Below are 42,685 nucleotides of genomic sequence, written 5' to 3'. Positions count from 1 at the left end.
AATCCCGACAAAAGCAACACAATTTGTCCGACCAATTAGTTGACTACAACCAACTAAAACCCCCACTTTCGCGCATCAACACAACGAAAAACCCGAAAAATAGCAACACATTTTGTCCTATAACCCGTAAACGGGCGAACGGCTTGACCAGATAGCTGGGAGTTTATACTTCAAGCACGCTTTATGGGGGAAACTATGGGGGGAATAGAGTTTTTACAGGGTAACAAAAAATCCCGTATCTTCCCTGGTCAAACCGGAAAAACACGGGATGTGTAGTGGAGCTAACGGGACTCGAACCCGTAACCCCCTGCTTGCAAAGCAGGTGCGCTACCAATTGCGCCATAGCCCCGAGATCGCAACAACAAGCTGCTCGGAAAAGCCCTCAGGAATGATCGACTGAATCTGTGACCTCATGCCAAACCACGTGACGCTGATGCCGATCCATAATGGCCAGGAATAAACCATAACCACCGGCAAGGGCAAGGAGTGTGATGAAAAGTTTCTTCACCATCTCACCCTCCGATCTTCCGTGGGCGTAGGTGGACTCGAACCACCGACCTCCACATTATCAGTGTGGCGCTCTAACCGACTGAGCTATACGCCCGGATGCATTCTCAATGCTGGTTCAGATTAACGCATCTTGCCAGGAACATTCAAACCACATAATCACCAAGCAATGCACATCACATTTTCACCGGATAAGATGACGTTTTTCGTGAGCTTATTCATCCGTCACTGTGATATATAAACCACCAACCAGCATGGAAACGACGTTGTACAGCAAGGCGAGCACGCCACCTAAAGCGGTGAACAGCACAATCTCAATAACTCCCACCACCACGGCAAAAGAAACCACGCGACCAAATTCCATGAACTGACCCAGCTCAAGAAGATCCTTAGAGTTCAGAGTCACCAATAAATCATCGATGCGCGCCCAGACATGCATTGAATCCAAAACAAACCACAAAACGATGGTTGCAATCACGATCATGATGCCGATTCCAACGGATAGTAAGAACGACAGCTTCAATGCTGACCAAGGATCAACTCGCGAAATAGTCATTCGCACACGACGAATACCGACGTCCTGGCGAGCAGGAGCAACTTCCGGCTCTTCGTTTTGCGTGTCCTCAAAAGCAGTGCTGGTATTACTCATCGCGTTCTCCGTTATTTGGTTCGTTCACGACGATGCTACCTTGTTTACATCGTCACATGATGGTTCCTGCGGGTGATCTTATCTGATTTCCCTTGGGTTCCCTATATCTTTTCGTCTCTTATGTGAGTGGGTAGCCACACATGGCAGCTACCCACTCATTGTTTGTCTCATTCTTCTCCAACAGGAGATGTTGCCTGCTCCGCATTTTGCTCAGATGGTTGTTCACTGTTTTCTGATTCAGATTCCACGTCAGCACTCTGCTCAACCTGTTCGGTATCATCTGCTTCATCAGATTCTTCGTCTTTTTCTTCAAAGTGCGGGGCAACTGCAATTACCCGATCATCCGAATCTGGCTTAACGAAGGTCACACCCTGAGTATTACGCCCCGTGAGATTAACCTCGGCAACCGCAGAACGGACGACTTTCCCGTTTTGCATGATGACAATAACCTCATCATTTGGCTGAGTAATCAGCGCTGCGATCAAATCACCGCGCTCCTCGACCAAATTTGCCACCTTAATGCCCAGGCCACCACGACCCTGCACACGGTATTCAGAAACCTTCGTGCGCTTCGCAAAACCACCAGCAGTAACCACAAAGACTTCTGCGTCTGCTCCTGCCGGAATAACCACCATGCTCAGCAAACTATCACCGGCACGGAACTTCATTCCGGTCACACCCGAGGTACCGCGTCCCATCGGGCGCAAAGCTGAATCGGTTGCTGTGAACCGCAGGGATTGACCTTTCTTAGAGACTAAGAGGATGTCGTCAACATCATCAACCAATCGAGCCGATACCAGTTGATCGGAAGAACCGTCCGAGCGTTCCCGCAGTTTAATCGCAATCAACCCGCCCGTGCGAGATGAATCATAGTCAGCGAGAGGACTCTTCTTAACAAGGCCATCTTCCGTCGCCAACACCAGATACTGCGCCTGATCATAAGATCGCAACGTAATAGCCGACGCAATCTGTTCTCCGGGCTGCAAGGCCAACACATTCGCAACGTGTTGCCCTTTCGATTCCCGCGATCCTTCTGGAATCTCGTAACCCTTTACCCGATACACCCGACCAAGGTTCGTGAAGAATAAATGCCAATCATGCGTGGAGGCGATGCCCATGTGTTCTACCACGTCATCGCTGCGCAAGGTTGCCCCCTTCACGCCCTTTCCACCGCGTCGTTGAGCACGGTACTCCGAAACCTTGGTGCGCTTTATGAATCCAGAGCGGGTGAGGGTAACGACGACGTCTTCCTCAGGAATGAGGTCTTCCTCGCTCATTTCCCCGTCAAACGGCAAAATAACAGTACGGCGATCATCCCCGTGACGATCCACGATTTCCTGTAGCTCTTCAGAAATAATCGCTCGTTGCCGCTCCGGCTTTGCCAGAATATCTCGATAATCCCGGCACAACGCGATCTTTTCTTCCCGTTCGTCAATGATCTTTTGGCGTTCCAGCGCGGCTAACCGACGTAACTGCATTGCCAGAATATGATCTGCCTGGATTTCGTTGATGTCTAGCAGATCAATCAATCCCAAACGGGCTTCATTCGCTGTTGGAGAGCGGCGAATCAACGCAATGACCTCATCAAGCATATCTAAGGCTCGAACGAGGCCCTCCAAAATCATGAGGCGCTCTTCCGTCTTACGTAACCGATATTCAGTACGACGACGAATGACTTCAATTTGATGTTGCACCCAATGATGAATAAATCCATCTAGGGATAGTGTTCGCGGCACACCGTCAACCAAAGCGAGCATATTTGCCGGAAAGTTGTTCTGCATTTGGGTGTGCTTAAACAGGTTATTGAGGACAACTTTCGGTACCGCATCGCGCTTGAGAACAATGACGATACGCTGACCGGCACGACCGGAGGATTCATCGCGAATATCAGCGATACCCGGCAATCGACCGTCCTTAATCCCCTCAACCATCTTATCCAGGAGCCGATCTGGATTAACCTGGAAGGGCAGATCCGTCACCACCAAGCATTGGCGTCCGTTGATTTCTTCAATATCAACGACTGCCCGCTGCACAATTGAGCCATGACCAGTGCGATACATATCCTCGATTCCTTTTGAACCAAGGATGACTGCGCCCGTGGGGAAATCCGGACCAGAGATGCGCTTCATCAGCTCTTCTAGCAATACCTCACGGGAAACATCTGGATTTTCTAGGTACCACTGCGCACCGGAGATAACTTCGCGTAGATTATGTGGCGGGATTCGGGTTGCCATACCCACAGCAATGCCCTCTGACCCGTTAATCAACAGGTTAGGAATTCGTGCTGGCAACACCACCGGCTCTTTGACAGAACCATCAAAATTTGGCTGAAAATCAACCGTATCTTCGTGAATATCACGAATCATTTCGACGGCTAATGGTGCCATGCGCGCTTCGGTGTATCGTGGCGCTGCCGCCCCAAGATCACCAGCCGTACCAAAGTTTCCCTGCCCAGCAACAAGGGGGTAACGCATATTCCACGGCTGGACGAGGCGCACCATCGTGTCATAGATTGCCGCATCACCGTGCGGGTGATAGTTTCCCATCACGTCGCCAACGATTTTCACTGACTTTGAGAAGGATGAATCCGGCCGATATCCGCCATCCCACATCGCATAGATGACGCGACGGTGGACGGGTTTCATCCCGTCGCGCACATCCGGGAGCGCACGCCCCACAATCACTGACATCGCATAGTCGAGGTAGGACGTCTCCATTTCGCGCTGGAGATCAACCTCTTTGATAGCGCCGTGAATACTGTTTGAGTTTTCTGGTGTTGTCTTTTCGTTCACGATCGTCCCTTAGCTGCTTTAGATGTCGAGGAATCGCACGTCTCGAGCGTTGCGCTGAATAAAAGAGCGACGTTCCGAAACGTCTTCGCCCATGAGAATGGAAAAGGCTTCATCCGTTGCAGCCGCTTCCCCGATGGTGACTCGTTTAAGAATCCGAGTTTGTGGGTTCATAGTGGTATCCCACAATTCAGAATCATTCATTTCACCCAAACCTTTATATCGCTGGATGCCCTGCCCTTCAGCTTTTGGCAAAGTCTTTCCAGCTTCCAATCCCGCCGCTAATGCGTCGTCGCGCTGTTCATCAGAGAACACGTATTCGTGCGCGGAATTCGTCCATTTAATGCGATATAGCGGTGGCATTGCCAGATATATGTACCCACCTTCTACCAAAGGACGCATATACCGATACACCAAAGTCAACAACAAGGTTGCGATATGCTGACCATCCACATCAGCGTCGGCCATGAAAACAATCTTGTGATAGCGCAGTTTCTCAATGTCGAAATCCTCGCCCACGCCAGTTCCAAACGCAGTGATGAGGTTCTGAATAGTATCTGAGGAGAGTGCGCGATCCAACCGCGCCTTTTCGACATTCAAAATCTTGCCTCGAATCGGCATAATGGCTTGATTATGCGGATCTCGACCATTAACGGCAGAGCCACCAGCCGAGTCACCCTCTACAATGAAAATTTCACATTCGCGGGGATCACGTGAGGTGCAGTCCTTCAATTTTCCTGGCATTGCTGCAGATTCCAGCACAGATTTGCGGCGCGTTGCTTCGCGGGCTTTTCGCGCGGCAAGACGAGCAGAGTATGCCTGCATTGCTTTGCGGATTACGTCGCGCGCCTCCGAGGGATGCATATCTAACCAGTCTGTTAGCTGTGCATAGGTCTGCTGCTGAACATAGGTGCGAGCCTCGGTGTTGCCAAGTTTTGTTTTCGTCTGCCCCTCAAACTGTGGCTCTCCAAGTTTGACCGAGAGCACAACCGTCAACCCTTCGCGAATATCCTCACCAGAAAGATTTGGATCTTTATCTTTCAAGATGTTTTTATCGCGAGCATATTTGTTAATGACGGAGGTCAGAGCTGTGCGGAAACCTTCTTCATGCGTTCCGCCCTCGGTGGTGTTGATCGTATTGGCAAAGGTGTGCAGCGTTTCTGAATATGCCGACGTCCATTGCATCGCGACTTCCACGGAGATCTTGTTCTGTTCGTCGTTCGATTCTGCTTCGAAATAGATCGGCTCGTCGTGTAACGGATCAGCTTTGCGGGTTTTCACCAGGTGGCGCACATAATCTTGCAAGCCGCCCTCATAACGGTAGCTGACCTCGCGCTTACCAGGCTTCGTCGTTTCCGAGCCAGTAACTTCTTCCCCTTCGCCAACAGCACCTTGACGTTCATCAACCAAGGTAATCCGCAGACCCTTGTTCAAAAATGCCATCTGCTGCAAGCGATGGCGCAGGGTTTCAAAGTCATACTCCACCGTCTCAAAGATCTCGGGATTAGCCCAGAAAGTCTGAGTTGTTCCGGTTTCTTCGGTGGCTTCGCCTTTTTCTAGAGGGCTGACGGGGACGCCGTTCTCATACGAAATCCGCCAGACAAAGCCGTCGCGCTTAACAATGGTATCCATTCGCGTGGATAATGCGTTTACGACGGAGACGCCCACGCCATGCAAACCACCGGAAACCGCATACGAGCCCGTTCCGAACTTGCCGCCGGCGTGCAAAACCGTCATAACAACTTGAACCGCAGGCAACCCTTCAGTGGGGTGAATATCAACTGGAATTCCGCGCCCGTTATCCTCAACCCGCACTCCACCGTTATCTAGCAGGGTGACGATGATGTTGTCACAATACCCAGCAAGCGATTCATCGACAGAATTATCCACAACCTCATAGACAAGATGGTGTAATCCTCGTTCTCCGGTTGACCCAATGTACATGCCCGGACGCTTACGGACGGCCTCTAAACCATCAAGTACGGTAATTTGCGACGCATCGTATGCTTGATCGGCAGATACCGTTCCGAGTTTAGGTTCTTCCGATGCCGACGTGCCGGCTGATGGCGTACTGGGCGCTGAGTTCTCAAAATCTGCCACGCTTGCTGATCTCCTTGACTTGTTATCCCCAACCGAAGATCACATGAAGTATCTATCGCCATCTCCTAAGATGAGCTCAGAAGTGTGGCACATATCTCTATTTCGCTCACGCATAGCGCTCTGAACGAAGAGAAGCCCGCATGTGTAGGAACCTACGGCAACAGGGTGCCGAACCATTCTACCCAAATTTCAGGTGCTATTCGACTTTCACCACAGCAGTTGCAACACCCACAGCACAAACACACACGAGGTCTTTTTATTTCGGATTTAGTCGTATGTATCGCGCGGTCCTCGCCCAGGCACAGAATATCGTCCGTGTTTCCACGAACGGACATGTGGCCCGTTCACCACAATCTTTTTGACCACGCCTTCCCCGATTTCCGTGGCAATCTTTTTATCCAGCATGGCGAGTAGCGCTCTAATCTGGGTATGCCACGAGGTTGTTCGTGTTCGCAGGGTCAGGATGCCGTCATCAGAGAATTCTTCGATCCAACAATTTTGTGCGATTGCTGGGCCTACTAAGCTCTCCCAACGATTTATCAGAGATCCCACCTCAAGCTGCGATGACCACCCGCGCGAGGAAAGGACCATTTCCATAATCTCGCTGAGCATCTTCGGATCTCGTTGCGAGGGGTGCGCACCAGAGCCAACCTCTTGCCCGGGGCTGGGAACAAAAACATCACTAATATGCTCGATCTGTAACACGGGTTTTTGGCTTTCTAATCGCCGACGAACCCATCCATGATCGGCAGCCATTTGTCGCACTCGCGCTAAACATTTCATCGGAAGAAGATCGCCAAATTCTTCTCTATCCCTGTTGTGCCGCCTTTTTTCGGTGGCACTGCGGGGTTGCCCGCGCTGCGCGTCAGTGTCTGAGGGGGAAAATGTTGGGGGTTTCATTGCTTATCACTTCTCCGTCACTGCCTGTTCGGAGAATCTTTCCCGAGTGCCCTCATTTTCCACTTGTGTAGAAATATCGCTATCTTGAACAACGTGACCAGCATGTACGCGAAATCTTATCCCACCTAAATCTGGTAAATCGTCTCCCACGGCCGCCGTAACAAAAACTTGCTGCGCTTGGGTAACAATTTCGGCAAGGCGGGTTCGGCGGCGCGTATCAAGCTCTGCAAAGACGTCATCCAGAATTAATATCGGTTCATCGTCTTCATCATCGGCTTGTCGGCGCAATAATTCCCATGCTCCAAGACGCAAAGCCAACGCATACGACCAGGATTCTCCGTGTGAGGCAAAGCCTTTTGCTGGTAGTGAGCCGAGCGTCAATTCCAGATCGTCCCGATGTGGGCCGACGAGATTCACACCCCGAGCAATTTCCTCGTCATGCCATGTGGATAATAATTCTCGTAATTTCTTTTCCACGGAAACGGTATCCGTCAGCTCGTTCTCATACAGATCACGTTGTGCACAGACCTGAGGATCAGTTCGCTGTGCCGGATCGGGCAACTCTCGACCAAGGCGCTTATCAATATTTGCCGCATAATCAATTCGGGCAATACCCCGACCACCAGAAACGTCGGTGTAATAATCCATAACAAAAGGTCGTAAATCGTGAATCATTTGCGCGCGGGCAGCGATAATCTGTGCCCCAAGCCGCGCCAATTGTTGATCCCAAATATCAAGTGACGTGTAATCAATAATCATTCCCCGCCGACGACTTTTCGCCAATGTTTTTAGTAATGCGCCCCGTTGCCGCAATACTTTGTCATATTCCGATTTCACGGCAGCCAGGCCTGGCCGTAACTGAACCATCAACGTGTCAAGGAATTTTCTTCGTCCTGCTGGATCATCTCGAACCAGATCAATATCTTCTGGAGCAAAAACCACGCAACGGATAATTCCTAAAACCTCGGCAGGGCGAACATTGCCCCTATTTATTCTCGCTCTATTTGCTCGCCCAGCATATATTTCCACTTCAACAATGGTTTCCGAGTGCCCCCGTCGAACTTTTGCGCGAACAACGCCCGCAGAACAACTTTGGCGAACTAATGCTGTATCAGAAACCACTCGGTGTGAAGTGAAGGTCGCCAGATATGCGATTGCTTCAACAAGATTCGTCTTACCTTGCCCGTTTTCCCCAACGAAGGTGACGACGCCCGGCTCAAAATGAAGCAGGACGTCGTCATATGAACGAAAATCGTTAAGCGCGAGATCTGTTAAATACACGAGACTTACGAAACGAAAGTACGAATTGGCATCAGCAACAATTTGAAGGAATCATTAACTTTTCCATCATTATCTTGCCCAACCATAATCACTGGCTTCGATGCCGTGGTAAACGAGATTCGCACATTTTCTTCTTCAATGACGGCAAACCCCGCTTGGAGGTATTCCGGTGAGAAGAAGATAGTAATATCTTCCCCTTCTAGCTGTGCCTCCATCGTTTCTGATGCTTGCGCTTTATCACCATGACCAGCCTCTACCGTGACCGATGATTCTGAAAGCGAACACTTCACAGCGGCATCTTTTTCCACAACCAGGCGGGCTCGCTTGATCGCATCAAGAAACTCCGTCCGGTTCATTACTACATTCCCGTTAACCTCTTCCGGAAAAAGCGCTCTTACCTGCGGATATTCGCCATCTATCAACTGAATCATGTTTTGCCGGCCCGCAGCAGAAATGCCTAACATTGCCGTGCCGCCTTCTTGATCAAGCGATAATTCAAGACGACCCGAGGACGCATATGATTTTGCGACGTCCAGCAATCGTGCCGCAGGAACAAGGATTCGTGCGGAAATATCGCTTTCCTTTGGCTCCCATGTGATTGTTCGCAGTGTTAACCGGAAACGATCTGTTGCCATCAACGAGATGGTATCCCCATCAATCTCAATACAAATCGACAAAAGTAAGGGCAGGGTTGCATCGTGCGATGCCGCAATACCGACTTGGGATACTGCTCGTTCCCACTCCGCACCATCTACTGTTCCAATAACTGGTGGCATCTGAGGCAGTTCCGAATAATCTTCCCGAGCCATCGTTTTAATCGAAAACTGTGCTGAACCCGCTTTAATTTCCAGTTTTCCGCCATCTACCGTCAAATTAACCTTGTTATTCGGTAGTGCTCGAGCAATTTCAGCAAGCAACTTTCCATTGACGAGAATATCACCTGGATCTTGAACGTCACCATCAAATGTAATGTGTGAGGTAACATCCGAATCCCGCGATCCAAGAGAAATTCGCCCGTCTTCTTCGGCAATAAATCTCATTCCAGCTAATACCGGAATAGCTGGACGATTTGGAATTGTTCGGGCATTCCACGTGACTGCATCTGCGAAGACGTCATGATCAACGCTTAGTTTCACCGCGACCTACTTTCCTTATGTAACTGAGATTTATTCTATGTTGCTAGCTGGATGTGAGCTAGTCAGATTAGATTACCTCGTTCCCAATAATTCGGCAGTCGATGGCAGCATGACGTGGAATATTCTTAAGTAGTAGTTGTAATAGGGTATGTGGATATCGTGGATAACAGTTCTTTTTATTGAGAATAAGCCGAAACAGAGGTGAACAAAACAGTGTAATTTGCTGTGTATAAGCTGTCTTTTTTGTGGATGAGACATTTTTGAATGGTATTTGTTCACAAGGAGAAAAGATCTTTCCACAGAAAAAGAAAAGTTACTCAGCAATAAAACACATATAATGAACAAGATAAAAAGGAAAAAGTTATACCGGGATGCTGTGCGGGGCATAGCTGTTTATTAGAGCAACACTCTCGGATATACGATGAGTATCTACCTCACAGAAGATGCCAAGGTATTTCGTATAGATCTTAGCGATCTTGACGTATTGGTTAGATGTGCCAAAGAGAAACGAATATAAAATAAAGCAAGAACGTATATCACTTTTGTGAAGTGAGTGTGCGCTTATCTTAATTTTCGCCAAGCTGTGACTGCTTCTTTGCACTTTGTTTGATGCGCGCCATTAACTCAGTAACCTGATTGAAAATGGTTTGTTTTTCTGCCATTACACCGTCAATTTTTCGGATGGCGTTCAAAACCGTTGTGTGATCGCGACGATCGAACACTTCAGCAATTTTTGGTAACGACAGATCCGTCATCTCTCGGCACAGATACATTGCGATGTGCCGAGGTTGAGTTAAGGTGCGCGTGCGAGCAGGGGATTTTAGGTCGTCAATTGTAACGTTGAAATAGCTCGCTGTTTGCGCCATGATAAGAGCGGCAGAAACCGTAATAGAAGAACTATCAGAAATAATATCCTTTAAGGCGTTTTCTGCAACGGATAAGGTAACAGGTTGGTGGAAAAGACCAGCGAACGCGGCAACTCGACGGAGAGAACCTTCCATTTCCCGCACATTCGTCGTGATGCGCGAAGCAATAAATTCGAGAACGTCACGCGGGACATCGAATTTTTCAGCGGCGGCCTTCTTCTCCAAAATAGCAATACGTGTTTCTAGGTTAGGTAAATCAATATTTGCCACAATGCCTGAGGAGAAGCGCGAAACCATCCTGTCTTCAAATCCGTCTAGGAGACGAGGCGCAACATCAGAAGTAATGACGATCTGTTTATTAGCAGTTGCTAACGCGTTGAAGGTATTGAAGAATTCCTCAAGCGTTCCCTCCTTATTCGAGAGGAATTGGATATCGTCAATCAACAAAATATCCACAGAACGGAAACGATTCTTGAAGTTATGCCCTTCGTTGTTCATCATCGCGTTAATGAACATATTTGTGAATTCTTCTGAGCTGACATACAGCACTTTTGAACCAGGAAAGAGATTTAAGTAGTAATTTCCGATGGCATGTAGCAGATGAGTTTTACCCATACCGGAATCAGAATATAGAAACAACGGATTGTATGTTGACCCGGGAGCTTCCGCTACGGCTAGTGCTGTGGCATGGGCAAATCGGTTTGATTCCCCAATAACAAAGTTTTCAAAGGTAAACCGCGGATTGAGATGTGCATCCGACTGAGATTTATTACTCTCTACCCGAGGCGGTGGATTTAGGGTGTTGGTTGTTCGGTGAAATTCCGGTTTCTGCGATGCTTCTGTGGAATATGTTTCCGTTGTGGATTCTTTATGGTGGTGTTCTCGTGAGTGAGTAACTGACTGCTGTAGGGATTCCACAGATGTCGGATGGGAATACGGATAAGACGGTGTTTCCTCTGAGTGCTCGTCGGAGGAATATTCAGAATAAGCCGAATATGAGGATCGGTCAGTCTGCGATTCATGCACATTAGCGCTATCTGCAACGGAAGAGGAGACGACGCTTTGTGATGAGAACGGATCTATCGCTTCTCCGTTATATCTAGGTTCGTCGGAGAATTGTTCCTTTGAGGAAAAAGACGAAAATATATGGGCTGTGGAGGAAGTTTCTGGCGTATTGGACTGTGGAGTGCTGGAAGATTCACCAGTGGAGGAAGGAGAAATCCACTGCGGCTGCGTCGCAGAGGATTGTGATATGGGTTGCTCGGAAAGAGAAGTATCCACAGATATTGTTAACTGAACGGCACGACCGAGGATTTCAGACAGGGTTTTTTGCATAATGTCGGCAACATTTTCGTTGATCCAGTCTTTAACAAAGTCTGATCCGACGCCGATCATAAACACGGAATCCATCGTGGCCAAGGGTCGCGCAAGATGGAGAAAAGCTATTTGAGAGTCCGAAAGACGGCCTTGTGCGCGAAGCAATTCGATTGCCGCTGTCCAGGCTGCCCGGGCGGGCGATTCGTCAGTCATGGACGATCCTTTCGCTGATTCTCTCGCATATCACGAACATAGTAGAGGAAAAAGTGTGGAGAGTCAGCACAGTTTTCCACAGACTTTCTCACAGGTGTGGATATTACATTCATGTAATTTATTCGCGCTTTTGGCGCGGTATCACCTCAAACAAGGGAAGAAAGAATTACACACAGATGTGGATGGAAGCCATAATTGGAATTGTCACAATTTTTCTACGGTTCATAATCGACGGGAAGCCTTGAGATATCTATCACCGGAGGACATGCTTCATTGACCGAATGCCAAAAACTCCAGTAGAGTCAGGTAGGCATGTGTGCTGGGGCTGTACCAGCGCACCGAAGAACATTCGTCAGAAACTATGAGGTGGTCACCAATGACTACGAAGCGTACCTTCCAGCCGAATAACCGTCGGCGTTCCAAGGTTCACGGGTTCCGCAAGCGTATGTCCACGCGCGCGGGTCGTGCAGTTCTCGCTGCTCGTCGCCGTAAGGGGCGGGCAAAGCTGTCTGCATAAACAGATACGAACCGGGAGAGCTGGTTGTTACCTAGGGCCAACCGGATGCGTCGTTCAGAAGTTTTTACCACAACGATGCGTCACGGGCGGCGCTGTGGAGATACTCTCCTCGTCATGTATATCAATGACGAGCCTGAAGCCGACCTTGAGGTCGGCTTCACTGTTAGCAAGAAGGTTGGAAACTCTGTCGTTCGTCATCGGGTGGCGCGCCAACTTCGGCATATCATGCGTGGATACCTTCCATTATTGGCGGAAGAGTCCATCTCCGGAGTTGTTATTCGTGCGCTTCCCCCAGCGGCTAAGGCATCCTCGTCGGAGTTACAAAACAGCATCGAAAAATGCTTAGTGCGATGGGGGATCTGTGGCTAACTTTTTCGCACGCGGCATTATCGGTGCTATCAGGTGGTATCAACGCAGAATATCGGTTGCTTTCCCCCGTCGTTGTCGCTACGAACCAACATGTTCCCAGTATGTTGTGGATGCAATTCAGATTCATGGCGCAATTAAAGGTACACTTTTAGGTGGTTGGCGAATCCTTCGATGCAATCCGTTTTCGAAGGGTGGTGTGGATTGGGTTCCGCAACGCGGAGCGTGGCCCACGAAGCCGTTAGGTTATCAGGAACTGATTGCGCGTCGGGCGCATGAGGAGAACAATAATGGTCCTGATCATCCGGTCACGTGTGACAGCGCGGATGCTCCCAGGGCAGTGTAGGAGTACAGACTAGCGTGGATACGATCCTCTACCCTATCGTTTGGGTAATTTCCTGGATTTTGTACGGAGTTCATCAACTCCTCACCGTTATTGGATTCTCACAAGGATCCGGTCCTGCTTGGGTTTTGTCGATTGTTGGCATGACGATCATTATTCGTACCCTGACGATCCCTCTTTTCAACAAGCAAACTCGAGCGAGCCGTGCAGGCCAAGAGTTAAACCCTGAGATTCAGAAGATTCAACGTAAATACAAGGGTCGGACGGATCAGGTTTCGAAGCAGCGTCAGCAAGAGGAGCTGATGGCACTGTATCGGGAGCACGGAACCTCACCTTTTGCTTCGTGTTTACCGGCGCTGATTCAGATGCCAATTTTCTTCTCGCTGTATCGTTTGCTGAATTCTGTGCTACCTATTTCTCTTGGCAATAAGCAAGCTATCGGGCCAATTAAGCAAAGCATTGCGTCAGATATTACTCACTCGACGTTCTTTGGTGCGCCACTGTCCTCTGCTATCGGGACGGCACACGGGTATCCACATCCGACACGGATTATCGTCGTTGCAGTTATCCTCATTTCTTTGATGATTATTACGCTGTTCTTCACTCAGCGTCAGATCATGACGAAGAATCTTCCAGAATCCGCTATGGATCCTAGTAATCCGGCGTACAAGATGCAGAAGTACATGCTGTATGGCATGCCGCTGATCTACATTTTCTCTGGTGCGTTCTTCCAAGTTGGTGTACTGGTCTACTGGTTAACAGGTAATTTCTGGACGATTGGGCAGCAGACGTGGCTTATTACCACGAATCCTGCTCCTGGTTCAGTGGCATACAAGAAGCGTCAAGCAAAGTTACGGGAAAAGCGTATTCAAAAAGGTTTACCGCCAGAGGAGGACGCGGAGGCATCCTCTCTCCAAACTGGGCAGCGCGTACAGCCGATGGGTAAAGCCCGTTCAAAGAAGGCACGAAAAGCGGCGAATTCTCCGTTTGCAGTGAATGATTTTGAGCAGAACAACGATTCTGTATCGGAAGAAAGCGACGAGGAAGTTCGTGGTATTGACGGATTAACTGACGCGGAGCGTGCGAGGAAACGGTATGAGCGTCGGCTTGCTGAACGTCAGCGCTCGAAAGAAAAGAAAGCGGCTAAGGCAAAGCGCCAGCAGCAAAACCGCAAAAATCGAAATTTTTAAGCTATATCATCTCGAAGGACGATCATGAGTAAGCAACCAGAGCATCTGAATAAGCTGGATCAAGAAGGCGATATTGCCGCGGATTATCTCGAAGAGCTTCTCGATATTGCCGATCTTGATGGGGATATTGAGATCGGAGTGGAAGCAGACCGCGCAACAGTTGGTATTGTTTCGGACGATGGCGGCGATCGACGGCTGAAGCGGTTGATCGGGCGTCGTGGTGAAGCCCTTGACGCGCTTCAGGAGCTCACTCGTTTGGTTGTTCAGCAAGAAACCGGAGAGCGTTCTCGGTTGATGCTCGACATTCTTGGTTATCGGGCAGCGCATCGTGAAGAGATTGCGGCAATTGCTAGAGAAGCAATTGAACACGTTGAGGAGACGGGTGAGCCGGTTTCCATGAAGCCCATGAATCCTTTTGAGCGCAAGGTTGTGCATGACGTAGTTGCAAAGGCTGGGTTAATTTCTGACTCTTCGGGAACAGGGCCAAATCGTCATGTTGTTATCTCGCTTCCCGATGATTTAGATGAAGAATACGACGATACGGAGAACAGCCCTGAAGAATATGTGGAATCTGGCGAATCGTCTGACTCTGCCAATTCAGTAGATTCTGTGGATTCAGTCGATTCTATTCCGTCGGCAGAATCTGGTGACGAGGATGCTGACGAGTAACTAACAGCAAATCCGGTCTGCTGTCAGGGATTGGTACTGCAAGATGACGTTTTCTGAAGTTGCTCCACAGGGCGGAGCTGAACATTTTGGTGTTCCTACCTGGGAGAAGCTATGTCGTTTTGCTGATTTTTTGACAGCAGAGGGAGAGAAACGAGGGCTTGTCGGTCCGCGAGAGCTTGATCGGATCTGGACGCGGCATATCCTCAATTCTCTGGCGCCACTAGATTTCTTGCCTACTGCTGGTGATATTGCTGATGTAGGTTCCGGTGCAGGATTTCCAGGTATTCCTCTAGCTATTGTTTTGCCTCAATGCCACTTCGATCTCATCGATTCAATGGATCGCCGTATCCAGTGGTTACGATATGTTCAGGAGCAGCTTCAGCTTGATAACGTTCGAGTGATACGCTCGCGAGCAGAGGAATTGTTGCCAAACTATGCTGTTGATGTGGTGACAGCGCGGGCAGTTGCTGCACTAAAGAAACTTGTTCCCTGGACGCTACCACTTCTTAAACCTGGCGGATCTCTAGTTGCTTTGAAAGGTGAACGAGCTGAACTAGAGATTGACGAAGCTGATCGACAATTACGCCAATACGATGCACAGTGGGTAGATATTCATAACGTTTTTGTGTGGGGATCAGAAGAACCGACGCGGATTGTGGAAGTTAGGAAAGTAGCATCTGGCTCGATGTGATTCGTCATGGATTTCATCATGACATGATGAAAGTGGGACTCTGACTAATACTGGTTATTTTCATCAATAGATTTCATTCAGTCCTTATCGGGATATGTAAACTGTTTAGCATTGCGCAGCATGTGTTCTGAACACACATTCACAACATAGTAGCTAGGTTCAAGCTGATAAGTTTTCGTGCTTTGTTTTTCTGATCGCTTCAGCATATCTCTATTTGAAAATATGTTTCACGTGAAACGATGATCAGAGTCTGGTGGAGCTTGTTAACAGGCACAGTTATTGTTGTGATAATGCTTGATTTGGCCGTGTTTTATTCTGTTGTTTATATGTAAAAGATGTGTATTCACAGAAAAGATACCACTCTGCTTTTATATACCAGTGGCACGATATAACTTCAGGCAGTCCTTTGTGGAATAAAATTGTGTGCGGCACATTTCTAGCAGATTAGTCATAGAGGAATACTGTGTTTTCCACAGAACTTTCATAGTCTGCGTTCTGAGCACAATATAGAATGTGTGGGCACTTAGTACTGGATCAGCAAGCGCTAATAGACCAATGCATAGTGAACCTGTGACTATGTGATTATAGATGTTTCACGTGAAACAATAATGTGTACTTGTTTCTATGTGCATGATGTCTTGCGAGTGATTTTGCTATTTGTAAGCAGTGACAGATTGTTTTGTTCCTTCAACACGTCTGTGTTTTGACGCATATAAGTCTCGTAACATGAATGTTTCACGTGAAACATTCATAGTGCGGGTTGGTATTTATTCTCTTGATACAACATGGTGGCAAAATTTGTTATCCAGCTTTACATGTAACTATGAGGGTTAGAACAGTGTAAGGAAAACAGAGCCCTGTTTTTAGATTGCTCCCCTGTCGCGACAACTCTTCTATTTCACAGTGCCAGCCAGCTCTCTATCCCATGCCTAGTTATGCAAAATCTCTGGCTATAGGAAAATATAGTAGGAGTGTTTAGCGCTAAATATTTACAGATGTAATCCACGTGCTTCTTGGTTAGCTATCATGACAGCATGACAAATCAAGCGATGTAACAACAGATGCCTGTGTACGTTGCGAGAACATGAGGAATTTTCCATGCGATGCCTGCTAAAACAAAACAAGAGGATTCTAGGTCTGTAGCAATTTATGATAAGAACATGCTAAAGCTGTGTTGTTGAAGATGGTTAACAGTAAAAACGAGCTTATATATGGCAGGGCGGTGCTTCATAAGCAATACGTGTTTTGGTGGAAAAACAAACCAGGAACACGAAATCGTGGCGTATTAGTCTATGGTTCCAATAGGCGTTGTTATCTTCCTTTTTCATAAAATACTATCGGTATTCCTTGGGGTAGACGGAGCATGCGCACATGTTTCACGTGAAACGAACTTGTGTGGAAGAAAAATCTGTCCTTGTGAATCTCGTATAAGATTATGACGTTAACTAAAGGAGAGAGCATGGGCGAGAGTACAACAGTGGATGGTCGTAATAGTTCGCGCCATAACAGGAGCTTCGATGGTATCGCGCAGCAATTTAGTGATGATTTATCACCATTAGGGGCAGAGTTGCTGCGTGATCGAGAAATGTTACGTCAGTTATCTAATAAGACGTTCCCCCAGCCAAAAACCACCCGCGTTATAACGGTTGCCAACCAAAAAGGTGGCGTTGGAAAAACAACGTCAACTGTAAATCTTGCAGCAGCCCTAGCACAAGGAGAATTACGAGTCCTTGTTATCGATGCTGATCCACAAGGTAATGCCTCCACTGCTTTGGGAATATCACATCCTAGTGGTACCCCCTCTGTTTACGATGTTATTACCGGAGAAAAAACATTAGCTGATGTTATTCAGCCATGTCCGGATGTTTCAGGTCTGTTGGTCGCTCCCTCATCTATTGATGTTTCTTCAGCGGAAATTTTTTTGGTGATGGAGGAGCGTCGGGAATATCGTTTACAGGAAGCAGTAAACGAATACCTAAAGGATAACGAATGTGATTATGTTTTGATTGACTGCCCACCCAGCTTAGGATTACTTACCTTAAATTCTCTCGTTGCGGCACATGAAGTTCTTATTCCGATTCAAACAGAGTACTACGCTCTTGAGGGATTAACTCAATTAATGAATACGGTAGATCTTGTTCGCCGCAGTGCAAATCCTGAGTTAATTATTTCAACAATTTTGTTGACCATGTTTGATCGTCGGACTAATCTCGCGCAGGAAGTCGCCGCCGATGTGCGGTCACATTTTCCGCAGCAGACACTGACTGCTGAAATCCCCCGCAATGTACGAATTTCAGAAGCACCAAGTTATCAGCAAACTGTGATGACCTATGATCCACGATCATCCGGGGCTGTTGCCTACTTGGCGGCAGCGTATGAAATAGCAGTTCGCGGTGCACAGACAGAAGACGATTCATCAGATAGCGGCATGGTAAATGAAGGGTAAGAGATCAATGGCAGGAAAACGAAGCGTACTTGGCCGAGGTTTGGGATCTTTATTTCCAGAGGAACAGACCGAACATAAACACAGGGCCATTGATGTCTTTTTTAGTTCTCATGATGAAAAAGAACGCGATAGCCAGCGTGTGGAGGCATTAACAGCAGATGAGTCTCATACTGCTGACAATGAAAGCTATCCATCTTTCCCTAACTCCACGCAGGGAATAACGGAAAATACAGAAAGTTCTCTTCATCCAGAGCAGGAGCCCGCCGAAACGGAAACAGCGAGAGCAACACAAAAGAATCTCCGCAATTCTCGGAAAAGTAGAAAAACACCGATTGAGAATCCGCAAAGCAGGCAATCAGACCAAGAAAAAGCAGGAAAGAAAGATACTGCTAGCGAAAAGAGCACGCCCTCGCGCTCTCGCTCATCTCGTAAGGGAGGAGAGGCAAGCTCTCATTCGTCTGCTCATACCACTTCCCTGAGTGTGAAAACACTTAACGAAAAACGTGAAGCTAAAAACGAAAATAAAACGCATATTAGCGTAAATTCGTCTGTTTCCTCAGCCGACCAACACTCTATTGCAAAACCAAAGGGGCGTTCCGGTAGCGCCACAGATACAAACGCGGATACCAATAATGCGCAAAGGATGCAGACGGATACTCCTCAACTGGTACCTGTTCCAGGTGCTTCATTTGGGTACCTTGACGTCCGGGAGATTGTGCCGAATCAACGGCAACCACGAGAAACCTTTGATGAATCTGAGCTTGCGGAACTTGCTGAATCCATCCAGCAAGTCGGAGTATTACAACCAGTAGTTGTTCGCCCATTAGCCGCTCCTCTCGCAGAACACCCAGAAGCTCGCTATGAATTAGTGATGGGTGAACGCCGTTGGCGGGCAACACAGCGCGCGGGAGAAACGGAGATTCCTGCGATTATTCGCCACACTCAAGACGAAGACCTACTCCGAGATGCTCTTTTGGAAAATCTCCACAGATCCAATTTGAACGCATTAGAAGAAGCTGCTGCATATCAACAACTTCTTGAGGATTTTGGCTGTACCCAAGAGGAACTTTCCCGTCGGATTGCTCGATCACGACCGCAAATCTCTAACACCTTGCGTTTATTGAAGCTCCCTCCGCTTGTTCAACGCCGAGTTGCCGCGGGCGTTCTTTCTTCAGGGCATGCGCGCGCATTGCTCAGCTTGAAAGATCCGGCTGCTATGGAACGAGTCGCTCAACGGATTGTTGCTGAAAGTCTTTCCGTTCGCCAGGTAGAAGAGATTGTTGCTTTGGGCGAGGACGGAGCAGAAGAACGAGTGCGGCGCGTTCGCCGAGGTCGCTATCAAGCTGAATTGAATGAGCTTGCAATGCGCCTCACAGACCGCTTCGATACCAGAGTGAAGATCAATATGGGAGCAACGAAAGGAAAAATTGCGATTGAGTTTGCCTCTATTGAGGATCTGAACCGTATCCTGGACACTATTAATGAACAACATGTTGATCTCATGGAATAGCTATATCTTCAGCGCAACAAAATAAGATAGCCACTTTTAGGATAAAACGGATCATGTGATGCTTGTCAGTGTAAAGATAGCTGATGAGCACCACATGACGTGATACAGAGAAACCTGGTAAGGGCTACCTGTTACCTGGTAGTAAGCGTCACCCGTTATACCTGTAACAGGTGGATACCGCTACCTCGAACAACAGCTACTAATCGCTGCTATAACCACACGCCCGAGCATGCAAAGCCGGCGTATTTCCCGTCGGTCTTTAAGAAGTACGGGCAGCAGTAGTGAGAATATCTAAGTAGACGTCATCCACAGAGCGCCCCTCACGACGAGCTAATGCCGCCGCTGCCTGCGGGAAGATTGACGTTTCCGTCATGCCTGGAGCGACATTAATATCAATAAACCAAGCCTGCCCGGAATCATCAACAATTACGTCAGTACGCGAAATATGGCGCAGACCCAACGCCCGATGAACATCCTCTGCGATCTGCTGCACGCTACGAATAACGCTATCGGAGGTATCTTCCGAGATCACATACTCCACTCGACCAGGATTATACCGAGCGTCATAGTCATAAAGACCGCTGGCGCGCACCTCAACAGGCGGCAAAGCTACTGGCCCCTCACCCAGATCAGCAACAGCAACGCCAAACTCACGCCCAGCAATAAATTGCTGAATCAACGCCACATCTCCGTAAGCAAAACAGTCCACCATTGCGCCAGGCAGTTGCGCCCGATCCGTTACGATGGATAGGCCCATTGAGGATCCCGCCCGCGTGGGTTTAACGACAAGCGGAAAATCGTAGCGCTCTTCCACTAAATTCAAGATATTGGATACGCCCACTTCACGGAAAAGCGTCTGCGGTAAGGCAGTTGATTCCGGCACGTTGATGTGTGCTCGCGATAAAACGGCAGAAGCCACCGATTTATCAGAGGCTAAACGGCAGCCATAAGATTCCGTACCAACAAAGGGGTATCCAGCCAAAACCAGCAAATCCTGCAACGAGCCATCTTCACCGATAGAGCCATGCACAAGCGGCCAGACGACATCCGGTGATAATGCGTCAAGGCGCTGTAACAGTTGCGCGTCAACGTCTAAGACCTTGACCTGAATACCGGAATTCTTCAAAGATTCAGCCACACGACGGCCAGAGTGGAGCGACACGTCACGCTCATGGGTCAAACCACCGGCGAGAACAGCGACAGTCAACGGATTCATGAAAATCTCCCTCCGAAGGAGTTACTGCTGGTTAGATAACGGCGTTTCAACCCCAGTATCAACATTGCGGGGTGGCGTGCCGAACATAGTGATCGTCTCAAGTTCATTCTTCAATACGACAGAAAGACGACGAACGCCCTCTTCGATTCGCTCCGGCGGCGGGTAGCAGAACGACAGGCGCATATGGTCAGAACCTTGCCCGTCAGCATAGAAAGCAGTACCTGATACGTAGGCGACAAGATTCGTGGTTGCGCGGGGAAGCATTGCTTTCGCGTCAATCCCTTCTGGTACTTTCACCCAGGTATAGAACCCACCTTGAGGGATATTCCAGGAACACTGCGGCAAATACTTCGCAAGAGCATTCGTCATTGCGTCGCGCCGCTCCCGATACATCCCGCGATACTCTTTGATTTGGGACATCCAATCGAAAGTGCGCAAATATTGCGCAATCGATAGCTGCCCGACCTTTGTTGGCGAGAGCACGGCACTCTCATTTGCCAAAATGAGACGTTGCGTGACGGCGTGCGGGGCAAGGGCCCAACCGACGCGATAGCCAGGGGCGAACGTCTTGGAGAAAGATCCTAAATACACCACACCCTCTGGATTAAAGGTTTGCAGTGGCGGGTAGACTTGATCGTCAAATCCCAACATTCCGTAAGGATTATCCTCCAAAATGAGGACGTGGTGGCGAGCACAAATCTCTGTGATGCGCGGGCGGCGCTCTAAGGACATAGAAATACCTGCCGGATTATGGAAATTCGGCACAGTGTATAGGAATTTTACTTCCCGCCCCTCGCGTTCCAGTTTTGTTAGCGTCTCTTCCAAGGCCTCAGGAATAAGACCGTCTTTATCCAAAGGAACATGAACCACATTAGCTTGATAGGCTCGGAAAACGCCGAGTGCGCCCACGTAGGATGGGGCTTCTGCCACGATAACATCGCCAGGATTGATGAAAATCTGAGTGACGATATCGAGCGCCTGTTGCGATCCGGTTGTGATAGTGATGTCGTCCGGATGAGCACGGATACCTTCCGGGCGCATAACCTCAACAATTTGCTCACGGAGCTCTTCTTCGCCTTGACCACTGCCGTATTGCAATATCTGCGGACCGCGGTCCCGTATTAACTGTGCCGTCATATCGGCAAGAAAATCCAGAGGTAGACTTGAGATATTCGGCATTCCCCCAGCAAGTGAAACAACTTCCGGGCGATTTGCAACCGCGAAAAGGGAACGAGTTTCCGATTGGCGCATCCCTAGGGCGCGGTCAGCATAGCGATCAAACCACGGGTCAAGACGGGTGCGAGATTCGTGCGATGCACGTACTACGCCGTTATTTTCAGAATTCGCCATCTACTCACTCCTCACACGCTTCGACCATAGGATAGGGGTTATTTGTGGGAAAAATTCTCCGTTAAATACATTTCCGCGTCGAGAGCGGCCTTACATCCCGAGCCGGCGGCGGTAACCGCTTGCTGATAACGGAAATCAACGACGTCTCCGCAGGCAAATACGCCGGGAACGCTGGTGAGCGTCGTTGGCTCGTTAACAGTAATATAGCCAGCCGGATTACATTCAAGCTGATTCGCAACAAGCGCTGAACGCGGTTCATGACCGATAGCAACAAATAAGCCTTTTACCTCAAGGGTGCTGGTCTGATTCGTTACCGTATCGCGCAATACCAGGGATTCCAGAGCGTCCTCGCCACAGATTTCGTCAACCACCGTATTCCAGTGAATGACGATCTTTTCGTTCGCCATTAACCGATCAACAAGAATCTGTGAGGCCCGCAATTCATCTCGACGATGGATGAGATGAACGGTTGATCCGAAACGAGAAAGGAATTCGGCTTCAGTCGCCGCGGAATCGCCTCCGCCAACAATAGCGATTTCTTGACCAGAGAAGAAGAAACCATCACAGGTCGCGCAGTAGGATACGCCGTGCCCGGATAGCCGTTCCTCGCCCGTAACACCCAATTTCTTATATTCCGAACCGAGCGCCAAAATGACTGTGCGCGCCTGATACGTCTCAGATTCGGTGACGATTTCCTTAATGTCACCCGCTAACCGCAGTTCGATGGCGTCCTCGTAACGCATATCTGCCCCGAAGCGGGTGGCTTGCTCTTCAAACTTTTCCATCAACTCTGGGCCCATGATGCCTTCCGGCCAGCCAGGAAAGTTCTCGACTTCCGTCGTCGTCATCAATGCGCCTCCGGCGTTTAACGTTCCCGCTAACATCACTGGCTGTAATCCAGCGCGGGCGGTGTAGAGGGCTGCCGTCCAACCGGCTGGTCCGGATCCTACGATAACAACGTCATGGATAGTCATGATGTCCTTTCGGTTACTTCACAGAGACTTCGTTGAGAACGAATTGGAATGTACCTTCTGAGCTTACCGGCATTTCAGTAATCCACAGCAGGAACGCGGATCCGGTAAAAGGCTCAGCTAGTTTGAATGTGGTCGTCGGTGAAATTGTGGATTCACCGAGAAGTTTGCCCGACGTGGGAGCGCTAGGCACAGTGTCGCGTAGTTGGATATGACCGCCTTGCCCGCTGACGTTTAAGGTCACCTCAGTAATCGTCGCTGGTTGCGCCAATTCGATATATAGCCCAAGGCCGGTGCTGGGTGCCATTGAAGCTACCTGATACGTCCAGGTTTTCCAGGCAGTTTGCGGGTTTCCGTCGATTGCTTGCCCGACGGTTTGCGGATTATCCTGAATCGCTGGGTCGGCTGAGGTGATCTTTTGGGCGTCCGGATTCACCAAGGTTGCTTTGGCGATCTGCGGCGGCGCGCTCGGAGCTGGTGGCGGATTCTGTGCCGGTGCGGGCTCGCTATGTGCGGAGGTAACTTCCGGCTCACTGACGTCAACCGAGTGGAACGGCGCGAACAAATGCTGCAGTGCGAGCACACCCAAAATCAGCACAATGATAAGGAAAAGCGGCAAAACAATTAGTTCGGCGCGGAACTTGCGATCCTGTGTCGGAGTGCGCGACGAGGTTTTCGCCTTGGTGGTGTGCGTTCTGCTTGCGCCCGCTGTTGCCGGATCTGCCTGTCGAGATGCGCTAGCAGCGGCAGGAAAATCTGGGTATCCCCGTGCCGGCTGTGCCTCTTGGTGATAACCGGCGGTGGCATGCGGCCCTGGGAACGGACGATTCTTCGCCGGAGAGGAAGCTGAAGAACCGGAGGAATCCGACGCGGTAACGGGGACACCATGCTGATCTGCCGCTGTTGGGGAATTGCCTGCACCAAATACGGATACCCGATGTGGCGCCTGCGGGATACGAGTGGTCACCTCTGCATCGGTGGCTGATACCACATCGTCAGGATCTGCCGGCTGCTCCTCGTCAGCGAAATCATCAACAAGCCCACCCTCTGCAGTAGATTCGCTATCTGCTGCTCTCTGCTCATCATCGTTGTTTTCGTCGGGGGAATCACTGACGGGAATCTCTGCCGTATGCGGCTCGCCAGCATCATGGCGCTCATAAGGCAGATTTTCTTCTGCTGCTGCGGCAGGTACCTCACTATCGTAAGATTCCTCGGATGGAGCTACTGCTGCTGGTTCATACTCAGGCAGATTCTCCGTCGCTTCCTGATCGGAGAGAGCAGTATCCTCGGCAAGAGATTCTGCCGGTAAATCTGAGTTAAACGAGGATTCGTCCACAGCGTTATCCGGAGCACTGGAAGTCGAATATTCCGGATCTGCCATACCGGACGCCGAGGCATCGTCTGAGGAAACCGCGGCGGCAGCGCTATCGTGGAGAGCTGGCCATTGAGGAGCCTCCGAGAGATCTGCGTCATGGCTAATGTTGAGCACTTCGTCAATTAATTCAGTGGCTTCTTCTCGGGAGGAAGCCAGTGGCTCAGCGTCAGTATCTGAATACGCTGCCAGCGGTTCATCCAAGGTATCCTGCTCGAAAAAGTCGCCGGTTTCCAAGGAATCTTCCTCAGATGTGGAAATCTGTGCGGCTTGCGGTAAAGCGCCATCCGCTGCGCCCTCGGCAGAGAATTCCGTGTTTTCCTCGGCATCCCCATCTTCCCAGGCACTATCACTTTCCCCAGATGGCGGGGGCGGCGGCACTAAAGAGGCTTCATTACTCCCAGCTACCGCCTCGATTTCCTTGTTTTCTAAAGCGCTCGCATTTAGTGCTCCGCCATCCGTTTCCGCTGTTGCAGTTACTTCAGCACCCGCGTTCTCAGCGAACTCGTCGTTAGCCGAAGGGTGCTCCACGCCAGGTAGCGGTGGATGTGAAACAGCATCAAAGGATGCGTGATCCGAGGGCGTATTCAAAGCATCGAGGACGGGTTCGTGCAGCGGAGGAAGCTGGGCAACGTCAATTGCTGCCCAAGGCACAATCCGACGAGTGAAATCAACCGGCGAAATGGGACCATCTGCGCTGATTTCGCTGTTGAGAACGTCAGCTAACTCTTCAGGAAGATCTTTATGTGCTGCACGCTGAATGATGTCATCATGCTCTGCTGGAGGCGGGAAAGTCGTTCCGCATAGCAGGCACGCAGTGAGTACGGTTAGCCCGCGAGCTTCATCACGGTCGAGATCATGGCTGGATTTATCAGTATCGGCTTGCGCCATCGCCGCAGCAATTCCCAGGCCATCTAGAACGACATCGCCTTCACGTGTGAGGTAGATATTTTCTGGAGTGCACTGCAGATGGCGTACTCCGCGGCGTGCTCCCGTGGCAATCGCATTAGATACTTCGCCGACGATGGCATGTACTTGTTGCGGAGGCAGCGCCGTGCCGTCAAGCCGCGCACTCAGTGGAGAACCCGGGGGAATTTCTGTGATAACCGCAAAGGCATCGTGATCGACGACATGAATAATCGAAACGAGGTGCGGATCAGAGATCAAGGCCGCACGCCGTGCCGCGTCAGTAATTGGGCGAGCAAGCGGAGATTGTGGATCAATAACGATTGCCCGTACTTGCCGAGATAGGACTGCGTCGCGGGCAACCCAGGAGGCAATATGCGCGAAAGGTGGCTGATAGGCATAGGGAAAAACGAGGTCGAATCGACCTGCGATCCGCTGCCCGGCTCGTGCGAAAGAACTGCTCACTGTTTCCCCTGAAGTTGTATGTAATTGCGCTTATTCTAGCGCTGTGCCGTCGTTTGCTTCTAGCTCGGCGTCCTACTGTGAGTGGTGGATGCGCCACGTCCACGGAAGGATAAGAGCCGACGTTTGCGGTCGCTTTGCGCGGCAACGAATTCTTCGGGCGCAATCGGTTGTGATCGCCGCCCGCGACGGATGGATTTAATTAATCCCAAAATAAAGATGCAACCGACGACAGTGGTGATGACCAGCGTCCCCACATGCTCCCAATCGGCGCGAACTCGGATTGTGAGGGTGTGCGGTGTTCCTACCACCTGCCCGCTGGTGTTCGTCAGCTCTACCCGAACGGAAACATTGCCGGATCCGTGTGCATTGACGGGGACGGAAACAGAGGTTGTGGTATTCGCGGCAAGCGTAGCCGATATCGGTTTGGGTGCGCGCAGCCGATTGTCTTGGCTGGTGAGAGTGACAACGACGTTAACTGGCTCGTCGAATCGGTTACGAATAACAATTGGGAGGGCTGAACTCTCAGAGATCAGGTTGATTGTCGAGCTGGCAGTAACTTCGATCTTGTTGAGCTCGCGAGAGCTAGGCAGAAGCCCATTGCTGTGGTGTAGGCGAAGATTCGGGTGTTCTCGCCACGATACCGCCAGCAGGGTGCGCGCCTGGTGTTGAGCATATTCCATGTATTGCGTGCCGTGGCCTGGGAAAATCGCGGCAAATTCTTGGAACATGCTGAGGTTGTGGTCGATATTCTGGAGTTGATCTGCCAGGAGTTCCCCGAGATTTGCTTCGTTTTGGGTGCGAAGATCGCGGTGTTCTGGGCTTGGTGTACGGTCAGTAATATCGGATAGCGAGGCAGGTTTAACCCACGGGCTTGCCAGTACTTCTCTAACTACTTTCGCCGTATCCCTATCGACGTTGCGCGGTAGCTCGATAACCACTGAGCGCTGTTTATTCGGTAATTGCCGGTATTGCATTGCCGATAACGCGATGGCAGCCTGTTGGGTATCCAAAGAATCAAGTTTTATGGCTTCTCCGGAGGGATCGCTCAGATTCCCAAGAACGGCTTGTGAGAGCGCATTATTTGATATAACGACGGGAATGTTCTTATCCAAAAAGACGTTCCCGTGTGCATCTGGAGTGTAGGTGAGGGTATCTGCGGGAGTAACCCACCGATCTGAAGCAAGAATCGTCATGTGCAGATCACGGGCTGCGCGAATGGCTGCGTCGGAGGGAGTATCCCAGGGTAGATACACCGCATTGCGAGCGAAATCCTCGGCCTGTGTGATACGCCCCGCATCAGCTAAAGCCATGAGATCAATATCGTAGGTCGGGAGCGGATAGACCTGCGAATACTGCGGTTTGACGGAGAATTGTGGATCAGCGAGGAAACTAACGCCGGCCATATCCCAGCTTTTCACCAGATTATTACGGGATTTTTCGGCGTTATCCCGATCAGTATTCCAGGTGGATTCTGCGCGCGAATCAGAATTGAAAGCGTATTGGACGGCTGTTGGCATTGTGCTTAACGTGGTGTCAATGACGGGCACGGTTGCCGTTGTCAGCGTTGGAGTAACCGGATTTTCTGGGGTGGTGATGACGATAGAGCGGTCGGTGAACTGATCCCAATCGTCAGTATAAGCTGCGACTTCAATACCTCGTGGACCCCACCCAAATTCACTATGTGACCAGGGCAAATTCTGATATGGAATAACAATGGTGTGGTGCAGGCTTTGATAAGGATTGACGGTTAAATCGCAGTTCACGCTATATAGCCGCACCGGATAGCTGCTCCCATTAAACCAACGGTACATCTGCGAGTTCGTGATGATGGTTGTGCTCTGGGCGTTAATATCCATCCAGGACATGTGCAGTGTTTCCTGCGTGGGGTTGGTGATCTCAATCGTAATAGAGAGATCGGTGTGAGCGGCAAGCGTGGCAGACCCCAGGCTTGTGATGTGCAAGGACGGCTCGGTAGCTGAATCTGTATTTGGGCGCGAGGGAGCCGCTGGCGTGCTCGGCTGGGTTGTTGCGGGGCGTTGCTGCGCTAAAGAGGTGGCGGATGCCGGCGCCGCGCTCAGGGGGTGAGTGGTAGGAGCATTTGCCGTGCCAAAAGCCATCGGCGCATCTAATCCAAGAAATGAGCCAGACACTGCCAGAGCGATAGCAAGGCTGGCGATAACCGTCTGAATAATAGGAATCCGACGACGGTGCAGGCGACCTGTATGTGAGCGCCGCGAGCGCCAAGGCTGCCAATGCGACCGGAAAATGCTGGTGGCGTGCACTGCGGAAGTGAGGCATTTAGTCAGCGCCAGAAGTGCTCCTCCCGCTGGTCTTTCTGCTTTCTGCTCTCCCAGCGGAGCAGCCGTGGGATCTTGGGTGGACGACCAGTGCCTGCGCGACAATCGGGATTGTTTATCTGACGTCGGTTCATAATGCAAAGATGGGCGATGAGATGGGGAAATATTGGCAGAGCGCCTCAGGTTTTTCATGAGCGCTCCCCATACAGAATTGACCGCGCCATCCCGATGATTCGTCGCTCATTCGGATACGCTAGGCGGCCAGACACTTTATCAATATGGACCCATTCCACTCGTTCAGCTTCATGGTCGGGGTCGTTTTCCACGGTTAACGTCCCCGAGAGAGCTTCGAGGAGGAAATGATGCACGACCTTATGGACTCGGCGATCTGATCCAGAGAACCAATAGTCAATAGAGGATAGATGGCACAATACTTGCCCGAAAATCCCCGTCTCTTCGCAGACTTCCCGAACTGCGGCCTGCTCTGCCGTTTCCGTGCCTTCAAGGTGCCCTTTTGGCAGGCACCATTCCAGGCGCCCACCCCGATTACGTCGAGCAATTACGGCCACGTAGGCTTCCGCATCAAAAACCGCAACGATAACCCCGCCTGCTGAGGTTTCGTGAACCACAGGCGGGAACGGACGACGCGGGGGAACTCCGTGTCGCCTTCGGCGCGGTCCCCTGGCGGAAGGAACCGGATGAATGCTCGACATACTATTTTCTACTGTCAGTGATATAGGTCTGCGAAGATGTGCATACCTGTGCTTTTCTGGCACTCTTGAAGAGTGACGACAAAACCAGACACCACATCCCATCAGACGACGGCCATCACTGGAATGAACCAGCGTGCCCAGTTGCTCGTCCAAGGGCAGGTGTCCTTGAATAAGCTTCCTCGGGCAATTCTTGAACTAGGATCTATTTTCGCACGTTCCGGAGAAGAATTGGCGTTAGTCGGTGGTCCGGTTCGGGACGCTTTTCTTGGACAACCGATTCACGATTTTGATTTCACTACCTCGGCGCGCCCGGATAAAACCGCTCAGTTACTTGATGAGTGGGGGGATACGACGTGGGATATTGGCAAAGAGTTTGGCACAATTGGGGCCGCTCGCTCTGGGCTTGTGGTGGAAGTGACAACCTATCGGAGTGAATCCTACGATCCGCACTCCCGCAAGCCAGAAGTCGTTTATGGGGACAGCCTAGAAGGCGATCTGACTCGTCGGGATTTTACCGTCAACGCAATGGCTGTTCGCTTACCGCACATGGAGCTGGTTGATCCGTGCGGGGGTGTGGATGATCTCATCGCCGGCGTGTTGGAAACTCCGGCTCCAGCAGAGCAATCTTTTGACGACGATCCCCTACGAATCATGCGGGCGTGCCGTTTTGCCTCGCAACTGGATTTTGACGTTTCTGAGCGGGTCATGCGGGCTATGGCCGATATGGCACAGCGATTGAGCATTGTTTCAGTGGAACGGATCAACAGCGAATTAACTCGGTTAATGACGGGCATATATCCACGTAAAGGCTTGGAGCTGATGGTGGAAACCGGCGTGTGCGATGTTGTTTTGCCGGAATTTTCACAACTGCGAGATATTAGTGACGAGCACGGCCGCCATAAAGACGTTTTCGAGCACACCTTAACCGTGCTGGATCAAGCCATTGAGCTGGAAACTGAGGATGACGGGCCGGTTCCGCGGCCAGATTTCATTCTGCGATTCGCTGCCCTCATGCACGATATTGGCAAACCGGCTACTCGTCGATTTGAACCAGATGGCACAGTATCCTTTTATGCCCACGACATCGTCGGTGCTCGGCTAACCAGAAAACGGATGAATCAACTGCGCTTTGATAAAGCAACAACGAAAGCCGTATCCCGACTCGTAGAGTTGCACATGCGATTCCACGGATACGGAGATAGTGCCTGGTCGGATTCCGCGGTTCGCCGATACGTCACCGACGCTGGAGAACTGGTTGAACGCCTCAACCGTCTCACCCAAGCGGATTGCACAACGCGTAACCGACGCAAAGCGGCGCGAATTCTTCATGGGATTCATGATCTGGAACGGCGGATTGCGGAACTTAAAGCCCAAGAAGAAATTGACGCGATTCGCCCGGATCTCGATGGCACACAGATTATGGAATTACTCCAGTTGCCGCCTGGTCGGCAGGTTGGTCACGCGCGTAAATTCCTTCTGGAACTGCGAATGGAAGAGGGGCCGCTCGGGGAAGCAGAGGCCACTCGGCGCCTTTTGCAATGGTGGGAAGAGAACCGCCCAGATCGGGCGGAGGTGGCAGTGTCGGATGTGGCGGCGGATAGGGAGGCTGCTTCGCATCCGGATACTTCAGATACGGCTACTTCGGATAGGGCTACCTCGGATACTGTCACTTCGGATACAGCTAATACAGACGCGACCACTTCATGAGCCAGCCTTTCTCCCAAATTGGCGTGATCGCCCAGCTTAGGGCGTGCCTCGGTTACCGCTCCTACCGGCGATTATTGCTGGTACGGCTCATCTCCCAATGCGGCGACGGCATGTTCCAAGTCGGATTAGCGACCCTCTTTTTCTTCTCCCCACAGCATGCCGCCACGGTAACCGGAGTAGCTGGTGCCTTCGCGGTGCTCCTCATTCCCTTTACCGTGGTTGGCCCGATTGCGGGCCCGTTCCTTGATCGTTGGCGTCGGCGCAATGTGCTGTATTACGCCAACAGTTTGCGTATGGGATTAGCTTTAGTGATCGCAATATGTATTGCACTATCGCCAAAGAACCCAGTGATTTATGTACTAGCCCTCATCACCTTGGGGATCAATCGTTTTCTCCTGTCAGCGCTATCAGCCGGTCAGCCGCATACCCTGCCTGCGCACCTGCTGGTTATGGCAAATTCGATCACCCCAACCCTGGGATCTATTTCGGCTGGATGTGGGGCTGGCGGTGGCTTCCTCATTAGCCTTTTTGCCAGCGGGGCGGTGCGCAACGTCTTGGCATTGGGGATGGCGGCCATCTTGTTCTGTGTTGCGGCGCTATGTGCATTGCGACTATCCGCCGACGAGTTAGGCCCGAATCGGCATGCCGTGACGAATACTGCGTGGGAGAGTTTGCGTCATACCGTGACGAATATGCGGGTAGCGACGCGATACCTCCGGGCGCGCGGCACCCCTTTTTACGCCTTAGGTGTGATGGCGACCCAGCGTTTCCTGTACGGGATGAACTTCATTTCTTTGCTGGTAATGAGCCGACATCTCCTGGTCAAATCGGGGGACATCACGGCAGGGTTAAAGATTTTTGCGACGATTGCCGCTATATCTTTTGTTGGAAATGCGCTCGCGATTCTGGTAACTCCGGCGGTGTGCCGGTATTGCCAACCAGCGTATTGGATTGTGTTGTGCTTGTGCTGCGGCATGATCTCTCAACTACTGTTGGCAACAAGCTATGCTCGGCCAGTGCTGTATGTGAGCGCGGTATTACTAGGTTTTGCCGTCCAAGGCGGAAAAATTGCAGTGGATTCTATTGTGCAAAGCGATACTGAAGATCATGTTCGCGGTCGAGCCTTCGCCCTCTATGACATGATGTACAACGCGAGCTTTGTGGCGGCAGCCTTCCTGGCAGCTCTCACTCTCCCGCAATCAGGATGGCAACCGAAACTCTGCCTCGTTTTAGCAGCGGTCTACCTCGTTGCGGCTGGATGCTATGCCCGCGCAATCCGTCGTGTGGGCAACGCACCACGCTAATTTTCGCCGCTCCCTACTCCTGACGCATAATGTAGCCCATTATCAGAACATGAGAAGATAAGCCTATGAGTATTTCTGAGTCAACTTCTGCTGCTGAGTCATCGGATGTGGTTATCGAAGAACTTGTTGTCGAGCCAAAAGACAATGACACGAACGGCATTATTATCCTCGCCGTCCTCGCACTGATGACCGTGGCAGGCCTTGGTCTGCACTTTATTGCCCCGGTTTTCACCCCGATTTTCTTGTCGTTCACGCTTGTTTTAGCCGTTCGACCTGTTGGGCGTGGGCTGATCCGGCGGGGTGTGCCCTCGTGGATAGCTTCCTCTTGCGTCATTATCGTATTGATTATCGTTGTTTTTGGGTTGCTGGGGATTACCGTTTTACTGCTGACTCCCGTTCCGCAGACGCTCATGAATTACTCGGAGAATTTCGAAGTAATAACCAAACAATTGATGGATTGGCTGGAAAAGCACGGATCAAAGACGATTGATCTGCAGTCTTTCCTGGAGCAATTGAACTTCAATTCATTGATTTCGATGGCCCTAGATCTCGTCGATAAGCTCACATCCTTTGGCGGGCTTATCATGATCGTTATCGTCGCGGCCTTCTTCATTGCTATTGATACCACGGTGACGGCTCGACGCTCCTTACTGGTCAACGAGCGGCACTCCAATATTGGTCGGGCGATGAAAGAATTTGAGCGGCGTGTGCGCTCCTACTGGCTGGTATCGACCTTCTTCGGTCTGATTGTGGCGGTAGTTGATGGTGCGGTTTTGCAGATAATGGGTATTCCCCTTGCCTGGACGTGGGCGTACTGGGCGTTCATCACGAACTACATCCCGAATGTGGGATTCATCGTCGGTGTTACCCCACCGATGGCAATGGCATTGCTGGATCAAGGGTGGCAGTCGATGGTGTGGGTGCTCGTGCTGTACTCTGTTATCAACGTCGTTATCCAAACCTTTATTCAGCCCAAGTTCACCGGAGATGCCGTGGGATTATCCCCGACGGTCACTTTCGTCTCCTTGGCGGTGTGGACCTCCATCGTCGGGCTATTGGGATCAATTTTGGCAGTGCCGTTGACCCTCTTTTTCAAAGCTCTTCTTGTGGATTCGGATCCGAAAGCTCGCTGGCTGGACGCATATCTCGTATCAGAAGCAGATATTACGAAACGTTTAGACCGAGGTATGTACGCGCCAGAAGACGAGGACGAGGAGGAAGAACAGCCGCGTCCTCGGAATCGAAAGTTGCGTATGCGGGGTCGTAAGCTCCGGTTAAAGCGGTAACGCTACTCATCACGAGGTAATCATGGTACGTACAGGGAAAAAGACCGCAAAGAAAACAACGAAGAAAAAGCGGAAAGGTGCCGGGTATCCCCGACGTGGCTATGGGCCGATTCGGCGCTGGCTCCCGTCGTGGCGGATTGTGCTCGGGTCGTTTTTCACCCTTATTGCCTTAGGTTTTGGGGCTATCGTCGGCATGTATGTGACTACTGATATTCCAGAACCAGATGATTTCGCGTTGGCGCAGACAACAACGGTGTATTACTCCGATGGGACGACTCGACTGGGATCTTTTTCCGAGTTAAATCGCTCCTCGGTGCCGTTAAACCAAGTATCCCCGTCCCTCCAACATGCAGTGATTTCCTCGGAGGATTCGTCGTTCTATGAAAATTCTGGGGTGGATCTGAAAGGCATTACCCGAGCGTTGGTGAACAATATGTTAGGAAAGCCGACGCAAGGTGGATCGACGTTAACTCAGCAGTATGTGGAACGCTATTACACGGGAACGACGACCTCGTTGCTTGGTAAGGCGCGAGAAGCGATTTTGGCGATCAAGATTGACCGCGAGCAATCCAAGGATGAGATTCTTGAAAAGTATCTCAATACGATCTATTTTGGTCGGGGAACGTACGGGATTGAGGCGGCGTCCAAAGCGTATTTCGGGGTGTCTGCAAAAGATCTGACCTTGGCGCAGTCGGCTATGTTGGCTGGAATTATTCCTGCTCCTTCGGCGTGGGATCCTGCGATTGATCCAGATCAGGCGCAGGCGCGGTTCCAGCGAGTGTTGGGGCTGATGGTTAAAGATGGCTGGATCACCCAAGCAGAAGCAGATGCGGCGGTGTTCCCGCAGGTGCTATCCCCAGAAGTGACGAATGAGTTCGCTGGAACGAATGGGTATTTGCTCGCTGCGGTGCGCGATGAACTGGTGGCGCAAGGATTTTCTGAAGAGGATTTAGCCACTGGCGGGTATTCGATTGTGTCAACGATTGATCCGGCTAAGCAGCAGGCGGCCGTGGCGGCGGTGGCGAAACTCCCGCCGGATCGACCTGCGAATAATCATGTCGGTTTGGTTTCCACGGATCCGCGTAATGGCGAGATTTATGCGCTTTATGGGGGCGCAGATTATTTGAAGCGGCAACGCAATGCGGTGACGCAGGATCGTGCGCAGGGCGGATCGACGTTTAAGGCTTTCGCGATTGTCGAGGCGATGGATTCTGGATATTCGCCGTATGATTCCTTTAATTCGCCAGGTTCATATACGCCAAAAGATGCTGGGCAAAACGTGGTATTCCACAATACTGACGGGTTGAGCTACGGTATGCAGACTATAGCTCAGATGACTGCGAAATCACTGAATACGGGGTTTATTAAACTCAATGAGAGTCTCGGCCCGCAGCGCACCCGCGATATGGCGATTCGGCTGGGGTTACCGGAAAATACGCCAGGTTTAGATGCGGGAGTGGGGAACGTATTGGGTTCTGCGTCGCCGACTGCCTTGGATATGGCGCGAGCCTATGGCACGATCGCTTCTGGTGGCACTCGTATTGATCCGCATATTGTGCGGGAGATGCGCGATAACGCAGGCAACCGAATTTATACGGCGAATTCGATGGGAGTGCCGGTTATCTCGGCAGATACGGCAACGCTGAGCACCTTTGTGTTGACTCAACCGTTGCGCCCGGGAGCTACCGGCGCGGTGGCGGCTTTGGATGATCGTCCGGTTGCTGGAAAGACGGGAACGTCATCAGGGCCGGTGTCGGCATGGTTTATCGGGTACGTGCCGCAGATGTTGACGGTGGTCAATATGTATGCGATTGGGGAAGACGGTTCGGAAGCAATTGTTGAACCTTTTGCTGGGGAGACGCAGGTGGCCGGTGGAAACTTCCCCGCGCAGGTGTGGCATGACTACATGGAGGTTGCTGTTCAGGGAATGGAGGTCAAGCAATTCCCGGACGCGACGAAGCTGATCTCGCATGTATCGCCGCAGCTAGCGCCTAAGGCGCCGACGCCAACACCGACGGTTTCCCCGACGCCTGATCCACAGCCAGCGCCGCAACCGGCTGCGCCAGCACAGCCGCAGCCGGCAAATCCGAATCCTGATCCGAATTCACCGCAGCCGGCGCCCTCGAATAATCCGAATCCAGGAGATGGGGGCACACAGCCAAAGAATCCGCCACCGTCAGGGAATGGATGACAGATAACGATAGGCGGGAGTGCGGTGTCGCAATACGCTCGCCTAACGTAGCACAGTGAGATTGGTCAGTTGTGACCAATCTCGTTGTGTTTATGAGGGGTATTTCTATTAGAATTGCTCACTGACTGTGTGGCATCACGCCATGCAGTGCATGACCCTCCTGTCACGGATGGACCGTGACCGTAAAGACCAAAGGAGGTGGGTATAAACATGCGTCAGTACGAGATGATGATCATTCTCGATCCGGACGTTGACGAGCGCACGCTTCAGCCCACGCTGGATCGTTTGCTTGCCGTTGTTCCGGCCGAAGGTGGATCCCTCGATAACGTGGACATCATGGGCAAGCGTCGCTTGGCCTATGACATTAAGAAGAAGTCTGAAGGCATCTACGTCGTGGTGTACATGACGGCGACGCCGGAGACGGCTCAGGAACTCGATCGTCAGTTGGGCTTGAATGAATCCGTTATGCGGACCAAGCTGCTGCGTTATGAGCCTAAGCCGGAAGAAACTGAGTAACGAGAGGACTGCGATATGGCAGGCGAACCGAATATCACGGTCGTCGGTAACTTAACCGCTGATCCGCAACTGAAGTACACCCAGTCGGGCGCTCCTGTCGCAAATTTCTCGGTGGCGTGCACCCCGCGTTTTCGTTCGCGTAATTCGAACGATTGGCAGGCAGGCGAGACGATGTTCTTCAACTGCGCTGCGTGGGGAGCTCCGTTAGCGGAGAACGTGGCAGACACTCTCTCCAAAGGTATGCGAGTGGTGATTTCTGGCCAATTGCGGTCAGTACGTGCCTATGAGCGCAAGGATGGAACTCCGGGCGCTTCCGCAGAAATCACTGTCGATGAGGTCGCACCGTCGTTGCGCTATGCGCGCGCTGAGGTGACGAAGACGTCGAACGGTGGAATGTCGGAGTTTGGTAACGCCCAGTATGGCCAGGACAATCGTTCTGGTGGTTATGGCCAATCTGGTCACGCTTCTTATCATGCCCCTCAGGGCGGATCGATGAATGATCCGTGGGGTGGGCAGCCAGAAGGATCAGCATTCGATAATCCGCCCGGATTCTGATTCTGATTCCGACCGGCAGTAAATACTCCGGTTTATGTTCATGTGAAAGAGGATTCAAAATGGCAGCAAAGCCTGTTTTGCGCAAGCCTAAGAAGAAGTCGAACCCGCTGAAGTCGGCAAAGATTGAGGCAATCGACTACAAAGACACCGCAACTTTGCGGAAGTTTATCTCTGATCGCGGCAAGATTCGTGCTCGCCGTGTGACGGGAGTTAGCACCCAGGAGCAGCGTCAGATTGCTCGCGCCGTGAAGAACGCACGCGAGATGGCCCTGCTTCCTTACTCGAGCTCGAACCGCTGAGAAAGGGGACGTATATGAAGATTATCCTGACTCACGAAGTTGAAAAGCTCGGTCAGCCCGGCGATGTCGTCACGGTCAAGGATGGTTACGGTCGTAACTACTTGATTCCGCGTGGATATGCGACGGCATGGACGAAGGGTGCGCAGCGGCAGATCGATCAAATTAACGAGGCTCGTCGCCGTCGTATCACGGAAGATATCGAGTCGGCACGCGAATCACGCGATGCGCTCGAAGCTAACGTATTGACGATCGCTAAGACTGCTGGTTCTAATGGTCGCCTTTTTGGTGCGGTAACTACTGCTGATGTTGCACAGGCAGCGAGCGAGGTTGCTGGCAAGGCGATTGACCGCCGCCAGGTGAATGTCAACGGCTCAATCAAGTCGGTTGGCGAATATGTTGGCTCGGTCAAGCTGCACGCTGATGTTGTGGCTACGGTGAAGATCTCCGTCGTTGCCGCAAAGTAACGCGCTCGGCTGGTGCTGAGCTGACTTCTATCTGCTTGGTACCTGCCTGATAAAACGACTGTGTCCCTCGCGCTTTCGCGCGAGGGACCTTTTCATACCCCTATTTTCATGCATGGGCTATGTGAGCTGGTTATTTTCCGGATGCATCCATTGGGTTCCATGTACTCGATAGATCATGGTTAATGCTCGTATTCCCATAAATACGACGGCGTATCCCATCCAGAGCCAGAGCAATCCAGCGCTTGCCCAGGAACGAGCTGTACCAATAAAAAGCAGTGCAATTGGAGTGAATACGGCAAGTGCGGCCAGCATATATCCAGCGAGGGGGCGGGTATCGCCAGCTCCCATAAGAACGCCGTCAAGCATGAATGCAAGTGCGGCGATGGGCAGAGTTGCAGAAGTAACCCACATGGTTCGGGTTGCCAGCCATGAGACGGCGGGGTCGTTCGTCATGATTGAGGGAATGACGAGAGAGCCGCCAATTAAGACGATTCCTAAGATGATTCCGGTACGCAAGGCATAGCGCATACAGCGATGTAAAATGCCGTGAACTCGTTGGTATTGGCCGGATCCAAGGTTTTGCCCGACGAGAATTTGAGCGGCTGTTGCGATTGCGTCCAGGCCGAAAGCGGAAAAGTTCCATACGGTCATCACAATTTGGTTGGCAGCAAGTGCAGTTGTTCCCAGTGCGGTGGCAGCCGAGATGTGAAGCATCAATGCGCCGCGCAGGCATAGTGTGCGGATGATGAGTGGGATAGCGGCGCGAACAGATCGCAGCACGCCTGCTCCGGTGGGCATGAGCGATAGCTTTGGGGCGTGGAGGTTTCGCAATCGAATAATTGCGCGGCATAGCAAGAACGCCATAAGGCTTTGCGCTATTGCCGTCCCGTATCCGGCTCCACTGATTCCACAATGGAATACATAGATGAATAGTGCATTGAGGGGCACGTTGACGCTAGCAGCAATTGTTACCCCAATAAGTGGGGTGCGGGTATCGGCAAAACCGCGCAGGGTTCCGGTGGCGGCATAGACGATGAGCATTGCGGGTACTCCCCAGGCGCACGCCTGAATGTATTGGAGGGCTTGGGTGTGGACTGCGGCGGTGGGATGGAACCAGGAGAGGATGGGAGAGGCGGCTAGTTCGAGGGTGGTGGTGATGGCTGCGCCAAGGACGGCGGCGATCCACAGTGCATCGATTCCGTGGCGTAAGGCTTGGGTGTGACGATTACTGCCAACAGCTCGTGCGGTGGCGGCGGTGGTTGCGAAGGAAAGAAAGACGCAGACTCCCACAATCGTCATCACGATAGTTGAGGCTAGGGCAAGACCAGCTAGGGGATTTGTTCCGAGCCAACCAACCATGGTGGTGTCAACTGCGACGAGAAGTGGTTCGACGATTAGGGTAGCCAGCGAGGGTAAGGCGAGCCGTCGAATGGCATGGTCAATTTCTCGTGGGGAATGTGGATCACTCATAGGAATATCCATTTTACGACCCGTACTGTACGGGACCGAATTAGCGGGTAAATGGTTGAGGAGGAGTGAGAGAGCGGGGAGCGGAAAACAGATGGAGGTGCCCGCCGTTTTTCGTAGGGAGGTTGCTGACCGCTGTGGTGGATAGTGGGTATGACGTAACACCCGTTATGCGTTCAAATAGTGAATAGATGTTTTACTATCTGGGACGCGCACTGGGGTGGCGAGGATCGCGAGAGTTGTGCCGACCTTTTCTTAGTATGTGGATAATCTGCTCTCTGTAATGTTCGCATGTTGGGTTGTTCCTACTTGATGTTTGGGCGTGTCGCTTCTGGCGTGTGGTGATTTGTGGATATATAAATTCGCAAAGGAAAGACAATTTATCCACGGCAGTGGATATGTTTGTGGCGAGATTTCGCGAGTGTTCCATATTCTGTCCACAAAATAACGCAACTGTGTGTAATCCTGTGGATAAATTCTGGAGGGGTGGCACATTTTCCGCAGCGACATGCCGCGTCTCCCACAGATTTTCTTCAACAATCCACAAAGGTGTGGATAAAATTGTGGTTTGTTTGCTGGGGTATGTGTCCGAGGTGAGAGCGCAGGTGTGGACAAAATTGAAAACCTCAGATAAGGCGACTGTCAGATATTGCATTGCGGAATGACCTTTAATAGATATGTTTTGGCGTGAGAAGCTATGCACATCTTCGGTGTAATACGAGTCTGCTGAGCTCGTGCTGTGCGCTGGCAGGTGTATGGGCAATTAGGTGCAAACATCTTAAGAACTCCACAAACAGTGTTTCGGAAGATCCACGCCGAGAGAATCTGTATCTGAAATTTTGCTTGTTATACCTTGGTATTGCAGATTCTGGTTTCGGCATAGCTACGCTCCTATATACCGCAGAACAAGAAAATACTCTGCCCCTGTTCATCACGTGACCAGCGTCGAAACACCGGCTATCTGCGAGTAACCTCCAAAGTACTTTTATTGAGGAGGGTAGGCTGATGATTAAAACAACTCATGTGGGTTCATTACCGCGTTCTGCTGCGTTGTTAGCAGCTAATAATCGTCGAGCTGACTGCGCGATATTGGATGAAGAGTTCGACGATATTGTTCAACGAGAGGTCGCAGATGTCGTTGCGCGTCAGAAAGCCATTGGCATAGATATTGTCAACGATGGTGAGTACGGTCATATAATGCGCGAAACTGTGGATTATGGGGCGTGGTGGTTCTACTCCTTCACTCGCTTGAGTGGCATTTCTTTCCGGGATAGCTCGGCATGGGATGCCACGAGCCCGAAACTATCACGGCCGGGTCATATCCAGTTGACGTCTTTTGATGATCGCAGAGATCGCAAACCATTTGCGCAGGCATATGCTGACCCGACATCTGGAATCCATACCGCCGCCAAAACGCCTCGTCGTGCTCCGGTTTTTACCGAGGAGATCCGGTATATCGGGCACGATGCGGCGCGCAGGGATATTGCCGCATTACAGCAGGCAATGGCAGAAAATCAGGTATCAGAAGGATTTATTGCGGCGCTATCCCCAGGATCTGCGGCGCGGTTGCGCGATGAATTCTATGGTGATGAATCCGCTTTGCTGACGGCGTGCGCGGATGCGATGGCTGAGGAATACAAGATCATCACAGATGCGGGATTGACGGTTCAAATTGATGCTCCAGATTTGGCGGAATCGTGGGATCAGATCAATCCAGAGCCGACCGTGGATGATTATTGTGCCTGGTTGCAGGGGAGAATTGACGCTATTAATCACGCGTTACGCGGTATTGATCCACAGCGTGTCCGTCTGCATATCTGTTGGGGGTCATGGCATGGGCCGCATACGACAGATATTCCCTTCGAGGTTATTGTGGATCAATGTCTGCAGGTCAATGCGGGATCTTTCTCCTTTGAGGCTGCCTCGGGGCGGCATGCGCACGAGTGGCGGGTTTGGCAAGGGGATCGGCTTCCGTCAGGGCGTAAAATTGTGCCAGGCGTAATATCGCATTCGACGAATATCGTTGAGCACCCGCAGCTAGTGGCGGATCGGCTTATTCGGTTTGCGGAGCTGGTTGGGCCGGATCGCGTTATTGCTTCTACCGATTGTGGCCTGGGTGGGCGAATTCATGAGCAGATTGCTTGGGCGAAATTAGAGTCGTTGGCGGCTGGGGCGCGGATTGCGAATGAATATTTTGCGTAGGTGCTGAGGGCTTGCGTTGTGGAATAGGCGCGGTAGACTGACGTGCTGACGTGCTGACGTGCTGACGTGCTGACGTGCTGACGTGCTGACGTGCTGACGTGCTGACGTGCTGACGTGCTGACGTGCTGACGTGCTGACGTGCTGACGTGCTGAGGACGTATTATGCACATGCGGTGGGGTGGCAGCGCGTTGCGTCATGTGTAATTAACAAGCTGGGATCGGCCTGCACGCACTACTCGAAATTTTCTCGGTAGCCAGCTACATTAGAGCGGAGGGGTGCGAGGAGCGCTCCGGCGAGCACAGTGTAAGGAGCGTTCATGAGCGAAGTTATGCCCGCACAGTTTGAGCGTGTTCCGCCGCAGAATCTTGACGCGGAACGCTCGGTGCTCGGCGCTATGATGTTGAGCAAGGATGCTATCGCAACCGCATTTGAGATCGTGCGTGTCGATGATTTCTATCGTCCGGCACATGCGGAAATCTTTGCAACGATTTTGGATTTGTATGGGCGGGGCGAAGCTGCTGACGCCATCACTGTTGCGGCCGAACTCAATAAAAATGGCAAGTTAGAGCGGGTTGGTGGGCGCGCATATATTGGCGATCTCGTCGTCGGTATCACCACCTATGCCAATGTTGATTATTATGCGCGAATTGTGCGGGAACAGGCGCAATTACGGACGCTTATTGATGTGGGCACGCGCATTACGCAACTGGGTTACAGCACTGATGGATATGACGCGACTCAGTTAATCAATATGGCGCAAGCAGAAGTTTTTGCGATGACGGAGTCGCGCAGTTCCAATGATTACGCGATTTTACGGGAAATGCTCCCGGACGTCCTGCATGAAATTGAGGCGAATTCTCGTCGAGAAGGTATGGCGGGATTGCCGACGGGTTTTGCAGATCTTGATGAATATCTCAATGGGCTACGTTCTTCGCAGATGATTATTGTGGCTGCGCGTCCGGGCGTCGGTAAATCCACCTTAGCGATGGATTTTTGCCGAAATATCGCTATCCGGCAAAAGCAGCCGGTGGCGTTCTTCTCGCTTGAAATGAACCGCGTTGAATTAGTTATGCGCGTGTTGGCAGCAGAGAGTGAAATTTCGCTGTCGTCGTTGATTAAGGGGGAGCTGACCCCGCGGCAATGGGAGATCGTTGCGCAGAAGATTGAAGAAATTGCTAACGCGCCGATGTACGTCGATGATTCACCGAATCTGACGATGATGGAGATTCGCGCGAAGGCCCGCCGGATGCGTCAACAGCACGGCATTGAAATGATCGTTATTGATTATTTGCAGCTTATGACTTCTGGTGGGAGAACGCCGGAATCTCGCCAGCAGGAAGTCTCAGAATTTTCTCGCGCGATTAAACTGCTGGCAAAGGAGTTGGAGATTCCGATTATTGCGATTTCTCAGCTCAATCGTGATCCGGAGCGCCGGACGGATAAGCGCCCACAGGTTTCTGATTTGCGTGAATCTGGTTCTTTGGAGCAAGACGCTGATGTGGTGTTGTTGATTCATCGTCAAGAGAATCGTGATGAGCCGGCTGGTGATCCCACGGCTGAGGTTATTATCGGTAAAAACCGTGCCGGGCGCACCGGAATCGCAGAGTTGGCATTCCAAGGGCACTATGCGCGGTTCGCTAATTTTGCTGCGGATTACGGGGATATGTAGTGCAGTAACCGCTGTGAAGATGGTGCTCTGGGCTTAGCGTCTGCGTGGGCATGGAGCGCACGTATTGCTTGGCTGTTGTTTAGGGGCGCGTTCTCGTAATTGAGGGTGAGAGCATTCGGGTTATAGGACAAAATGTGTTGCTTGTGGGTTAGTCCCAGGTGTTGTGGTATGGGGTGGTGTGGTGGAGTTCGTTCCAGCAGATTGCGTCGCCCCAGGTGGGTATGGTGGTGTTGGCTTGTTGGTG

33 protein-coding genes and 2 tRNA genes are annotated in these 42,685 nt (G+C 51.2%); 18 read left to right on the top strand and 17 right to left on the bottom strand.

Annotated features, from left to right (window positions below; all coding sequences use genetic code 11):
* Positions 1–276 precede the first annotated feature (276 nt).
* The 10 genes from ACLHIJ_RS08460 to dnaA form a co-directional block, all read right to left on the bottom strand.
* Positions 277–349: transfer RNA gene (locus ACLHIJ_RS08460), tRNA-Ala, on the bottom strand.
* 33 nt (positions 350–382) lie between these two features.
* Positions 383–511: a hypothetical protein gene (locus ACLHIJ_RS08455; protein ID WP_411297226.1), complete on the bottom strand. Its 129-nt coding sequence runs from the start codon at positions 509–511 to the stop codon at positions 383–385.
* A gap of 19 nt (positions 512–530) precedes the next feature.
* Positions 531–604: transfer RNA gene (locus ACLHIJ_RS08450), tRNA-Ile, on the bottom strand.
* A 117-nt stretch (positions 605–721) separates the two neighbouring features.
* Positions 722–1,156: a DUF3566 domain-containing protein gene (locus ACLHIJ_RS08445; protein ID WP_411297225.1), complete on the bottom strand. Its 435-nt coding sequence runs from the start codon at positions 1,154–1,156 to the stop codon at positions 722–724.
* Between the two features lie 167 nt (positions 1,157–1,323).
* On the bottom strand, positions 1,324–3,873 hold the full coding sequence (gene gyrA, locus ACLHIJ_RS08440; protein ID WP_411298926.1) for a DNA gyrase subunit A: 2,550 nt from the start codon (positions 3,871–3,873) through the stop codon (positions 1,324–1,326).
* A gap of 93 nt (positions 3,874–3,966) precedes the next feature.
* Positions 3,967–6,045: a DNA topoisomerase (ATP-hydrolyzing) subunit B gene (gene gyrB / locus ACLHIJ_RS08435; protein ID WP_411298923.1), complete on the bottom strand. Its 2,079-nt coding sequence runs from the start codon at positions 6,043–6,045 to the stop codon at positions 3,967–3,969.
* A gap of 267 nt (positions 6,046–6,312) precedes the next feature.
* Positions 6,313–6,801, bottom strand: a complete 489-nt coding sequence (locus ACLHIJ_RS08430; protein WP_411297223.1) for a DUF721 domain-containing protein — start codon at positions 6,799–6,801, stop codon at positions 6,313–6,315.
* A 150-nt stretch (positions 6,802–6,951) separates the two neighbouring features.
* Positions 6,952–8,226, bottom strand: a complete 1,275-nt coding sequence (gene recF, locus ACLHIJ_RS08425; protein ID WP_411298922.1) for a DNA replication/repair protein RecF — start codon at positions 8,224–8,226, stop codon at positions 6,952–6,954.
* Positions 8,227–8,231: 5 nt separating this feature from the next.
* Positions 8,232–9,362 (bottom strand): DNA polymerase III subunit beta, encoded by a 1,131-nt coding sequence (dnaN, locus tag ACLHIJ_RS08420; RefSeq protein ID WP_411298921.1) that lies wholly within the window; start codon positions 9,360–9,362, stop codon positions 8,232–8,234.
* Positions 9,363–9,928: 566 nt separating this feature from the next.
* Positions 9,929–11,758, bottom strand: coding sequence for a chromosomal replication initiator protein DnaA (gene dnaA / locus ACLHIJ_RS08415; protein ID WP_411298920.1), 1,830 nt, complete (start codon positions 11,756–11,758; stop codon positions 9,929–9,931).
* Between the two features lie 376 nt (positions 11,759–12,134).
* On the opposite strand from dnaA, the gene rpmH reads away from it, so the two are divergent.
* From rpmH to ACLHIJ_RS08375, 8 genes are all read left to right on the top strand, one after another.
* Positions 12,135–12,275, top strand: coding sequence for a 50S ribosomal protein L34 (rpmH, locus tag ACLHIJ_RS08410; RefSeq protein WP_411297219.1), 141 nt, complete (start codon positions 12,135–12,137; stop codon positions 12,273–12,275).
* Positions 12,276–12,299: 24 nt separating this feature from the next.
* Positions 12,300–12,644, top strand: coding sequence for a ribonuclease P protein component (gene rnpA, locus ACLHIJ_RS08405; RefSeq protein ID WP_411298919.1), 345 nt, complete (start codon positions 12,300–12,302; stop codon positions 12,642–12,644).
* On the top strand, positions 12,637–12,987 hold the full coding sequence (gene yidD, locus ACLHIJ_RS08400; protein WP_411297217.1) for a membrane protein insertion efficiency factor YidD: 351 nt from the start codon (positions 12,637–12,639) through the stop codon (positions 12,985–12,987). Before rnpA ends, yidD begins: the two co-directional genes overlap by 8 nt.
* Before the next feature lie 14 nt (positions 12,988–13,001).
* Positions 13,002–14,174, top strand: coding sequence for a membrane protein insertase YidC (yidC, locus tag ACLHIJ_RS08395; RefSeq protein ID WP_411298918.1), 1,173 nt, complete (start codon positions 13,002–13,004; stop codon positions 14,172–14,174).
* 24 nt (positions 14,175–14,198) lie between these two features.
* Positions 14,199–14,843, top strand: coding sequence for a protein jag (locus ACLHIJ_RS08390; protein ID WP_411298917.1), 645 nt, complete (start codon positions 14,199–14,201; stop codon positions 14,841–14,843).
* A gap of 43 nt (positions 14,844–14,886) precedes the next feature.
* Complete coding sequence (rsmG, locus tag ACLHIJ_RS08385) at positions 14,887–15,534, top strand: 16S rRNA (guanine(527)-N(7))-methyltransferase RsmG (RefSeq protein ID WP_411298916.1); 648 nt, start codon at positions 14,887–14,889, stop codon at positions 15,532–15,534.
* 1,459 nt (positions 15,535–16,993) lie between these two features.
* A complete protein-coding gene (locus ACLHIJ_RS08380) occupies positions 16,994–17,980 on the top strand; it encodes a ParA family protein (RefSeq protein ID WP_411297213.1) in 987 nt (328 codons plus the stop codon).
* A gap of 7 nt (positions 17,981–17,987) precedes the next feature.
* Complete coding sequence (locus tag ACLHIJ_RS08375; RefSeq protein WP_411298915.1) at positions 17,988–19,490, top strand: ParB/RepB/Spo0J family partition protein; 1,503 nt, start codon at positions 17,988–17,990, stop codon at positions 19,488–19,490.
* A 259-nt stretch (positions 19,491–19,749) separates the two neighbouring features.
* Here ACLHIJ_RS08375 and ACLHIJ_RS08370 read toward each other — a convergent pair whose 3' ends face one another.
* The 6 genes from ACLHIJ_RS08370 to ACLHIJ_RS08345 are packed head-to-tail and all read right to left on the bottom strand — an operon-like array spanning position 19,750 to position 28,780.
* On the bottom strand, positions 19,750–20,706 hold the full coding sequence (locus ACLHIJ_RS08370; RefSeq protein WP_411298914.1) for an ATP-grasp domain-containing protein: 957 nt from the start codon (positions 20,704–20,706) through the stop codon (positions 19,750–19,752).
* A 21-nt stretch (positions 20,707–20,727) separates the two neighbouring features.
* Positions 20,728–22,056, bottom strand: coding sequence for a PLP-dependent aminotransferase family protein (locus ACLHIJ_RS08365; RefSeq protein WP_411297210.1), 1,329 nt, complete (start codon positions 22,054–22,056; stop codon positions 20,728–20,730).
* Positions 22,057–22,094: 38 nt separating this feature from the next.
* Complete coding sequence (gene trxB / locus ACLHIJ_RS08360) at positions 22,095–23,030, bottom strand: thioredoxin-disulfide reductase (protein WP_411297209.1); 936 nt, start codon at positions 23,028–23,030, stop codon at positions 22,095–22,097.
* Between the two features lie 13 nt (positions 23,031–23,043).
* Positions 23,044–25,770 (bottom strand): hypothetical protein, encoded by a 2,727-nt coding sequence (locus ACLHIJ_RS08355; protein ID WP_411298913.1) that lies wholly within the window; start codon positions 25,768–25,770, stop codon positions 23,044–23,046.
* 59 nt (positions 25,771–25,829) lie between these two features.
* Positions 25,830–28,259, bottom strand: coding sequence for a DUF6049 family protein (locus tag ACLHIJ_RS08350; protein WP_411298912.1), 2,430 nt, complete (start codon positions 28,257–28,259; stop codon positions 25,830–25,832).
* Entirely contained in the window at positions 28,256–28,780 is a 525-nt protein-coding gene (locus tag ACLHIJ_RS08345) for an NUDIX hydrolase (protein ID WP_411297206.1), read from the bottom strand. Before ACLHIJ_RS08345 ends, ACLHIJ_RS08350 begins: the two co-directional genes overlap by 4 nt.
* Before the next feature lie 123 nt (positions 28,781–28,903).
* Here ACLHIJ_RS08345 and ACLHIJ_RS08340 point away from each other — a divergent pair, with 123 nt between their 5' ends.
* The 8 genes from ACLHIJ_RS08340 to rplI all read left to right on the top strand — a co-directional run bounded on the left by ACLHIJ_RS08340 (position 28,904) and on the right by rplI (position 37,102).
* Positions 28,904–30,487 (top strand): CCA tRNA nucleotidyltransferase, encoded by a 1,584-nt coding sequence (locus tag ACLHIJ_RS08340; RefSeq protein ID WP_411298925.1) that lies wholly within the window; start codon positions 28,904–28,906, stop codon positions 30,485–30,487.
* Entirely contained in the window at positions 30,484–31,791 is a 1,308-nt protein-coding gene (locus tag ACLHIJ_RS08335; RefSeq protein WP_411298911.1) for an MFS transporter, read from the top strand. The genes ACLHIJ_RS08340 and ACLHIJ_RS08335 overlap by 4 nt, the downstream gene beginning before the upstream one ends.
* A gap of 65 nt (positions 31,792–31,856) precedes the next feature.
* Positions 31,857–33,077, top strand: coding sequence for an AI-2E family transporter (locus ACLHIJ_RS08330; protein ID WP_411298910.1), 1,221 nt, complete (start codon positions 31,857–31,859; stop codon positions 33,075–33,077).
* 22 nt (positions 33,078–33,099) lie between these two features.
* Entirely contained in the window at positions 33,100–35,268 is a 2,169-nt protein-coding gene (locus tag ACLHIJ_RS08325) for a transglycosylase domain-containing protein (protein ID WP_411297203.1), read from the top strand.
* Between the two features lie 210 nt (positions 35,269–35,478).
* On the top strand, positions 35,479–35,784 hold the full coding sequence (gene rpsF / locus ACLHIJ_RS08320; RefSeq protein WP_411297202.1) for a 30S ribosomal protein S6: 306 nt from the start codon (positions 35,479–35,481) through the stop codon (positions 35,782–35,784).
* Positions 35,785–35,799: 15 nt separating this feature from the next.
* The gene (gene ssb / locus ACLHIJ_RS08315; RefSeq protein ID WP_411297201.1) at positions 35,800–36,339 is read left to right on the top strand and encodes a single-stranded DNA-binding protein; all 540 of its coding nucleotides are present in this window, start codon (positions 35,800–35,802) and stop codon (positions 36,337–36,339) included.
* Positions 36,340–36,398: 59 nt separating this feature from the next.
* Complete coding sequence (rpsR, locus tag ACLHIJ_RS08310) at positions 36,399–36,638, top strand: 30S ribosomal protein S18 (RefSeq protein WP_411297200.1); 240 nt, start codon at positions 36,399–36,401, stop codon at positions 36,636–36,638.
* Positions 36,639–36,652: 14 nt separating this feature from the next.
* A complete protein-coding gene (rplI, locus tag ACLHIJ_RS08305; RefSeq protein WP_411297199.1) occupies positions 36,653–37,102 on the top strand; it encodes a 50S ribosomal protein L9 in 450 nt (149 codons plus the stop codon).
* Between the two features lie 117 nt (positions 37,103–37,219).
* Here rplI and ACLHIJ_RS08300 read toward each other — a convergent pair whose 3' ends face one another.
* Entirely contained in the window at positions 37,220–38,572 is a 1,353-nt protein-coding gene (locus tag ACLHIJ_RS08300; protein WP_411298909.1) for an MATE family efflux transporter, read from the bottom strand.
* 999 nt (positions 38,573–39,571) lie between these two features.
* Between ACLHIJ_RS08300 and ACLHIJ_RS08295 the strand changes: the two genes are divergently transcribed.
* A complete protein-coding gene (locus tag ACLHIJ_RS08295; RefSeq protein WP_411298924.1) occupies positions 39,572–40,771 on the top strand; it encodes a cobalamin-independent methionine synthase II family protein in 1,200 nt (399 codons plus the stop codon).
* 317 nt (positions 40,772–41,088) lie between these two features.
* On the top strand, positions 41,089–42,441 hold the full coding sequence (gene dnaB, locus ACLHIJ_RS08290; protein WP_411297197.1) for a replicative DNA helicase: 1,353 nt from the start codon (positions 41,089–41,091) through the stop codon (positions 42,439–42,441).
* Positions 42,442–42,685 lie beyond the last annotated feature (244 nt).

The organism is Trueperella sp. LYQ141, from assembly GCF_046599555.1.
In the GTDB taxonomy this organism is placed as follows: Bacteria; Actinomycetota; Actinomycetes; order Actinomycetales; family Actinomycetaceae; genus Trueperella.
The sequence above is the reverse complement of the archived record's forward strand: the minus strand, read 5'-3'. Positions and strand labels throughout refer to the sequence as shown.

What these genes read in the sequence shown, in the direction of transcription:
- ACLHIJ_RS08455 (WP_411297226.1), bottom strand. Translation starts at nt 511, where the DNA reads ATGGTGAAGAAACTTTTCATCACACTCCTTGCCCTTGCCGGTGGTTAT.
- ACLHIJ_RS08445 (WP_411297225.1), bottom strand. Translation starts at nt 1,156, where the DNA reads ATGAGTAATACCAGCACTGCTTTTGAGGACACGCAAAACGAAGAGCCG.
- gyrA (WP_411298926.1), bottom strand. Translation starts at nt 3,873, where the DNA reads ATGGAGACGTCCTACCTCGACTATGCGATGTCAGTGATTGTGGGGCGT.
- ACLHIJ_RS08430 (WP_411297223.1), bottom strand. Translation starts at nt 6,801, where the DNA reads ATGGCTGCCGATCATGGATGGGTTCGTCGGCGATTAGAAAGCCAAAAA.
- dnaA (WP_411298920.1), bottom strand. Translation starts at nt 11,758, where the DNA reads ATGACTGACGAATCGCCCGCCCGGGCAGCCTGGACAGCGGCAATCGAA.
- rpmH (WP_411297219.1), top strand. Translation starts at nt 12,135, where the DNA reads ATGACTACGAAGCGTACCTTCCAGCCGAATAACCGTCGGCGTTCCAAG.
- ACLHIJ_RS08390 (WP_411298917.1), top strand. Translation starts at nt 14,199, where the DNA reads ATGAGTAAGCAACCAGAGCATCTGAATAAGCTGGATCAAGAAGGCGAT.
- rsmG (WP_411298916.1), top strand. Translation starts at nt 14,887, where the DNA reads ATGACGTTTTCTGAAGTTGCTCCACAGGGCGGAGCTGAACATTTTGGT.
- ACLHIJ_RS08380 (WP_411297213.1), top strand. Translation starts at nt 16,994, where the DNA reads ATGGGCGAGAGTACAACAGTGGATGGTCGTAATAGTTCGCGCCATAAC.
- ACLHIJ_RS08375 (WP_411298915.1), top strand. Translation starts at nt 17,988, where the DNA reads ATGGCAGGAAAACGAAGCGTACTTGGCCGAGGTTTGGGATCTTTATTT.
- ACLHIJ_RS08370 (WP_411298914.1), bottom strand. Translation starts at nt 20,706, where the DNA reads ATGAATCCGTTGACTGTCGCTGTTCTCGCCGGTGGTTTGACCCATGAG.
- ACLHIJ_RS08365 (WP_411297210.1), bottom strand. Translation starts at nt 22,056, where the DNA reads ATGGCGAATTCTGAAAATAACGGCGTAGTACGTGCATCGCACGAATCT.
- trxB (WP_411297209.1), bottom strand. Translation starts at nt 23,030, where the DNA reads ATGACTATCCATGACGTTGTTATCGTAGGATCCGGACCAGCCGGTTGG.
- ACLHIJ_RS08350 (WP_411298912.1), bottom strand. Translation starts at nt 28,259, where the DNA reads ATGAAAAACCTGAGGCGCTCTGCCAATATTTCCCCATCTCATCGCCCA.
- ACLHIJ_RS08345 (WP_411297206.1), bottom strand. Translation starts at nt 28,780, where the DNA reads ATGTCGAGCATTCATCCGGTTCCTTCCGCCAGGGGACCGCGCCGAAGG.
- ACLHIJ_RS08340 (WP_411298925.1), top strand. Translation starts at nt 28,904, where the DNA reads ATGAACCAGCGTGCCCAGTTGCTCGTCCAAGGGCAGGTGTCCTTGAAT.
- ACLHIJ_RS08335 (WP_411298911.1), top strand. Translation starts at nt 30,484, where the DNA reads ATGAGCCAGCCTTTCTCCCAAATTGGCGTGATCGCCCAGCTTAGGGCG.
- ACLHIJ_RS08330 (WP_411298910.1), top strand. Translation starts at nt 31,857, where the DNA reads ATGAGTATTTCTGAGTCAACTTCTGCTGCTGAGTCATCGGATGTGGTT.
- ACLHIJ_RS08325 (WP_411297203.1), top strand. Translation starts at nt 33,100, where the DNA reads ATGGTACGTACAGGGAAAAAGACCGCAAAGAAAACAACGAAGAAAAAG.
- rpsF (WP_411297202.1), top strand. Translation starts at nt 35,479, where the DNA reads ATGCGTCAGTACGAGATGATGATCATTCTCGATCCGGACGTTGACGAG.
- ssb (WP_411297201.1), top strand. Translation starts at nt 35,800, where the DNA reads ATGGCAGGCGAACCGAATATCACGGTCGTCGGTAACTTAACCGCTGAT.
- rpsR (WP_411297200.1), top strand. Translation starts at nt 36,399, where the DNA reads ATGGCAGCAAAGCCTGTTTTGCGCAAGCCTAAGAAGAAGTCGAACCCG.
- rplI (WP_411297199.1), top strand. Translation starts at nt 36,653, where the DNA reads ATGAAGATTATCCTGACTCACGAAGTTGAAAAGCTCGGTCAGCCCGGC.
- ACLHIJ_RS08300 (WP_411298909.1), bottom strand. Translation starts at nt 38,572, where the DNA reads ATGAGTGATCCACATTCCCCACGAGAAATTGACCATGCCATTCGACGG.
- dnaB (WP_411297197.1), top strand. Translation starts at nt 41,089, where the DNA reads ATGAGCGAAGTTATGCCCGCACAGTTTGAGCGTGTTCCGCCGCAGAAT.